This is a genomic window from Streptomyces sp. Y7 (assembly GCF_043195415.1).
Lineage (GTDB): Bacteria > Actinomycetota > Actinomycetes > Streptomycetales > Streptomycetaceae > Streptomyces.
The window spans coordinates 1-53,658 of the sequence record NZ_JBIDDQ010000028.1 but is presented as its reverse complement, the minus strand read 5'-3'; the positions used below and the strand labels follow the sequence as shown (position 1 = coordinate 53,658).

The following is a 53,658-nucleotide window of genomic DNA, read 5'->3' as shown; positions in this document are numbered from 1 at the left end:
TGACACACCACGCCCGCCCGAGCCCCCGTCACCGCGCGGACCGCCGCGCTCACACATCACCGCCCAGGCCAGCACCCACCGACGCCGCCGACAGCCCCGCGCTCACGCCGCGCCCGCACCCTCACCGATCTCCACCCACACCGGTCGGCAGATGGCACCGGCCCAAGCCCCCGCTCACCCACCCTCGGTCCGCTCCGCCCCGTCACCCCTTCGGCGCGCAGTTCACGCCTCCCGCCCGCACTCACCCCTCACGAACGCGCCCCCGCAACCCCACCCCTCACCCCACCCCACCCCTCAGTTCAGCAACGCCGCCAGATCTCGCTCCAGCCCCCGCCCCCGTCGGCTGACCACGCCCGCCGCCACGTCCGAGAGCTTGCGGTTGGTGCCCTGGGAGATGCGGCGCAGTACGCCGAAGGCGGTGTCGGCGTCGCAGCCGAGGACGTGCATGACGATGCCGCATGCCTGGTCGACGACGGGACGTGAACGCAGGGCGGCGCCGAGGTGGTCGAGTTCGGTGAGGGCGGCGCGGTAGGAACGGTCGCGGACGAGGCAGCTCGCGGCGAACTCGCCGAGCGCGTGCACGGGCCCGTGCCGGGCGTCCTCCAAGGCGCCCGGCCGGAAGCTGTAGAGGCTCAGCGTCACCGTCAGGCCGGACCGGCGGAACGGCAGCGTGACGCTGGAGCGCACGCCGGAGTCGAGGGCCAGGGCGCGGTACTCCGGCCAGCGCTCGTCGCGCAGCAGGTCGGCCGAGTCGACCGGCTCGCCGCGTTCCAGGGCGGCCGGGATGGGCCCGTCCCCGGAGCGCAGTTGCACGGAGACGAGTCCGGCCAGGTCGGGGTGGGTGACGGCGGCGGGCCGGTCCGCTCCCGCCTCGGCCACCGTGCTGCTGGCCCCGCAGCAGTCGGCGGCGCAGCGCGCGGCCTGTTCGGCCAGGGCCGACAAGCGGCGCCCGGGCAGGGCCGCTTCGGCGGACTCGTCTCCCCAGTGACCCACGTGGTCGCGTGCGGGCATCGTCAACTCCTCCCTCTATTCTGCGCGTTCCCGGCCCCGGCCGGGGAAAACGGCCGTAGAACAAGCAGGAACCGGTTTGGCCCCCCGCCGCCCCGGAACGCGTCACCGCGAGCTAGGTTCATGGCCATGGAGAAGACGGACGGATTCGGTGAAGAGCTCGCGGATTTCGTGCGCCGCGTCGCGGAGCTGAAGGCGGCGCGGTCCGTGACCGGAGAGGACCTGCCGACGGTCCTGGATGCCGCCATCTTCGAACTCGACCATGTGGCCGACCAGTTGTGGCCCTGGTACGAGCGCATGTCCTCGGCCGGGCTGCCCCGGACGACGTCCGCGGAACGTCAGGAGCAGCATCTGCTGCGGGCGGTGTTCCAGCGGTTCCCGCTCCCCGTCGTACTGGTGGACCGGGAGGCGGTGGTGCGCCGGCTGAACCTCGCGGCGACCGCCTTCACGGGTGCCCGGTCGGGCTATGCGACGGGCCGGCCGCTGTCGGGTCTCCTCGCCCACGCCGACCGTGCCGCGTTCCGTTCCCAGACCGCCGCCGTGGCCCGCGGCGACGGCGACCGCAGCCTCGCCGTACACCTCCAGCAGCACCCGTCGGACCCGGTCCACGCGACCCTGACCGCCGTACGCCCGAGCGGGGAGCCGCATCCCACGGTCCTGGTGGTGATGCAGCCCGGCCCGCTCGGGGCGCTTGAGCCACCGGCCCGGCCGGCCCCGGCCGCGACCCGGATCCCCGATCTGGCCGAGACGACCCGGCACGCGACCCTGATGGACCTGCTGGACGCGATGACCACGGCCCTGCTGGCGGCGCCGCGCGGCGACCTCGAGACGGTGCTGCGGCGGGCGGCCGAGGTGCTCCACGGCGGCTTCGCCGACTGGGTGATCGCCGACGCGACCGCCGCGCCGATGTCCCGTACGGCGGTGCTGGCGCCGTCGCCCGAGGAGGCGACGGCGCTGGCGGCGCAGGATCCGGCCACGTGCCCCCTCGTCGTCGAGACGGCACGCACCGGATCCCCCGCGCTCCGGGTGCGTCCCGAGGACCCGGACGCCTTCGGCCGGGACCCTCAGGGCGCCCCCGTCCTCGTCCAGGCGAACGTCACGTCACTCCTGTGCGCTCCCCTGACGGTCGACGGCACCGTGCGGGGCACGCTGACCCTCTTCCGGTGCGGTGCCCGCCCGCCGTTCTCCATGGCGGAGGCGAGGGCCCTGGACACGATGTCCCGCCACATGTCGCTGGCGGCGGGCGAAGTGCCCTAGGAGCGGCCCTCAGGCCACGTCGCTGAGCACCTGCTCCCGCACCCGGCTGCAGCACCGGCTGATCAGCCGGGACACGTGCATCTGCGAGATCCCCAGCTGCTCGGCGATCCGGCTCTGCGTCATGTCCCCGAAGAACCGCATGTAGAGGATCGCGCGCTCCCGCTCGGGCAGCGCGGCGAGCCGCGGCTTGACGGCCTCGCGGTCGACGACGGTGTCCAGCGCGGGATCCGCCGAACCGAGCGCGTCGCTGAGCGAGTAGCCGTCGCCGCTGCCGGGCAGTTCCGCGTCCAGCGACAGGGCGGTGAAGCTCTCCAGCGCCTCGAGGCCGACGCGGACGTCGGCCTCGCTCATGTCCGCGTGCTCGGCGATCTCGGCGTTGGTCGGCATGCGGCCGGAGACGGTCTGGAGGTCGTGGACGGCGAACCGTACGCGGTTGCGCAGGTCCTGGACCCGGCGAGGCACGTGCAGCGTCCACATGTGGTCGCGGAAGTGCCGTTTGATCTCGCCGGTGATGGTGGGCACGGCGTAGCTCTCGAAGGCGTTGCCGCGCTCGGGGTCGTATCGGTCGACGGCCTTGACCAGCCCGAGGGCGGCGACCTGCCGCAGATCCTCGTAGCTCTCGCCGCGGCTGCGGAAGCGTCCCGCGAGGCGGTCGGCCATGGGCAGCCAGGCCTCGACGATGCGGCCGCGGAGGGCGTCGCGCTGCTGCCCTTCCGGCAGCGAGGCGAGCCTGCGGAAGTCTTCGGCGGTGTCGGGGGCGTCGTCGTGCGGGTGGTGCTTCGCGCTCACTGGTGTGGGCATGTGCGCCGCAACTCCCTAGGTCGTGCTCTGACTTGCACGGTCACCGTGGGAATGCGGGCGCGCACCGGAACCGGACACACCCGTGGCGGGAATCGCCCATCCCACGGACGTGCCTCCTGTCCGAAGCACTGTTGGTCCGCCTGCCCTCACTCAGCGTCTCCAAACGCCCGCGCGGGTTTTCCGCCTGCGCCCGGGGTCACTCGTAGCGGAACCGCACACTCCCGCACGGATGCCCAGCCCTCGATCGGACCGGGAGGTCCCGCATGAGCACGAAAGTCGCCGACCACGTCCTTCAACGCCTGCGCGAATGGGGTGTGGAGCATGTCTTCGGCTACCCCGGCGACGGCATCAACGGCCTTCTCGCCGCCTGGGGGCGGGCCGAGAACCAGCCCCGTTTCATCCAGTCGCGGCACGAGGAGATGTCCGCGTTCCAGGCGGTCGGCTACGCCAAGTTCAGCGGGCGTCTCGGTGTGTGCGCGGCCACCTCGGGTCCGGGTGCGATCCACCTCCTGAACGGCCTGTACGACGCCAAGCTCGACCATGTGCCCGTCCTGGCCGTCGTCGGCCAGACGCACCGCACGGCGATGGGCGGCTCGTACCAGCAGGAGGTCGACCTGCACACGTTGTTCAAGGATGTCGCCTCGGACTTCGTGGAGACGGTGACGGTTCCCGAGCAGCTGCCGAACGTCCTGGACCGGGCGATCCGCACGGCGTACGCGCGCCGCGCCCCCACGGCGGTCATCATCCCCGGCGACGTCCAGGAGCTCGACTACGCGCCGCCCACGCACGAGTTCAAGATGGTGCCCTCCAGCCTGGACCGCGGTTCCTGGACGGCGGTTCCCTCGGACGACTCGGTGCAGCGGGCGGCGGAGATCCTCAACGCCGGGGACAAGGTGGCGATCCTGGTCGGCCAGGGCGCGGCCGGCGCGCGGGCCGAGGTGGAGCGGATCGCCGAACTGCTCGGCGCCGGCGTGGCGAAGGCCCTGCTCGGCAAGGACGTCCTCAGCGACGAACTGCCCTATGTCACCGGCGCGATCGGGCTGCTGGGCACCCGGCCGTCGTACGAGCTCATGCGCGACTGCGACACCCTGCTGACCATCGGGTCCTCCTTCCCGTACACGCAGTTCCTGCCGGACTTCGGCAAGGCGCGCGGGGTGCAGATCGACATCGATCCGCACATGGTCGGGATGCGGTATCCGTACGAGGTGAATCTCGTCGGCGACGCGAAGGTGACGCTGGAGCGGCTGATCCCGCTGATCGCCGCCGAGGAGCGGGGCCGCGAGTGGTACGACACGGTGTGCGACAACGTGGTGCACTGGCGGGAGATCATGGACCGGCGCGCCGGTCTGGCGGCGGACCCGATCAACCCGGAGCACGTCACGCGCGCCCTGGACCCGCTGCTGCCGGACAACGCCATCATCTCCTCCGACTCGGGCTCGGCGGCCAACTGGTACGCCCGCCACCTGACCATGCGGCCCGGTATGCGCGCGTCGCTGTCCGGGACGCTCGCGACGATGGGCTGCGGGGTGCCGTACGCGATCGGCGCCAAGTTCGCCCACCCGGACCGTCCGGCGATCGCGCTGGTCGGGGACGGGGCGATGCAGATGAACGGCATGGCGGAGCTGATCACGGCCGCGAAGTACCAGGACCTGTGGGAGGACCCGCGGCTGGTCGTGGCGGTCTTCAACAACCACGACCTCAACCAGGTGACCTGGGAGATGCGCGCCATGGGGGGCGCTCCGTCCTTCCTCCCCTCGCAGGAACTCCCCGATGTCCCGTACGCCGCCTTCGCCCGCTCCCTCGGCCTGACCGGCATCCGCGTGGAGAAGCCCGAGGACGTCGAGTCGGCCTGGCGCGCGGGCCTGGAGGCGGACGGTCCGGCCGTCCTCGAGTTCGTCACCGACCCGGCCGTACCCCCGATCCCGCCGCACGCGACCTGGGAACAGATGGAGGCGACGGCCTCCTCGATCCTCAAGGGCGACGCGGACCGCGGCTCGATGATCCGCCAGGGCTTCAAGGCGAAGGTGCAGGAGTTCCTGCCGGGGCGGGAGAAGAAGCGCGGCTGACGACCCCGCCGCGCTTCACGTACCAGCCGGAAGGCGCGGTGCCCGGCCTCTCAGTGCCTGAGCATCGCGCCTTCCGGCTGGTCCTCGTCCTGGATCTTGGGAAACACGAGCTCCTCGTACCGCCCCAACGCCAGCACCACGGCGAGCATCAGAAGCGGGAGGAGCACGGCGAGCAGTGCCATGGCCTGGTCCTTCCCCGGAAAATGTTCGTGGGGGGTGGTGCCAGTGCGGGTCTCCCTTCTTCGGGGGTGCAAACCCTGTGTCGGCACCCGGTCATCGGGTACGCGGACCGCAGCCCCGAAGATCTGGAGAAAGTCATGCAGCGAGGCAGTGACCGGCTGAGCGTTCACCGCGACGAGGAGATGAAGCACGAACTCCAAGGGCTGCTGCGGTCCGGGCATCCGACCAGGACCGAGGAGTGGCACGATCCGGAGCCGTCCGCCGAGGACGATCCGCAGGTCGCGGGTGGTCCGGTGGCTCCGGGGACGTCAGCGGCGTCGCTGGCGACGGTCCGGCTGGAGCTGGCGCGGTTCCTCGGCCGCAGCGCCTTCCCGGCCACTCCGAGGGAGCTGATCCGTGAGCTGCGCCGCGGGTACGCGCCCGACGCCCTGGTCGAGTCGTTGGAGCGGCTGTCGCGGACGTCGCACTATGCAAACGTCCAGGAGCTGGCCGAGGCCGTGACCGGGAGTGAGCGGCGGACCGCCGCCGGCCGGAGGAACCCGTAGTCGGCGAGGACACGTACGAGGCCCGTCACGGGGCCACGGAAGGACGTCGAGATATGCGTATCGCTTTCCTGAGCGCCCCCGAGGGCGTCGAACAGATCGAACTCACCGATCCGTGGCAGGCGGCGGTCGACGCCGGGCACGAGCCGGTGCTCGTGTCGACGAAACCGGGCACGATCCAGGCCTTCCACCATCTCGACAAGGCGGAGAAGTTCCCCGTGCAGGAGGTCGTGGGCGAGACGTCGGCCGGCTCCTTCGGCGCGCTGGTGCTGCCGGGCGGGGTCGCCAACCCGGACTATCTGCGGACGAACAGCAAGGCCGTCGCCTTCGTACGGGACTTCTTCGACCGGGGTCTGCCGGTCGCGGCGATCTGCCACGCGGCCTGGACCCTGGTGGAGGCGGACGTCGTACGGGGGCGGGTGCTGACCTCGTGGCCGAGCCTGCAGACCGATATCCGCAACGCGGGCGGCTCCTGGGTCGACGAGCAGGTGCGGATCTGCGACCACGGCCCGAACCTGCTGGTCACCAGCCGTAAGCCGGACGACCTGAAGGCGTTCTGCGAGACGTTCCTCGAGGTGTTCGCCCGGGAGTCGGGCAGGTCGAAGGAGGCCGTCTGAGGCCACGCGCCGGGCGGACGGGCGGGGAGCCCGTCCGCCCGGCGTCGGCGTGATCCGCCGGCCGGGCCCTAGGGCTCGGCCGGTGTCGGGCTTCCGGCTGTCCGGTCGCGGGCGCCCTCGCGGGTCCGGCCCGAGGCCACCGTGCGGCGTGGGTTGCGGCGCAGATACTCGCCCTCCAGCTGCGCCATCCGTTCGTTGTGGGCCCGAAGCGCGTCGTTCGAGCCGTACAGCAGCGTGTCGTGGCGCGTCCGGTGGATGTTCTCCAGCTCCTTCATGAGCTGTTGGTCGTCCAGCCGGCTGGGGTCGACTCCGGTCATGGTGGTGCCCCGCTCGTCGTGTTCAACCATGCGGTCCGGGTACCCGCCCGTGGAGCACAGAGCACCCGAGCGGTATACGGGAGACAGCGATGGATCTCGCCTTTCTGCATCCACTGTACGAAGACCCGGGCCCCTGGGCCTCCGTGTACGTCGACACGTCCCGGCACACGGAGGACACGCCGCATGAGCGGCACCTGACGGCCCAGGCCCTTTCCGGGGAGCTGGCCCGCCAGGGGTGCGACGACGCGACCTGCGAGGCCGTACGGGACGCGCTGGAGGCACTGGAGCACTCCCCCGAACCGCACGGCCGCGCGATCTTCGCCCGTGCGGGTGAGGTCGTGCTGGATCCGCGGCTGGCCCGCGCCCCGCTGAGCGACAGCGCCCACTGGGCACCACTGCCGCACACCGCGCCGCTGCTGGAGCTGGCGGGCGAGGACCCGGCCTGCCTGGTCGCCTACGTGGACCGCAAGGGCGCCGACTTCGAGCTGCGCACGGCGCTGGGCCGGCACGACGCCGGTTCGGTGTCGGGGCGCCGGCACCCGGTGCACCGGACGACCACGTCCGACTGGTCCGAGCGGCACTTCCAGCTGAAGGTGGAGAACACCTGGGAGCACAACGCCGCCGAGATCGCGGACGCGCTCACCGTCTGCCAGGACGAGACCCGTGCCGACCTGCTGATCCTCGTCGGTGACGACCGGGAGCGGCGGAGCGTGCACGAACGGCTGCCGCGGCGGTTGCACGGCATGGTGGTCGAGGCCCCGCACGGCACCGGCAGCAGGCTGCTGGACGAGGACGTCGAACAGGCCCGCGAAGATCATGTACGGCGGCGGGCGGCGCACGAGCTGGACCGGTTCCTGGCGGCCCGCGCACCGGACGACGACGGACGCGCCGGGGCGGTGGAGGGCGTGCCCGCGCTGGTCGAGGCGGCCCGCGAGCACCGGATCGACGAGCTCCTGATCCGCCCGGACGCCCCGGACGCGCACCGCGAGGTGTGGGTCGGCGAGGACGCGGACCAGCTGGCGGTGCGCCGGACGGAGCTGAAGATCCTCGGCGAGCAGCACTCCTGGTCGGCCCGCGCCGACGACGCGCTGATCCGCTGCGCTGTGGCGACGGGCGCGGAGGCGGTCTCGGTCGCCCCGGCGGCCCCGGACAAGGACCCGGCGGGCGGCCTGGGAGCGCTGCTGCGCTGGACGTGAGCGGTCGTGCGGCGTCCGCGGGCGCCGGCCGGCCCTCGGACCGGCCGGCGCCCGGGCGTCAGCGCGCCCGTTCCACTCGCCGCTCGTCCCACACGGGCTCGGCGGTCTCCCGTACTCGTCCGTCGCTGCCGAAGACCAGGTAACGGTCGAAGGAGCGGGCGAACCAGCGGTCGTGGGTGACGGCGAGCACCGTGCCCTCGAACGCCTCCAGGCCCTCCTGGAGGGCCTCGGCGGACTCCAGGTCGAGGTTGTCGGTGGGCTCGTCGAGGAGCAGGGCCGTGACGCCCTGCAGCTCCAGCAGGAGGATCTGGAAGCGGGCCTGCTGGCCGCCGGAGAGCCGGTCGAACGTCTGCTCGGCCTGCTGGGTCAGCTCGTAGCGGCGCAGCCGGGACATCGCGGCGCCCCGGTCCTGGGCGTGCTCCTTCCACAGGATGTCCAGGAGGGTCCGGCCCAGCAGCTCGGGGTGCGCGTGGGTCTGGGCGAAGTGTCCGGGCACGACGCGCGCGCCGAGCTTCCACTGCCCGGTGTGCGCCACGTCCTCGCCGGCCAGCAGACGCAGGAAGTGCGACTTGCCGGAGCCGTTGGAGCCGAGGACGGCGACACGCTCGCCGTAGAAGACCTCCAGCGAGAACGGCTTCATCAGCCCGGTGAGTTCGAGGTTCTCGCAGGTGACGGCCCGTACTCCGGTGCGGCCGCCCTTGAGCCGCATCCGGATGTCCTGCTCGCGCGGCGGCTCCGGCGGCGGACCCGCCTCCTCGAACTTGCGCAGCCGGGTCTGGGCCGCCCGGTAGCGGGAGGCCATGTCGGGGCTGTTCTCGGCTGCCTGACGGAGCGTCAGCACGAGCTTCTTGAGCTGCGCGTGCTTCTCGTCCCAGCGCTTGCGCAGCTCCTCGAAGCGGGCGAACCGGGCGCGGCGGGCCTCGTGATAGGTGCCGAAGCCGCCGCCGTGCACCCAGGCGTCCGCTCCGGCCGGCGAGGGTTCCACCGACACGATCTTCTCGGCCGCACGGGACAGGAGCTCACGGTCGTGGGAGACGAAGAGGACCGTCTTGCGGGTCTCCTTCAGGCGCTCCTCCAGCCACCGCTTGCCGGGCACGTCGAGGTAGTTGTCGGGCTCGTCGAGGAGCAGCACCTCGTCGGTGCCGCGCAGCAGCGCCTCCAGCACCAGCCGCTTCTGCTCGCCGCCGGACAGTGTGCGCACCTGCCGCCACTGCGCCTTGTCGTAGGGCACGCCGAGCGCGGCCGTGGTGCACATGTCCCACAGCGTCTCGGCCTCGTACCCGCGCACCTCGGCCCAGTCGGCGAGGGCCTGCGCGTACTTCAGCTGGGCGGCCTCGTCGTCGACGGTCATGATCGCGTGCTCGGCGGTGTCGACGGCCTGCGCGGCGGCACGGATCCGGGGCGGCGCGACCGACACCAGCAGGTCGCGTACGGTCGTCTCGTCCCGTACGGATCCCACGAACTGGCGCATCACGCCGAGGCCGCCGCTGACGGTGACGGTGCCGCCGTGCGGTTTCAGCTCCCCGGAGATCAGCCGCAGCAGGGTCGTCTTGCCCGCGCCGTTGGGTCCGACCAGCGCCACCGCGGCGCCTTCGCCCACCCGGAAGGACACGTCGCCGAGCAACGCCCTCCCGTCGGGGAGGTAGTACTCGAGGTGCGCGGCTTCCAGATGTCCCATGGAGCGGATTGTGCGGGCCGCACGGGAGGCCGGGCAAGCGCTTATTCCGTCGGGTGCGGGCTCGTCGTGGCTGGTCGGGCGCCTTCTCCGCGCCCCCGAGGTGTCCCGCGCGCCCGACGCCCGGACCGGCGCCCTACGGCGCGTCCTCGTCGACGACCTGCCCGGCCGGGCCGCTCTCACCGGCGGGAGCCACCACGGCCCCCGCCCACGACAGCGCCTTCCACCCGTCCTGCGGCGACCCCTCCAGAACCACCACGCCGGTGTTGTCCAGCGGGTGCGCGGCCGCGAAGGGGACGTCGACGTTGACCGCCCGTGCCGCCGTCCACATGCGGATCGCGGCGCCGTGACTGACCAGGGCCACCGTCCGGGCCCCGCTGTCCGCCGCCTCCGCGACCACGGTGTCGTAGCGCGCCAGCGCCTCGGCGCCGCTCTCGCCGCCCGGCATGCGCAGCTCCGTGTCGCCCGCCGCCCAGGCGAACACCGTCCGCATGTAGGCGTGCCCGGCCTCCGTGTCGCCCGGCAGCATCTCCAGGTCGCCCGCGAACACCTCGCGGATGCCGGCGCGGACGATCACGTCCAGTCCGCGGGCGGCGGCCAGCGGGGCGGCGGTGAGCTGGGTACGGACCAGGGTGGAGGCGTAGATCGCCTCGATGTCCTCGCCGGCCAGCGCGGCGGGCAGCGCGGCCGCCTGCCGTTCGCCGAGTTCGGTCAGGCCCGGACCGGGGACGGCCGTGTCGAGGAGGTAGTCCACATTGGTCGGGGTCTGGCCGTGACGGACGAGGAGCAGGCGCATCTACGGGTTCCTCCGTGTGTCGGTCACCACCGGCCGGACAGCAACCGGCCACTTCAGGGTACCCACCCCTGTATGAGCCCAGACGTCGACCTCACCGTCCTCAAGCCCGGCCGGCACGCCCTGCGCGACCGGTTCCTCTCCCTCGACTCGCGGCTGTTCGAGTTCGCCGCCGAGCAGCACTGGCCGTACGCCGAGCGGATCCTTCCGCGGCTGAGCAGGAGCGCCAACCACGGTCTGCTGTGGTTCGCGACGGGTGCCGTCATCGCCGCCAGCCGCACACCGCGGGCCCGCCGGGCCGCGGTCCGGGGCCTCGCCTCGCTGAGTCTGGCCTCGCTGACCATCAACACGGTCGGCAAGCGGTCGGTGCGCCGGTCGCGGCCCACGCTGGACCCCGTGCCGCTGGTCCGTCAGCTGAAGCGGCAGCCGATCACCACCTCGTTCCCGTCGGGGCACGCCGCCTCGGCGGCCGCGTTCGCCACCGGCGTCGCTCTGGAGTCCCCCGGCTGGGGTCTGGTGGTGGCCCCGATCGCCTGGTCGGTCGCGCTGTCGCGGGTGTACACCGGCGTGCACTTCCCGAGCGACGTCCTGGCGGGCGCCGCGCTCGGCGCGGGCGCCGCGTTCGCCGTCCGGGCCATGGTGCCCACGCGGGCCCGGCAGGTCCCGCCGGCCCGGCCCCGGACGGACGTCCCGGCGCTGACGGAGGGGGACGGTCTGATCGTCGTGGCCAACAAGGCGGCGGGCACCTCCGAACGGGTGCACGCCCTGCTGGACCTGCTGCCGCGCGCCGAGCTCGTCGAGTGCGAACCGGCGGACATCGGAGCCGAGTTGCGCAAGGCGGCGGCCCGCGCCCGGGTGCTCGGGGTGTGCGGCGGCGACGGCACGGTGAACGCGGCGGCCGAGGTCGCGCTGCAGCACGGTCTGCCGCTGGCCGTGCTGCCCGGCGGCACGCTGAACCACTTCGCCCTCGACCTGGGTGTGGAGGGCGAACGCGATCTCGGCCGGGCCATTCAGCGCGGCGAGGCCGTCCGCGTGGACGTGGGCCGTTTCAGGTCCGGGGCCCAGCAGGGTCTGTTCCTCAACACGTGCAGTCTCGGCGTGTATCCGGAGCTGGTGCGCGAGCGTGACCGCTTCTCGCCCCGGATCGGGTCCTGGCCGGCCGGGGTGGTGGCGGCGCTGCGCGTACTGCGTCGCGACCGTCATCCGCTCCAGGCCGAAGTGGCGGGCCGCTCGCACCCGTTGTGGCTGCTGTTCGCCGGGAACGGCACCTATCACCGGTTGGGTCTGGCGCCCGCGCGCCGGCTGAACCTCGCCGACGGCGTGCTCGACGTACGGGTGGTGCACGGCGGCCGGCGGCCCGCGCTGCGTCTGCTCGCCGCGGCCGTGGCGGGCCCCCTGACCCGCTCCCCCGCCCACGCGGCGGTCCAGGTCGGCAGGCTGCGGCTGACGGGTGTCACCCCCGGAGCGCTGCTCGCCTACGACGGTGAAGTCACCGAGGTGGGGGGCGAGGTGACGCTGGAGAAGCTGCCGGAGGCGCTGACGGTCTACCGTCCGCTGGCCGGCTCCTGATCCGCTCCCGGCAGCCGCGGTCCCACCGTCCTGACGCCCTGTCAGTCCGCATGGCAATACGCAGGTCTCAGCATTCGACATGCGGGCGTACGGTGTCGAGTACCGCACGGCGAGGCCGTGTGTCCTGCGAGGGCGAGGGGATCAGGCATGTCGAAGGCACGGCCGGACGCACACTCCGACGGGCGGGAGACCGCCGTCTACACGCACGGGCACCACGAGTCCGTGCTGCGTTCGCACACCTGGCGCACGGCGGCCAACTCGGCCGCCTACCTGCTCGACTCGCTGAAGCCGCACATGCGGATCCTGGACGTCGGCTGCGGTCCGGGCACGATCACCGCGGACCTGGCGGCCCGGGTCCCGCACGGGCGGGTCACGGGCGTCGACCGGGCCCCCGGGATCCTGGAGCAGGCCCGGGCCACGGCCGCCGGGCGCGGTCTGACGAACGTCGACTTCGCGGTGGCGGACGTGCACGCCCTGGACTTCCCGGACGGGACGTTCTGCGTGGTCCACGCCCACCAGGTGCTGCAGCACGTCGGGGATCCGGTGGGCGCGCTGCGCGAGATGGCGCGGGTCACCAGGCCGGGCGGCCTCATCGCGGTCCGCGACTCGGACTACGCGGCCATGGCCTGGTACCCGCCGTCCCGGGGCATGGACGACTGGCTGGACCTGTACCGCCGGGTCGCCCGCGCCAACGGCGGCGAGCCGGACGCCGGACGGCGGCTGAAGTCCTGGGCGCTGCGGGCGGGGCTCACCGGCATCACGGCGACATCGAGCACCTGGACCTTCTCGACCGACGAGGAACGGGCCTGGTGGAGCGGGCTGTGGGCGGATCGCACCCTGGCCTCGGCGTATGCCGAGCGGGCCACGGAGGGCGGACACGCGACCGCCGAGGAGTTGCGCGCGGTGTCGGAGTCCTGGCGGGAGTGGGGGCGGCGCGACGACGGCTGGTTCAGTGTCCCGCACGGGGAGATTCTGTGCCGTAAAGGAGCCTGAGTCGCGCATTTCTGGAAACCCGACGAGCAGGAGGTTGGACTATGATTCCTATTCTGCTCGTGCTGCTGCTGGCGCTGATTCTCTTCGGCGCCGGATTCGCACTGAAGGCCCTGTGGTGGATCGCGGTCGTGGTGCTCGTCGTATGGCTTCTGGGATTCGTGATGCGTGGCACGACCACAGCAGGCGGCAGGGGCCGTTGGTATCGGTGGTGAGTTGATTTCGCTCCCCGGTCATGTCGTGGGAGTGCATTCCCCGTTCATTCCCCGCGGTTTCATTCCCTGGGGAGCAGCGGTCCGAGCGGCCCGAGGTCCAGATTCAGGTCCTCGGGCCGCAGCCCGTAGCGCTCGCGCAGTTCGGTCATCCGGTCGTCGAGCAACATGAGCGTGAGCCCGATCCGTTCCTCCTGCTCCTCGCTCAGATCGCCCTCGTCGAAGCGGCGCAGCGCTTGGCGCTCCATGAGCTGGCGGAGCAACTCCACGACCGTCAGGACGAGTTTGACGAGGTCGCGTTCCACAGTGTCGGGGTCGAGATCCATCCGGTTGCGATGTGAAGTCACGTCAACTCCTCCCAGGGGGACGGGACCTTCTCGTTGACGGAGCTGATCAACGCGTTCAGGTCGATGCGGACCAGGTCGACGTCGGCGATGCGCAGGGTGATGTCCCCCGTGACCACGACGCCGCCGGCGAGCAGCCGGTCGAGCAGGTCCACGAGGGCGATCTCACGGCGTTCGACGACGGTCACCGCTCCACCCCCGTCTCCTCGGCGAACTCCGCGGTGAAGGAATAGGCCGCCCAGGGCCCGGTGAGTTCCACCCGGATTCCGGGGACGTCGTCTTTTTCCCGGTCCACCAGTTCCACGAATTCCTCGGAATCCGCGCGCGGCACCAGATAGGCGGCGTTCAGCACGTTCTGGCCGGACGCGGTGGAGAGCGCGGCACTCTGCGGGGCATGCAGCCGGGAATCCTCGGCGAAGGCGGAAAGCGTTTCGTGGAGTCGGCCGGAGAATTCCGTGGCCCGCTGCCACACGTCCTCGTGAGCGCGGGTCTGCATCCGGCGCCGGCGCAGATAGTCACGGCCCGACCCCGCCCCGTGCTCGGGCGGGCCGGGCTCGGCGGGCTCGGCGGCTTCCGCGGGCTCTCTGTCGACGTACACCTTGACGCCCCACTCCACCCGCCCCTCCAGCCGGTCCAGGACGCGCCGGAAGTCCTCCTCGCGGGCCTCCATCATGGTCCGTACGCCGCTGTCGTCCCGGAAGACGGTGGCGAGCCGCAGCGGCAGCGGGGTGGTGACGGCGGTGAGCGCGTCGATGACCTGCTGATGTGCGCGTGCGGTGACCGTGAGCCAGTCGAGGTCCTCCAGATGGGCCCGCAGCGGTCCCTCGGCGAAGTCCGCCTCGGGCACCGAACTGACGACGGCGACCAGGCCGTGGTGCGTCAGCTGTTTCGGCGGCGCGCCGGCGACGCCCGTGAGCTGGGCCTGGAGGGCGGAGCGAAAGGGGCGGCACACGGCGTACACATAGCGCAGCGCGGTCACGAGGTCTCCTCCTGCTGCTGTTCGCGGGCGGGCTCCAGCTGGGCCAGGCGCTCACGCAACTCGGCGTTCTCCCGTGCGAGTTCGTTGCGACGGGCGCGGGAGGACAACGCGGGGTCGTCCTCCCACCAGTCGATGCCCATCTCCTTCGCCTTGTCGACGGAGGCGACGATGAGGCGGAGCTTGATGGTCAGGAGCTCGATGTCGAGCAGGTTGATCCGGATGTCGCCCGCGATGACGATGCCCTTGTCGAGCACCCGCTCCAGGATGTCCGCGAGGTTCGCGCTGCTGCCCTGGCTGTAGGGCTCGGGCAGCCTGCTGGACATCGTCATCGTCGGCTCCCACCGCCCGCGTACTCGGCTTCGTCCTCGTCCTCGTACTCGGGCTCCTCGTCGTAGGCGTCCTCAGGCTCTTCCTCGCCCTCGGCGGCCTCCTCCTCGTCCTCGTACTCGCCCTCCGGTTCCTCGTCCTCGGGCTGCTCCTCGTCCTCGTACTCGCCCTCGGGCTCCTCGTCCTCGGCGTACTCGTCGGTCTCGCCGGTCTCGTCGCCCTCGCCCTCGTCCTCCTCGTTCCCTTCGTACTCCTCCTCGTCCTCCTCCGCGACCGCGTCCTCATGGCTGCGGACGACCTCGCCGTCGCGGATCTCCCCGCGCCAGCCGTCCTCGGCCTCTCCCTTGAGGGTGATGAAGCGGACGAAGTTCTTGAGGTCGAGCCGGGCCCGGCGGCCCTGGGCGCGCCAGATGTTGCCGGTCTTCTCGAACAGGCCCTTGGGGTAGTACTCGATCACCAGCAGGACCCGGGTGAGGCCCTCGGTGATCTGGTGGAAGGACACGACACCCTTCGTGGTGCCCTTGCCACCCTCCGAAGTCCAGGCGATCTTCTGGTCCGGCACCTGCTCGGTGGTGTGCGCCTTCCAGCTGCGGTTGGACCAGAACACCTTCATCTGCCAGTCGGAGGTCGTGTCGTCGGCGCGGTTCGCGCTCTTCACGCCCTTGGCGAAGGTGCTGAAGTCCTGGTACTGCGTCCACTGGTCGTAGGCGGTGCGCAGCGGCACACCGACGTCGATGTACTCGATGATGACCGTGGGCTTCTTGCCCGCCCCGCCCTTGTTCTTGCCCTTGCCGCCCCCTCCGAGGTTCTTGAAGGCGTTCACGACGTTGTCCTTTGCACGGGTGGCGCCCAGTTCCAGTGCGCTGCGCAGCGGTCCCTTGCCCTCGGCGAGCTTGCGACCGCCGTCGAGGGCGAGCTGGGCGAAGCCGGGGCTGCGGCCCTCGGCGATGTCGTTCAGCTTGACCGTGGTCTCGCCGAGTTTGCGGCCGGCCCCGGTCAGCAGCCGCGTGGCCTGTGCCGCGAGGTACTCCTGGAGCTCGGCCTTCAACCGGTCGGCCGCTTCGCTGTTGGCCAGGCCGGACAGGGGTTGCTTCGCCGTGTCGCGGGCCGCGGAGCCCGCGGATCCGAGTGTTTCGGTCATGACCCGTCACCGCCCTTCGACCGACGTGCCGCGGCCGTCTTCCTGGCCGCCGACCTGGGAGCGCCGGTGCGCTTGGCGGCCGCCTTCTTCGCGGGTGTCGTCTTCTTCGCGGGGGCCTTCTTGGCCGCCTTCTTCGCTGTCTTCTTCGGCGTGGCCTTCTTCGCCGTCGGCTTGCGGGACGGCTCCTGACGGTCGTCGTCCTCCTCGGACTCCTCCCGCGCCGCCTCCGGCTCGGCACGGTCCTCGTCCGCTTCCTCGTCCGCTTCCTCGTCCGAGCCGAGATCCGGCGTCGGCACCGCGCCCGTCAGCTGCTCGCGCACCTCGGCGGTACGGCCGTGCAGCCGGTCGGCGAACGCGTCGAGCTGACGCTCGACCATCGCGCCCGAGGCCGCCTTGCCCACGCCCCGCAGGTCCTCACGCAGCTGGTCGCCGATCTCCTTGAACTGCGGGTTGTTCTGCAGTTGCTGCGACACCAGGTCCGCGACGGCCCGCGGGCTCAGATTCATTCGCTTGCCCGCCACCAACGTGCCCAGGGCGAACGCCAGTTTCATCTTCTTCGTACGTCCGAGGACGTATCCGGCCCCTACGGCGAGGCCCAGTCCCACTCGGTTCATCATGCCGTCCCGTCACTGTTCCCGTACCCTGCGCGCAGGCCTGTCTCGAGGCGCTCCAGGAGTTCGTCCTCCTGGCGGTCGAACTCCTCCTCGTCGATCTCGCCCGCGTTCAACCGCTCCTCGAGCCGTGCCAGTTCGGCGCGCACGGCGTTCGGGTCGTAGTAGATGCGTTCCGCTTCCTGCAGCACCTGTCTGACCACCCATCCGCTGCCGCGCACCGGGGCGAACGGCAGCAGCAGCACTTCTCCGATCAGTCCCACGGAACTCACTCCTCCGCGCTCTCCGGGCCGACCGTGGTGCCGGCGGGCTCGGCGGGGCCGGGCTCGACGAAGCTGTACGGCGGCAGCGGGCCGTTGACGCGCAGTTCGAGATGCGGGTGGCCCTTGCGCAGCTGTTCCACAGCGGTGAGGAAGGTCTCGGCCTCGTCGCGGGCCACCAGGAAGGACACGTTGGCGAGCCAGCCGCTGGACTCGGGGCCGACGCTGACGGCGTCCGCGGCCGGTTCCAGGGTGTGCTGCACATCGGTCGCGTCCTCGACCTCCTGGGCCCTGACGGCGGCCACCACCATCTCGCCGAGCTGCAGCCGCTGCTCGTAGGTGCCACCGCCCGCCTGCCGGTTGGCCTCCGTCAAGGCCCGGATCTCGGGGCTCGACGACATGACGCGGTGCAGCACGGCCTCCTCGGCGTGCGACGCCTTGACGTTGTACTCGACCCGGCCGTCCAGGGCCGTCAGCCGCTCCTTGTAGTGCTCGGCGCGTTCGGCGAGCACGGAGGCGACGGTGTCCTCGTCGGGGGCGACGCTGCCGAACCGCATGGGCAGCACGCAGCCGGCCGCCCCCACCTCGGCGAGCACGTTGGAATGGGCGAGCAGTTCCCTGCGCTTGGGACGCAGTCCCTCGGGCGCCTCGCTGACCAGGGCGGCCAGCTCTCCCTGCTTCAGTACGCGCACCGGGCGCGCCGGGTCACCGACGCCGCCCATGTCCTCGGGAAGCGCGGGGTGGGAGCTCGCGGTGATGCCGTACACGTACGTACTCACTCCTGCTCCTCCTTCCTGCGCGACGTCGTGGACTTGCGGGTGCGCTGCCTGGGTCGCTCCTCGCCTTCGTCACGTGCCTGCTTGAAGGCGTCCGAGATGGTCTCGGCGGCACCGGACAGCGCCCCCTTGGACTTGCCGCGCGCGCCGGACTCGGTGATCTCGCCGACCAGGTCGGGGAGCCCCGGGTCCTTGCGCGGGCCCGCCTCGAGGTCGAGCCGGTTGCACGCCTCGGCGAAGCGGAGATACGTGTCGACGCTGGCCACGACGACGCGGACGTCGATCTTGAGGATCTCGATGCCGACCAGGGAGACCCGCACGAACGCATCGATGACGAGTCCCCTGTCGAGTACGAGCTCGAGGACGTCGTAGAGGCCGCTGCTGCCGCCTCCGCCGCCGCTCTGCTGTGCCGGGACAACGGTCATACCAGCCGTTCCTCCTTGTTTTACGACGGTGTTCCTGGCGTGGGCGGACGACCTAGCGGCCGCCCTGCCTGTGTGCGTCGGAACGCCCACGCTCGTAGCGGCGTACGCGCCGGTAACCGGTGAGCTGTCCCTGCGGGTCGAGTTCGACCTGGTAGCTCGCCATCAGGCTCATGGTGTCGGGGACGCGGGACAGTTCCAGGACCTCGATCTCGAGGGCCCAGCCGTCCTCCGTCTGTTCGAAGGACGTCACCTTCTCCGCGTCCGCACCGGTGAGCTCGGCGAGCTGGGTCCGTGCCTGACGCAGGACCTCCATGGGGGCCGGCTTTCCGTCCGCCCCGCCCGTCTGCCGTCTGGATGACTTCTGTGTGTTCTGTGAATCATTCATGGGCGCCTCCTACGCCGAGTGGCCACAGTGGCGCCGGCCAAACCCGCGGCACGGATTCTTCGGGCCGCGGTGTCGTCACCTCAGCCCCGCAGGGCGTCGAGCCGGCGCCGGGCCGGTCCGAGCGCCCGGCCCCGGCGCAGCAGACCGGCCCACGGATCGGTGCGCGCCTGGTCCACGGCGTCGGCGATGGTCCAGCGGCGGGCGTCGAGGTCGGGCGCGTCCAGGTCGTCCCAGGTCAGGGGCGTGGCCACGGGGGCGCCGGGACGGGCGCGCACGGTGTAGGGCACCACCGCGGTCTGGGCGTAGGCGTTGCGCTGCACGTCGAGGTAGAGCCGGTCGCCGCGTTCCTTCTTGCGGGCGGCGGTGGTGAGCCGGTCCGGGTGGGCGTCGGCGAGCGCCTCGGCGACGGCCCGCGCGAACGCGCGCACCTCGTCGTAGTCCTCCTGACCCTTGAGCGGCACGACCACGTGCAGCCCGCGCGAGCCGGTGGTCATCAGCGCCGACGGCAGCTTCAGCGAGTCGAGCAGCTCGCCGAGCAGCCCCGCCGCCTCACGGACGTGCTCGAAGTCGTCGTCGGACGGGTCCAGGTCGAAGACCATCCGGTCGGGCCGGTCGATGCTGCCGGTGCGGGAGAGCCAGCGGTGGAGGGTGAGGCTGGCCTGGTCGGTGAGGTAGACGAGGGTCGCTGTGTCGTCGCAGACCGTGTGGCAGACGGTGCCGCCCTCCTTGGGCAGCTCGACGCGGGTGATCCAGTCCGGGTAGTGCTCGGGGGTGTTCTTCTGCATGAACCGGGGCCCGTCGAGCCCGTCGGGGTGCCGCTCCAGCATCAGCGGGCGGCCCCGCAGGTGCGGCAGCATGAACGGGGCGACGGACCGGTAGTAGTCGACGAGGTCGCCCTTGGTGTACTCCTTCGCGCCCTCGCCCCCGGGGAAGAGCACTTTGTCGGCCCGCTTGACCTCGACGGTACGACGGCCGGCCCGCACGCTCCTCGTGCCGCCCTCCGTCACCGGACGACCGCCTCCTCCACCAGCAGCTTGCCGGCGGCCGCGATGGACGCGGCGTCGATGCCGGCGGCGTGCAACTGCTCGTCCGGGGACGCCGAGCCCGGCATCGTGCGCACGGCGAGCCGGGCCAGGCGGGGAACCGGACGCCCGTCGACGAAGGCGTCCAGGACGGCGTCGCCGAGGCCGCCCTCCTCGTGATGGTCCTCCACCGTGAGCAGCAGGCCCGTCTCCTCGGCGGCCTGACGCAGTGTGAGCCGGTCGACCGGCTTGACCGAATACAGGTCGATGACCCGGACGAAGATGCCCTCGCGGGCCAGGACGTCGGCGGCGGCGAGCGCCTCGTGCACGGTGACGCCTGCCGCGACGACGGTCAGCCGGTCCTGGTCCCCGGCGCGCAGCACCTTGCTGCCGCCGACCGGGAACTCCTCGTCGGGGCCGTAGATCACCGGGGCGGCGCCGCGCGAGGTGCGCAGGTAGCGGATGCCGTCCAGCCCGGCCATGGCGGCCACGAGCTTCGCGGTCTGGTTGGCGTCGCACGGGTACAGCACGGTCGAGTCGTGCACGGCCCGCATCATCGCCAGGTCCTCCAGGCCCATCTGGCTGGGCCCGTCCTGCCCGATGGCGACGCCGGCGTGCGAGCCGACGAGGTTGACGCCGACGCCGCTGACCGAGGCCATCCGCACGAAGTCGTAGGCGCGGGTCAGGAAGGCGGCGAAGGTGGAGGCGTACGGCACCCGGCCGCGCGTGGCGAGCCCCACCGCGGCGGCGACCATCTGCTGCTCGGCGATGTAGCACTCGAAGAACCGCTCGGGGTGCGCCTTGGCGAAGAACTCGGCGCGGGTGGAGTCGCTGACCTCGCCGTCGAGCGCGACGACGTCGGAACGGGCGGAGCCGAGGGCGGCGAGCGCCTCGCCGTAGGCGTTGCGGGTGGCGACCTCCTCCCCCTTCTCCCAGCGGGGCAGTTCGAGGTGTCCGGCGGGCACGGCGTGCAGGGCGCGGGTCGCGGGCGGCTCGTGGACGCGGACCCGCAGATCGCGTGGTCCGCCGAGTTCGGCGATGGCCGCGTCGGCGTCGGGCAGCGGTTTGCCGTGCAGTCCCTCGTGGTCCTGGACGTCGCGGACGCCCTTGCCCTTGAGGGTGCGGGCGAGGATGACGGTGGGCTGGCCGGTGGTGGAGCGCGCCTCTGCGTAGGCGCGGTCGACGGCGTCGATGTCGTGCCCGTCGACCTCGACGGTGTGCCAGCCGAACGCCTGGAACCGGCGGGCGTAGGCGTCGAGGTCGTGGCCGTGCCGGGTCGGGCCGCGCTGGCCGAGCCGGTTCACGTCGACGATGGCGGTGAGGTTGTCCAGATCCTCGTACGCCGCGTGCTCGGCGGCCTCCCACACGGAGCCCTCGGCGAGTTCGGAGTCCCCGCACAGCACCCAGACCCGGTAGCCGGCGCGGTCCAGCCGCTTCCCGGCCAGCGCGATGCCGACGCCGATCGGCAGCCCCTGCCCCAGCGAGCCGCTCGCGGTCTCCACCCAGGGCACCCGGCGTGGGGTGGGGTGGCCTTCGAGGCGGCTGCCGATCCTGCGGAAGGTGAGCAGTTCGCCGTCCTCGATGGCGCCGACGGCCTTGTAGGCGGAGTACAGCAGCGGCGTGGCATGCCCCTTGGACAGGACGAACCGGTCGTTGCCCGGGTGTGCCGGCCGCTCGAAGTCGTACCGCAGATGCCGGGCGAGGAGAACGGCCATCAGGTCGGCGGCGGACATCGACGACGTCGGATGCCCGGACCCCGCGGCGGCGGAGGCCCGCACGCTGTCCACCCGCAACTGCTGGGCGAGCTCGGTGAGTTCGGCGGTGTTCATGTGTCTCCTTCCGAGGAGGCGGGCTTCGGCGGGGCGGGGGCCATGGGCTCGTCGGGACGCCGCTTGTGGACGGCCGGGGCGTCGGAGGAGGCGAGGCCGCCACCCGCCCCGGTGTCGGACCGGGCATCGTGATCCGCCGGGCCGCCGGTGGGCGGAGCGGGGTCCGCCGGGCCGCCGGCCGGTATCGGCTGGTGGCCTTCCGGGAGGTCCGGCTGCCGGACGGGACCCGGGGGTTCGGAGTGCTCGGCGGCGTGCGGGTCCTGGATACGGTCCGCCGCTTCGGTTCCTTCACCGGCGTGCGGCCCGCTCCCCTCGCGCGGCGCGCCGGCCTTCTCGCGGCTCCCCGGCACCCGGGCCAGTTCGGGCGAGGCCGTGTCCAGCGGCACCGACCACGACCGTACGAGTCCCAACTGGACCGCCTGCCGCGGCAGTACGGCGTCCAAGAGCCAGTCGGCGGCCACGCGCACACGGTTGCCGGGCATCGCGGCGAGGTGGTAGCCGCGGGTGACCGCGCCCGCGGCCACTCCGGACAGGGGGATGCCGAGCGGGTTGGCGGCCGCCTTGACGCCGCCGAGGTCGACGACGAAGCCCAGGTCGCGGTGGCGGTAGGCGCGCCGCTCCCCCAGACCGAGCGACGCGGCGACGTTGTGCGCGACGGCCTTGCCCTGCCGCCAGGCGTGCTGGGCGGTCATCGGCGTGTACGCGCCGGGCTTCTCCAGGTCGGGCACGGCGGCGGCGTCCCCGGCGGCGAACAGCCCGGGCCGGCCCGGCACCTGGAGGTGCGGGTCGACGAGCAGCCGGCCCTTCTCCAGGGGCAGTCCGAGCGACTCGGCGAGCGGATCGGGCCGTACGCCGACGCACCACACCAGGGTGCGGGTGTCGACGAACTCGCCGTCGGTCAGCAGCACCCCGCGATGCGTGGCCTCCTTGACGGAGGTGCCCATGCGCACCTCGACGCCGCGCTGACGCAGCACCCGGTCGGCGGTGCGCGACAGGTTCTCGTCCAGTTCGGGCAGGACGCGCTCGGCGATGTCGAGCAGCAGCCAGCGCGGCCGCACGCCGGCCCGCAGGGGGCGCCTGCGGACCTGGGAGTCGGTGAAGAGCTTGCCCTGCGCGGCGACCTCGGTCCCGGTGTATCCGGCGCCGACCACGACGAACGTGCAGCGGGCCGAGCAGCTCGCGGGGTCGTCGGCGGCGGCCGCCAGCTCCATCTGGCGGGTCACGTGGTCCCGCAGGTACAGGGCCTCGGGCAGGCCACGGAAGCCGTGCGCGTGCTCGGCGACGCCGGGGATGGGCAGCAGCTTGTTGACGCTGCCCGCGGCCAGGATCAGCCGGTCGTAGGGCAGGGTGCCGCCCTCGCCCTCGGGGCCGGTGTACCGCACGGTCTGCCCGTCGAGATCGATCGCGTCGGCCTCGCCCAGCACGAGCCGGACGTCCGGCAGGGTGCCGGTCAGCGAGACGGTCACCCTGCGTGGTTCCAGGATGCCCGCGGCGACCTGGGGCAGCAGGGGCAGATACAGGAAGTAGTCGGTCGGGTTCAGCAGGGTGATGTCGGCTTTGTGCCGGGTGAGCCGGGACAGGACGCGGGCCGCCCGGTACCCGGCGAATCCGGCGCCGACGATCACGATGCGGGGTCGACTCACGGTGCGCCTCCGACGCTGTCGCGTACCTCGGGAGACTTCCGCGTCCCCCGGGCCGGGGCCGCCAAACGTCCGCCCGGACAGCCTCGGACCTCGGCGCCGCCGCCCTGGCCGGCGCGGTTTCCGGCGGGGCCTGCGGGTACCCGGACGGCGATCCGTCCGCGCCGCCTGGGCGGCAGTCCCGGCAGATGTCCCGGAGGTGTCCCGCATGCCCGCGTACGGCCAGGTCACGGCGAGCCCGCGGTGCCGTACCACCCGCCCCCGGCGCCCCTGCGCCGCGGTGGTGACGGCGGACGGGCCGGCGCGATGAAACTCCGTCTCCCCGTCATCTCCGTCTATACGGTCCCCACCGACGCCCCGGAGGCGGACGGCACCCTCAGCTGGAACGCCACGACCGTCGTGATCGCCGAGGTGAGCTCGGGCGACGAGACCGGCACCGGCTGGACGTACGGTCCGGCGGCGGTCGGCGACTTCCTGCGCGACCATCTCGCTCCGCTGATCGAGGGCCGTGGCGCCCTGGACATCCCGGCGGCGCACGACGCGATGTGCCGCGCGATCCGCGACGCGGGCCGGCCGGGCGTCGCCGCGTGCGCGATCTCGGCCCTGGACATCGCCCTGTGGGACCTCAAGGCCCGCCTCCTGGAGCTGCCGCTGGCGCGGCTGCTGGGGGTCTGCCGGGAGCGTGTCCCGGTCTACGGCAGCGGCGGCTTCACGACGTACCACGACAAGCATCTGGCCGCGCAGCTGAACGGCTGGGTGCACGGCCAGCACATTCCACGCGTGAAGATCAAGATCGGCGAGGACCGGGGCGCTGCGGCCCCGCGCGACCTGGACCGCGTCCGCACGGCACGCCAAGTGATCGGTCCCGAGGCGGAGTTGTACGTGGACGCCAACGGCGCCTACACCCGCAAGCAGGCGGTCCGCGTCGGCCACCGCCTCGCCGAGCACGACGTCGGCTGGTTCGAGGAGCCGGTGTCCTCGGACGACCTGACGGGGCTGCGGCTCGTCCGTGACAGCCTGCCGTGCGACGTCACAGCCGGTGAGTACGGCTATGACCTGCCGTACTTCGCCCGCATGATCTCGGCCGGCGCGGTCGACTGCCTCCAGATCGACGCCACCCGCTGCGGCGGTCTCACGGAGTTCCTGCGCGCCGCGGCCCTCGCCCAGGCCCACGGCCTGGAGGTCTCGGCCCACTGTGCCCCGCACGCCCACGCCGCCGCGGCCGCCGCGATCCCCAATCTGCGGCACATCGAGTGGTTCCACGACCACGTGCGCCTGGAGGACATGTTCTTCACCGGTGCCCTGGACCCGACGGGCGGCACGGTCGCCCCGGTCCGGGGCCTCGGGCACGGGCTGACACTGCGGACGGAGGAGATGGAGCAGTACCGGGTCGCGTGACGGACCGGCCGGGCAAGCGCTCGCCGGTCACGACGACGGCCCTGCCGTGCTTCGGCAGGGCCTAGGGCCGCGGTCGCAGCCCGGTCACGCCCGGTGGTGCGGCTGCTCGGGGTCGATGTCGCCGGCGGGCGGCGTCCGCGTCCCGGTCGTGCCCGGCACCCCCACCTCCGGGGGCCCCGGCGGCATCGGCGGTGCCGGCACGCCGGGCCCGCTCGGCGGGGTGCCGCCGAGGGTGTCGCCGTGCGCGGCCCGCGCCGCCGTGTCCGACGACGGCCCGGACGCGGACGGCCGTGCCGCACCGCGCAGCAGGTACGCCAGCACACCGAGGATCACCGCGGTGATCAGCGCCGCGGCCCAGTCGGGCAGCGCGGCGGCGAGACCGAGTCCCAGCGCGAGCGCGAGGGCCGCGCCCGCGTACAGGGCGACGGCTCCGGACCCGGCGTACAGCATGGCCCGGCGGCGCTGCCGGCGCGTCTGCTCGCGCAGCTCGTCGCGCACGGTCTCCCGCGCCACCTGCGCCAGCTCGTCGACCAGTTGCTTGTCCAGATGCTCAAGATGATCCAGGCGATCCATGGGCACCGGGTACCCCTGCCCGCATGGGCATAACGGGGAGTGAGGGGATCACGTGAAACGATCTCCGTGTCCGGCCGCTCCCAACTAGGCTTCCCGCATGGACATTCTGGGAGCCACGCTGCGCGTATGCGTCGACGACCTGGAGACCGCGGTCCCCTTCTACGAACGCCTCGCCGGCGGCCGAGCGCTCCGCTTCGAACGCGGCGGTGTCCAGGTGGCGGCGATCGGCTGCTTCCTGCTGATGAGCGGCCCCGCCGCCGAGCTTGAGGTGCTGCGCAAGGTCGCCGCGACGATCGCCGTCAAGGACGTAGAGGAGACCCGCCAGGTGCTCAGCGAGCTGGGCGCCCACATCGTCGCCGGGCCGGTGGCGACTCCGGCGGGGCGCACTCTGATCGCGATGCACCCGGACGGCGCGATCTACGAGTACGCGGACCGTCAGGCGTAGCCCAGGGCCGCCACGACCACGTCGGTGAGCAGCGCCCCGGCCGTGCCCTCCGGGTCCAGATCGGGGTCGTAGATCGTGACGTTGAGACCGACGCAGTGCGCGGAGGCCAGCAACGGCCGCAGCAGCGCGACCAGTTCGTCGGGTGTGAGGCCGTCCGGGTCGGGGCTGTCCACGGCCGGCATGACGGACGGGTCGAGGACGTCGGCGTCCAGATGCACCCAGAAGCCGTCCAGTTGCGGGATCTCCAAGGTCTGCCGGGTGGCGGTGGCCAGCGCTTCCGCGCCCCATGTGCGCAGGTCCCCGACGGTCACCGTGGGAATCTTCAGGTCGGCGAGTTCGGCGCGCTCCTCCTCGAAGCAGTCGCGGATGCCGAAGTACCGGACGTCCTCGTCCCGCAGATAGGGCCGCAGCCCCTCCAGGTCCGTCAGGTCCTCCTGGCCGCGCCCGGTGGCCAGGGCGACCTCCTCGCCGCCCGCCGCACCGACCCGCTCGGAGTTGCCGGGGTGCCGGAAGTCGGGTGAGGCGTCCACGACGGCCAGCCCGTAGCGGCCTACACGCCGCAGCGCGAGGGCGGCGCCCAGGTTGATCGAGCAGTCGCCGCCCAGCACGAGCGGGAAGTCCCCGGCGCGCACATGCTGCTCGATGCGGTCGGCGAGCTTGCGCGTGTATCCGGCGAGGGCGGCCGCGTTGAAGACGCCGTCGCCCTCCCGCCAGTCCCCGCGGTCGTAGCGCGGCGCCACCACGACCCCACCCTCCAGCGCACGCAGCCGCTGTAGGATCCGCTGCTCCCGCAGGGCGCCCGCGAGCTTGTGGCAGCCGGGCACGGTACCGGGGGCGGGCGGGCGCAGGCCCAGGTTGGAGGGGGCGTCGAGCACCACGATATTCCGCATGCGCGCCATCCTCGCCGACGTACAGTCGAGCCTCAATGCCGAGGCACGGGAGCGGGAACATGAGCGAGCAGCACACCTACCGGGTGATCGTCCGGGGCACCTGGGACGGGCTCACCGACGAGGCCCGGGCTCGGCTGCTCGCCGAGGCGGGCGAGCACGGGATGACCAGCATGCGGTTCACCGAGGAGGGATCGCTCTCCTACGAGCCGTCCCCGCTCAAGCACTTCTCGATGCGCTACGTGGTGGTGTCCGACGCGGCCGACGGCGAGGAGATGGCGGGCGCGATCGCCGAGGACCGGGCCGAGCACGCGCTGCGGGAGCTGGGCTACGGCTTCGGCGGGCTGAAGTCGACGGTCACGGACCTGGACACGATGAAGATCAACTTCAAGTCTGCATCTCGGCGGTGATCGCCCACCGTTCGTGATCGCGCCAGGCCCCGTCGACGAAGAGCATCTTCGGCGAGAAGCCCTCCAGCCGGAAACCGCAGGCACGGGCGAGGGCGATGGAGGCGGCGTTGGCGGGCTGGACGTTGATCTCCAGCCGGTGCAGCCGCATCGGGCCGAAGGCGTGTCCCACGACCAGGTCCAGGCCCTGCCGCATCAGGCCGCGGCCGGCCGCGTGGGCGAAGGCGCCGTAGCCGAGGGCGCCGCTCTGGAAGGCGCCCTCGACGATGTTGTTGATGTTGACGAACCCGGCGATCATCCCGCCGTCGTCCTTCGCGCAGACCAGGAAGCCCGCCTTGGCGGGATCCTCGATCAGCCGCCCGGCATAGGCGGCGTAGGCGGCGTCGCTGTCCGGCGGGAAGAGCCAGGGGTGGTGCAGTTCCTTGCTCTCCCGGGCACGCGCGGTGAACTCGGATGCGTCCTCGTGGGTGAAGTGACGTATGCCCACGCGGGGGCCTTCGGCGAGATAGCGGGACGGGGGCTGCGGCATTGCGCCAGCCTACGACCCGCTACCGGCGCCGTCGCATGAAGTAGCCCCCGAACAGTGCGCCGATGATGCCCACGGCCAGCAGCGCCGCCCACAGCGGCATCGTCACCAGGGGGATCAGCAGCCGGATCTCGGTACTGCGGGTGTTCTCGAAGATGAAGACCAGGGCGAGGGCGGCGAGCACGAGCACGGTGATCCGGCCGGGAGTCATCGCCCCGGCCAGGCCACCCCTCTTCCCGCCGGCCTTCGTGCCGCTCTCCGACGTCTTCGCGGTCATACCACCAAGGATGCTCCCGAAGCGGCGATCACGCACGGTGAGCGGCACGCCGGGGCGCTACCCGGTGACCGGCAGCTGGAGCACCCCGGTGTCCTGGGGTGCGCTGACCACGGTGACCGGCTTGATCCCGCGGTTGCCGAAGTACGCGTCGTCACTCGCCGCGATCACGAACCGCAGCCGGTGCCCCTTCTCGTAGCGGTGCACGATCCCCGGCAGTGTCACGGTGAAGCTCCTGGTCACGTCGGGCACCCGCACGGGTGCGACGAGCCGGTGCACCAGTGTCCGGGTGCCGTCGGGGGCGATGTCGTACAGCTTGGCGAAGAGCACGAGCCTGTCGGCGGCGTCCCCGGAGTGCTGGGTCCGTTCCGCCTTCGGGGAGACGACCCGCAGCGTGGCCCGGGGCGCGCCGACGATGTCGGTGGTGCGCGTGAGGGGCTCGCTGGTCCAGGCGAGGTGGGTGCCCGGGGTGTCGTAGGGTGCCGGGTCCGGGAGGCCGAGGAGTCCGGCCAGCGAGCTCTCCGAGTGGCTGGTGGGGACGAGCCAGTTGGTGTACGTGCGGCTGCCGCGCGTCACCTTGCGGCGGTCGTCGACGAGCTTGCCGTCGCCGGAGAGGTAGAGGGTCCGGCTGAGCGCGGGGACCCGGTCGGCGGTGGCGTAGGTGTGGTCCGGGTCGGTGATCCAGTCGCGGTAGTAGGCGAAGGCCGGTCCGGTGTCGACGGCCTGCCCGCGCAGGTGGCGGTCGAACCAGGCGAGGACGCGGCGGCCGACATAGCTGGTCTCCAGGTTGCCCTGGCCGAGGTTGAGTTCGCCGGAGGCGGGGTCGCTCATGCCGCCGCTGTGGCCCCAGGACTGCCAGATCATCTTGGTCGGGGTGCCCTGGTCCTTGAGCGTCCGGTACGTCGCCGTCGCCTCGTTGAGATTGAACAGGCTGTCGGCCTGGCCCTGGACCAGGAGGGTGGGCGCCTTGACGCGGCTCAGGTACGACACCGGCGAGACGCTGCGGGCGTAGGCGAGCAGGTCGGCGGTCTGCTCGGCGGGGTAGCGGCCGGAGTTGAGGGTGCGGATGGTCTCGCAGGCCCGGGTGACGAAGTGCAGGCAGGCCATGGAGTTGATGCGGGAGGGGTCGAGGTTGGGCTCCAGCAGGGGCTGGCCCTCACCGATCAGGTAGAAGCCGTTGGCCCACTGCCATTTGAAGGAGCCCGGGACGCTGCCGCTGCCGACGGCGTTGTTCGGGTCGAGGGAGTACGCCAGGTTGTTCCAGGTGATCATCGGCACCAGTGCGTCCAGGCGCCGGTCGACGGCGGCCGTGGCGAGCTGGACGGCCCCGCCGTAGGAACCGCCGATCATGCCGACGCGCGGGTCGCCGGGGGCGTCGAGGGTGACGTAGTCGGCCCTCGTGCCGTCGTCGGCGGCACGCCGGCCGCCCAGGAAGTCGACCAGCCCGGAGGCGGCGACCCCGTCGATGGCGGGGTCGTCGAGCGAGATCAGACAGCCGGACCTGCCGAAGCCGAGCCCGGAGTAGACGAGGGAGACGTATCCGCGCTCGGCGAAGGACTTGCCGATGACGTCGGTCGAGCCGTCGGACTTGCTGCCGCCGAAGCCGTTGGTGGCGAGGACGGCGGGTGCGGGGTGGGTCCGGTCCACGCCGGCGGGCCGGTAGAGATCGGCGTCGACCGTGCAGGTGCGGCCGCCCGCCCGCACGGTGAACTTCAGGGCGGTGACGGTGTACTGGCCGGTCGCCGCGGCGGCCGGTGCGGTGAGCGCGAGGGGTGCGGTGAGCGTGGCGCCGAGGACGAGAGCAAGAGCGGCTCGGAATCTGGGCACACGACGGGACACGGAGACCTCCACACTGAGGCACATCGGGACAGCCCTGCATACCGACCAGTAAGTACTGGCCGGTTGACATGGTGTGACACGTGTCAGGCGAGGTCAATCGCCGTGACGGAGGTTTCTTGACGGAGATTCAGTGAATCGTGTTCAGCGCAGAGCGGGCTCGTCGAGGGTCAACGTCCCCGCGTCGGCGTCGAGTTCGGCGCTCACCCCGAACGGAATGGTCAACGCCCCCTCACAGTGCCCGAACCCGAACTCCTCCACAACCGGCACACCGAGGCCACCCAGTCGGTCCAGAAGCAGCGCACGCACCCGCTCGTACGGCTCGCACTCCTGCCACGACCCCAGCAGCACGCCGCGCACGCCCTCGAACAGACCGGCGCGCAGCAGCTGGGTGAGATAGCGGTCGAGGCGGTACGTCTCCTCGCCCACGTCCTCCAGGCACAGCAGCCCGCCGCGGGCGGAGGCGCGGGCGTGCGGGGTGCCCGCCTCGGCGGCGAGCAGACAGAGGCAGCCGCCGAGCGTGACACCGCGCGCCCGGCCCGGGACGAGCGCGGAGCCGGTGGAGGCGATCGTGCGCACCGACTCCGGATCGAAGAGCGTGGCCCTCAGATGCTCCTGGGCCCGCACGTTCTTGATGAAGTCGACGCCGGCCGCCATCGGCCCGTGGAGCGTCGCCAGGCCCAGCCGCACGGCGAAGGCCTCGTGCAGCACGGTGATGTCGCTGAAGCCGACGAACACCTTCGGTCCGGCCGCGGCCATCGCGTCCCAGTCGAGCAGGTCGACGATCCGCTGCACGCCGTAGCCGCCCCGGGCGCACAGCACGGCGTCCACGGACGGATCGCACCAGGCGCCCTGGAGGTCGGCGGCCCGGTCGGCGTCGGTGCCCGCGAGGTAGCCGAACCGGCCGTGCCGGTCGAGCACATGGGGTGCCACGACCGGGTCGAGGTCCCATCCGCGCAGCACGTCGAGCCCGGCCTGCAGCCGTTCCTCGGGCACCGGTCCGCTGGGGGCGACGACGGCCACCCGGGCGCCGGGCGCGAGCCGGAGGGGTCGGTGCAGTGGCCGGACGGGCTGTGTCACTTGGCGAGCTCCAGCTTCGGGATCCCGGGCGGGTTCAGCCCGAAGACCTGGGCGTACAGGGAGAGTTCGGACTCCAGGACGCGGACCATCGTCTCCGCCCGGCGGAACCCGTGCCCCTCTCCCTCGAAGGCGATGTAGGCGTGCGGCACCCGCCGCCCCTCCATCCGGGCCAGGAACCGCTCGCACTGGGCGGGCGGACAGATCACGTCGTCCAGGCCCTGGAGCAGCAGGAACGGCACCGTCAGGTGCTCGGCGTGCTCCGCGGGCGAGCGCTCCAGGTACCGTGCCGGCACGTCGGCGAGCGGTCCGACGAGGGACTCCAGGTACTGGGACTCAAAGTCGTGGGTCTCGCCCGTGCCCCAGCCGGCCAGGTCGAGGATCGGGTAGAGGATCGTGCCGCAGGCGAAGACGTCGGTCGTGGTGAGCGAGGCGGCCGTGGTCCAGCCGCCCGCGCTGCCGCCCCGGACGGCCAGCCGCCGCCGGTCGGCGGTGCCCTCGTCGGCGAGGGCGAGCGCGACGGCCGCGCAGTCCTCGACGTCGACGACGCCCCACTGCTCGCGCAGCCGGTTGCGGTACTCCCTGCCGTAGCCGCTGGAGCCGCCGTAGTCGACCTCCGCGACGCCGATGCCGCGGGAGGTGAAGTAGGCGATGGCCAGGTCGAGGACGAGGGGCGCCCGGGAGGTGGGGCCGCCGTGCGCCCAGACGACGTAGGGCGGCGGGGTGTCGCCGGGGGCCACGCAGGCGGGGTTGTGGGGCGGGTAGATGTGCGCGTGGATGTCCTGTCCGCCCGGTCCGGTGAAGGTGCGGATCTGCGGCTCGGGGTAGTACGCGGGGTCCACGGCGTCGTCGTGCTCCGCCCCGATCACCCGGGTGCGGCCGGTGGCGGCGTCCAGCTCGACGACCTCGTAGGCGCTGCGCGGGCTGGCCCCGACGGCGACGACGCGATCGCCGTGCGCCGCGAGCGTGGGCGCGAACTCGGTCCAGGGGCCGGCCGCGTCGACGACCTCACCGGTCTCCGGGTCGAGCACCCCGAGCGCCGTGGCCCCACGGCCGTGCACGACCGCCACGAGCCCGCTCGCCAGCGGCGCGAACCAGCGCAGGCCGAGCTGCCACAGCGGCCCGCCGAACTCCTCCTCGCGCGGACACAGCGGTACGCCGTCGCGGTAGAGGTTCCACCAGCCGCTGCGGTCGCTCGTGTACAGCAGCCGCCCGTCCCCGGACCAGTCGACCTGGGCGATCGACTCCTGCGGGCCGCCGGCGACGGTCCGCGGGCTGCCGAGGGTGCCGTCCGCCGCGACCTCGGCGACCAGCAGTTCCGTGCCGTCCCACGGCATGCGCGGATGGTCCCAGGTGAGCCACGCCGCCCGCCGGCCGTCGGGCGAGAGCCGCGCGCCGGTGACGAACCGCCGTCCGTCGTCGGTCAGTTCGCGTACGGCGCCGCGGTCCTCGGCCGCCGAGCCGTCCAGCGGGACGGCGGCCAGCACGCGCCGTACATCGGTGGGTTCCGGTCCGGTGAACTCCTCCAGCACGCACCACACCTCGCCGAGGTCGAGGCGCAGTTGCGGCTCCACCCAGCGCAGTCCACCGCCGACCGCGGACACGGGGGTGAGCGGACGCGGCTGGCCGCCCTCCTCGAAGAGGTGGAGCCGCTGGTCGGCGAAGTCGACGAAGACGACGAGCGGCCGGCCGTCCGCGACCGCGCCGGCCCACGGCTGCCCGCCGTACTCGATGACCCGGCTGCGCACGTTCCAGGGGGCGGGCAGCACCGGCTCCTCGCCGCCGTCGGCGCGGCGCCGCACCAGCGTGTACCGGCCGCCCTCGGTGGGCCGGGCCTCGGTCCACCACGCCTCCGCCCCCACGAACCCCACGAAGTCGGGCCGCCCCTCGTGCGCCGCGGCGACGGCCGCGTCGATGGGCGAGGGCCAGGAACCGTACGCCAGCGTCCGCACTGTCTCCCCCAACTCCCCTAGGCCGTACGCAGAAAACGGTCGAGCACGCGGACGCCGAAATGCAGTGCCTCGATGGGCACCCGCTCGTCGACGCCGTGGAACATGGCCCCGTAGTCGTAGCCCTCCGGCAGCTTCAGCGGTGAGAAGCCGTAGCCGGTGATGCCGAGCCGTGAGAACTGCTTGGCGTCGGTACCGCCGGGCATGCAGTACGGCACGACGTGCCCCTCGGGTGCGAACTCCTCGACGGCCGCGCGCATCCGGGCGTACGTCGGCGAGTCCACGGGCGACTGGAGGGCCACCTCGTGATGGTGGAACTCCCAGTTCACGTCAGGTCCGGTGAGCTGGTCAAGGGTGGCGCGGAACTCGTCCTCGTGGCCCGGCAGATAACGGCCGTCGACATAGGCCACGGCCTCCCCGGGGATGACGTTGACCTTGTAACCGGCCTCCAGCATCGTCGGGTTGGCGCTGTTGCGGACGGTCGCCTCGACCAGCCGGGCGGCAGGGCCGAGCTTCTGCATCAGGCCGTCCACGTCGTCCAGGTCGGCGTCGAGGCCGTACAGCGCGGCGAGTTCGGTGAGGGCGGCGCGCACCGTCGGGGTGAGCCGGAGCGGCCACTCGTGGGCGCCGATACGGGTGACGGCCGCGGCGAGGCGGGTGACGGCGTTCTCCCGGTTGGGCCGCGAGCCGTGCGCGGCGCGCCCGCGGGCGGTGAGCCTGACCCAGCCGGTGCCGCGCTCGCCGGCGGCGAGGGGGTAGAGCTGCCGGCCGTTGCCGTCGTGGACGGTGAACGCCCCGGACTCGCCGATGCCCTCGGTGCAGCCCTCGAACAGCCCGGCGTGGCGGTCGGCGAGAAACCCGGAGCCGTCCTCGGCGCTGGCCTCCTCGTCGGCGGTGAAGGCGATCACGACGTCCCGGCGGGGCCGTACGCCCTCGCGGGCCCAGGACCGCACGACGGCGAGGATCATCGCGTCCATGTTCTTCATGTCGACCGCGCCCCGGCCCCACACGACGCCGTCGCGGATCTCCCCGGAGAAGGGGTGCACACTCCACTCGTCGGCCTGCGCGGGCACCACGTCCAGGTGACCGTGCACGAGGAGCGCGTCCGCCGCCGGGTCGGTGCCCTCGATGCGGGCGACGACGTTCGTACGGCCTTCGGTGCGCTCCAGCAGGACGGGGTCCAGACCCGCCTCGGAGAGCCGCGCGGCGGCGTACTCGGCGGCCGGTCGCTCCCGGCAGTCGCCGCCGCCGCGGTTGGTCGTGTCGATGCGGATGAGGTCGGAGGTGAACGTGACGACTTCGTCCCGTGCCTGCCCGTCAGCCATACTGCTCCTCCACCGAGGCCGAGGCGATCGTGGTGACCGCCTTGAAGGTACGGATTCCCTCGTACATCCGCTCGCTGGTGTACGCCACCTTGCGCTCGCCGATACGTTCGACGCCGGGAACGACGGTGACCGCCATCGCGAGGTGCTCGGCGTCGAACTCGACCGCGATGGTGAACGGCCCCCCGCGCACCGGCTCGTGACGGACCGCCAGCCCGGCCGCCCGGGTGGCCGCGGCACGGATCTCGGCGGCGGTGGCGGCCGGCGTACGGCACACGGCGGCGTACCGCGAGACATGGTCCTTGACGGCGACCTTCAGCGCCTCGGGCGCGTAGCCGAGCGCGTCCTCGCAGGCCAGGTCGTCCCCGGTGACGAGCACCACCGGTACACCGTACTCGGCGGCGACGTGCGCGTTCAGCAGACCCTCGCTGGCCCGTACGTCGTTCAGCCACACCCCGGTGATGGAGTTGGGGAGGTAGGTGTGCGCGAAGACCCCCTCCATGCCGGCGCCCGTGTGGTAGCCGACGAAGGCGAGGCCGTCGATGTCGCCGTGCTGCACGCCCTCGACCATGGAGAGCGCCTTGTGTCGGCCGGTGAGCATCTGTGCGCGCTCGTCGAGCTGTTCGAGCAGCACATTGCGCATGGACCAGTGCGCCTCATTGATGACGACGGCGTCGGCTCCGCCGTCGAAGAATCCCAGCACGGCGGCGTCGACGTCCGAGGTGAACATCTTCCGGCACCGCTCCCACTGCGGAGTGCCGGGAAGCACGTCTCCGGGCCAGGTGACGCCGGTGGCGCCCTCCATGTCGGCGCTGATGAGGATCTTCATGCCCGATCACGTTACGCGCCCGGGAGGGAACCCGCCACGAAGCGGACGAACGCCACTTTCACACCTTTGGGGTGTACTTGTCAGCCACCCGCCGCGGGCACTACTGTCACCACGCCTTGGTGAACGGGAAATCCGGTGTGATGCCGGTGCGGCCCTCGCCACTGTGAATCGGGAAGTCCGGCTCCGGCCCTCACGGGCGGCCACTGGGTCCTTCGGGACCCGGGAAGGCGGAGCACGGGCGGTGTCACCCGTCAGCCAGGAGACCGGCCAAGGCACGTCAACCATCCACGAGGTGCTGGAGAGGGTCTGCTGAGCCATGCACATAGCCGAGGGTTTTCTGCCCCCGGCGCACGCGGTCGCCTGGGGCGTCGCGTCCGCGCCGTTCGTCGTACACGGAGTACGGTCACTCACCCGTGAGGTCAGGGAGCATCCCGAGAGCACACTGCTGCTCGGCGCCTCCGGAGCCTTCACCTTCGTCCTGTCCGCGCTGAAGCTGCCGTCGGTGACCGGCAGCTGTTCGCATCCCACCGGCACGGGCCTGGGCGCCATCCTGTTCCGGCCACCGATCATGGCGGTCCTGGGCACCATCACCCTGCTGTTCCAGGCGCTGCTGCTCGCGCACGGCGGTCTGACCACGCTCGGCGCGAACGTGTTCTCGATGGCGATCGTCGGGCCCTGGGCCGGCTACGCGATCTACCGGCTGCTGCGGCGCTACGACGTGCCGCTGATGGTCGCCGTCTTCTTCGGCGCGTTCGTCGCGGACCTGTCCACCTACTGCGTGACGAGTGTCCAGCTGGCGCTGGCGTTCCCCGACCCGGGCAGTGGATTCGTGGGCGCGCTCGGCAAGTTCGGCTCCATCTTCGCCATCACGCAGATCCCGCTGGCGGTGAGCGAGGGCCTGCTGACCGTGCTCGTGATGCGGCTGCTGGTGCAGTCCAGCAAGGGAGAACTGACCCGGCTGGGTGTGCTCCTCGCCAAGAAGCAGTCCCAGAGCGAGACGGAGGCGGTGGCCCGGTGAGCAGGAACACGAAGATCAACGTCCTGCTGCTGCTCGTGGTGGCCGCGCTCGCCGTGCTGCCGCTGGCGCTCGGCCTGGGCGACCACAAGGAGGAGCCGTTCACCGGCGCCGACGGCGAGGCGGAGTCGGCGATCACCGAGATCGAGCCGGACTACGAGCCGTGGTTCTCGCCGCTGTACGAGCCGCCCTCGGGTGAGATCGAGTCGGCCCTGTTCTCCCTCCAAGCGGCGCTCGGCGCGGGTGTCCTCGCGTACTACTTCGGGCTGCACCGCGGGCGGAGGCAGGGCGAGCAGCGGGCACTGGAGCGGGTCGGCGAGGAGGCGGCGGCCGGTGCCGCCGAGGAGTCGAAGGCCGACAGGGTCTGACACGTGCTGCCGATCGACGCGGCGGCGCACAGCAGTCGCTGGCGCCGCCGTCATCCCGTGGACAAGGCCGTGCTCGGGCTCGGTCTCACCGTGCTCGCGATCTCCCTGCCGCCCTGGCCGGGTGCCGCGCTGGTCCTTCTCACCGCGCTGACCGTGCTGCTGGGTCCGGCAGGTGTGCCCGGGCGGCGGCTGTGGCGGGCGTATCGCGTGCCGCTCGGCTTCTGTGTGACCGGCGCGGCCACGCTGCTGGTCCAGGTCGGCGGCGGGCAGGGCTTGGTGTCCCTCGCCGCCGACGGGCCGCTGCGCGCCGGTGAATTGCTGCTGCGCACCTCGGCGGCCTCGCTCGGGGTGCTGCTGTTCGCGTTCACCACACCGATGTCGGACCTGCTGCCGCGGCTGGTGAAGGCCGGGGTGCCCGCGCCCGTCGTGGACGTCGCGCTGGTGACGTACCGCATGAGCTTCCTGCTGCTGGACTCGATGCGCCGGGTGCGGGACGCGCAGGCCGCGCGGCTCGGGCACACCACCCGGGCCGCGACCTGGCGTTCGCTGGCCGGGCTCGGCGCGACCGCGTTCGTGCGGTCCTTCGACCGCGCCACGCGGCTCCAGGCCGGGCTCGCCGGGCGCGGCTACGACGGAACCCTGCGCGTCCTGGTACCCGAGGCGAAGGTCTCCGTCCGTTTCACGGCCGCGAGTTGCGCTCTGCTCGCAGCGCTGGCCGCCCTCACCCTCGTACTGGAAAGGGCCCTGCCATGAGCGAGCCCACCGCGCCGGTCGCCCTGCGGGGCGCCGCCGACACCTGCCGGGCCGGCGCCGGCGCGCTCATGGCCGGGGGCCACTCCCCACTCACGACGCAGGCCACCCCCACCCCCGCACCGGAAAGGGCCCTGCCATGAGCGAGCCCACCGCGCTGGTCGCCCTGCGGGGCGCCGCCTACGCCTACGAGGACGGCCCCGTCGTGCTCAGCGGCCTCGACTTCGACGTCCGCGAAGGGCGGGCGCTGGCACTGCTGGGCCGTAACGGCAGCGGCAAGACCACGCTGATGCGGCTGCTCAGCGGCGGACTCAGGCCGCACGAGGGCCGGTTGTCGGTCGAGGGGACGCCGGTCTCCTACGACCGCAAGGGGCTGACCCGGCTGCGGACGACCGTGCAACTGGTGGTGCAGGACCCCGACGACCAGCTGTTCGCCGCGTCCGTCGCGCAGGACGTGTCCTTCGGCCCGCTCAACCTCGGTCTGCCGGACGTCGAGGTGCGGGCGCGGGTCGACGAGGCGCTGGCCGCGCTGGACATCGCCCGGCTGGCGGACCGGCCCACGCATCTGCTGTCGTACGGGCAGCGCAAGCGCACGGCCATTGCCGGGGCCGTCGCGATGCGGCCCCGCGTGCTGATCCTCGACGAGCCCACCGCCGGGCTCGACCCCGACGGCCAGGAGCGCCTGCTCACCACCCTCGGCGGGCTGCGGGCGAACGGCACCACGGTCGTCATGGCCACGCACGACGTCGATCTCGCACTGCGCTGGGCCGACGACGCGGCGCTGCTCACCCCGTCCGGTGTCCGCACCGGACCCGCGGCCACCATGCTGGCCCGCACCGAACTCCTGCGGGAGGCCGGGCTGCGGCTGCCGTGGGGCGTCGCGGCGGCCCGACTGCTGCGCGCGCACGGCCTGCTGGACGACTCGGCGCCGGGTCCGCGCGACGCGGACGAGCTGGCCGCCCTGGCGGCGGCACCCACCACCCCGACGATTCCGGCCGACGGCTGAGACACCCGTGCGTTGGGCACACGGGTGATACATCCCGCCGGCGGACACCAAAGGCCCGGGGGACCGCGCGGTTGCCTGTTTCATGAGGTCACGCACGACCGAAGTGAGGCAGCATGGCCGAGGCCACCGAGGACACCCGCCCGCCCGAAGGGCTGAAGGCCAACGCGATCGGGTTCGTCGACGCCCTCGTCATCGGGCTCAACGCCACCTCGCCCGCGTACTCGCTGGCCGCGGCCATCGGACCGGTCGTGGCCCTCGTGGGTGTCTACGCCCCCGGCGTCATGCTCGCGTCGTTCGTGCCGATGCTGCTGATCGCGTCGGCGTTCTACTACCTCAACCGGGTGGACCAGGACTGCGGGACGACCTTCTCCTGGGTCACCCGGGCGATGGGTCCGTGGGCGGGCTGGCTCGGCGGCTGGGCCATCACGATGACCGGCGTCCTGGTGGTCGGCTCGCTGGCGGACGTCGCGGTGACGTTCGCACTCATGGCCTTCGGCCTCGACAGCTGGGTCGAGAACGAGTTCGTGCGCCAGACGCTGACGGTGCTGGTCATCCTGGTCATGACGGCCCTGTGCGTGATCGGCACGGAGGTGTCGGCCAGGGTGCAGAACGCCCTCATCCTGGCGCAGGTCGCCTGTCTGCTCGCGTTCGCGGTGGTGGCGATCTACCGGGTCTACGCCGACACCGGTTCGCTCGACTCCGTCGATCCGGCGTTCAGTTGGCTCAATCCCTTCGGGGCCGGCGGCGCCGAGCTGACGGCGGGTCTGCTGCTGGGCGTGTTCATCTACTGGGGCTGGGAGTCGGCGGTCAACCTCACCGAGGAGGTCGAGAACTCCGCCACCGCCCCCGGCAGGGCGGGTGTCTGGTCGACGGTCATCCTGCTGGTGACGTACGTGTCGGTCGCCTACGCGGTGGTGGCCTACGCCGGACCGGCGTACCTGGCCGAGAACGCCTCGGAGGAGGAGTTCATCTTCGCCCTGCTCGCGGACGAGGCGATGGGGACCTGGGACTGGGTCGTGCTGCTGGCGGTGTCGACGTCCGGCCTCGCGTCGACGCAGACGACGATCATCCCGGCCTCGCGCACCGCGCTGTCCATGGCACGCCGGCATGCGCTGCCCGCGCACTTCGGGCACATCCACAGACGGTTCCGCACCCCCGACGTGAGCACCTGGTGGGTGGCCGCCATCGCCATCGCCTGGTACCTCGTCGTGCGCCAGATCAGCGAGAACGCCCTGTTCGACTCGCTCACCGCGCTGTCGCTGCTGATCGCGTTCTACTACGCGCTCACCGGCCTCGCCTGCGCGGTCTACTACCGCCGCCATCTCACCGAGAGCGTCCACAACTTCCTGCTCATCGGGCTCGGCCCGCTGGTCGGCGCCGGACTGCTGGCATGGCTGCTGGTCGAGTCGGTCGGTGACATGTCCGACCCCGCCAACTCCTACAGCGGCGTCTCGTGGTTCGGCGTCGGCCCGCCCCTGGTCATCGGCATCGGGATCGCCCTCGCCGGGGTGATCCTCATGGTGGTGTGGCGGTTCGTGTCCCCCGTCTTCTGGTCGGAGCGCCCGGAGGTGGCCGACCCCGCACTCGTGCCCGGCCACAAGGAGCCCTGAGATGACGGTCGTTCTCGGATACGACGAGTCCCCCGGCGCGGTGCGCGCGCTGCACGTCGCCGTGGAGGTGTCGGCCGCGTTCGACGAACCGCTCGTGCTGGTCTACGGCGCGGCGGCGCCCGGCGCGCTCGGCGAGGAGTACGCGGCCCACCGCGACGCCGTCCGGGAGGCCGGGCGCACCGCGCTCTCGCACGCCGTCCAGGTCGCCGACGAGGCCGGAGTGCGCACCACCGTCGAGGTCATCGACCAGAAGCCGGCGGAGGCCCTGATCGACGCCGCGACGCGCCATGCGGCGCGGGTCATCGTGGTCGGCAGCTGGGGCGAGAGCCCGCTGCGCGGGGCCCTGCTGGGCGCCACACCCCACAAGCTGCTGCATCTGGCGCGCACTCCGGTGCTGTGCGTGCCGACCGAACCGTGAGCCCTCGCCGTACCGCTCAGCTCGCGGTGGCCGCTGCCGCCGCCCGCCCCGCGGCGCGGCCCGAGAAGAGGCAGCCGCCGAGGAAGGTTCCCTCCAGCGAGCGGTAGCCGTGGACGCCGCCTCCGCCGAACCCGGCGACCTCACCGGCGGCGTACAGCCCGGCGATCGGGGTGCCGGCGGCGTTCAGGACCCGGCCGGAGAGGTCGGTCTGGAGGCCGCCGAGGGTCTTGCGGGTGAGGATGTTGAGACGTACGGCGATGAGGGGGCCGGCGCCCGGGTCCAGGATCCGGTGCACGGAGGCGGTGCGGCTGAGGCGGCTCCGGCGGCACGGGCACGGGCACCGGCGGCGGTGACGGCGCGGGCACGACGGGCGGGGCCTCCGGCGGCGGCGGTACGGCCTCCTCGACCGGGGGTTTTGGCACCTCCACCGCGGGCGGCAGCCTCGCCTCGACCGGGGTGACCGTGCTCTCCGTCGCCGCGCTCGCGGCCGCCCTGCTCGCCGCCGCCTGGGTGGCGTACCGCAAGGGCCGAAACGCCAACTGATCCCCCGGGCCCGTGAGTTCGCCCTCCGGTTCGCGCCGGAGGGCGTTCGCCGTTCGACGGGTCCGTCAGACGGTGCGGCCCGCCACCACCCACTTCGACGGGAGCTCGATGCGTGTGCCGTCGGGCCCGTACTCCGCGGTGATCAGGGGCAGTTCGCCGCTCGCGAGGATGCCGAGGCCCGCCGCGCGCAGAAACTCGGGCACCGCGTCGTCGGACACCTCGCCCGGGGCGATGCCGTGCCGGAAGATCGGGGCGAGTTTCGGCGGCGGCCCCGACGGGCTCTGCGCCAGGCCCATGAGGACGGGCTTGGCGTCCTGGGAGAGCTCGACCAGGAACGCCCGGCCGCGCTCGCCGACCAGCGTGGCGATGCCGTTCACCATCTGCTGCCGGTCGTCGGGTTCGGCCTGGTGCAGCACGCCCCGCATATAGACGTTGACGTCCCCGAGCTCGGCGTGGAGCGTCTCCGCCTCGGTCTTCTCCACGGCGTCGAAGAGCCGGTACGCGGCCTGCCCGGCGGGGTCGGCGTGGCGGGCGTGCTCCACGGCCGCGGCGGACAGGTCGACGCCGACGACACGCGGGAAGCGGTCGGCGAGGAACCGGGTCTGGGTGCCGTTGCCGCAGCCCAGGTCCACCATCGCCAGCCCTGGATCGGACAGATGGGCCTCGAACAGGGCCAGATGACGTCCGGCGGTCAGGGCCGGCTCGGAGTCCCAGAACACCGACCCCTGTTCCTCGGGCGCTTCACGCCAGAAGCCCTCCCAGGCCTCCCGGTACCGACTCGTCACGCTCATGACCGACTCCCCAGGTAGCGCTGCCGACCCGCCGTCAGGTGACGGGCGAGTACGGTCTATCGCGGCCGCGTCGCGGCTTCAAGCGCATGGCGCATTCCTTCACTCCGCATTCGACACTCGTGCGCCGTTGTACGCCCCTCGGGGCACAGGTCGTACGTCCTTCGGGTCGTCGGACCCCGGTGTCAGCGTCGCGGGAGCGTGAGTTCGAACCAGACGGTCTTGCCGGCACTCGTACGGCTCGTGCCCCACTCGCGCGCGAGCATGCTCACCACACGCAGCCCGCGCCCGGTGTCGTCGGAGGGACCGGCGCTGAGCAGGGTCGGCAGATCATGATCGTCGTCGTCCACCTCGCACAGCAGCGTGTCACCGCGGACGAGGCGCAGTTCGAGCGGGCGGCCGTGGGAGTGCCGTACGGCATTGGTGACGAGCTCGCTGACCAGCAGCTCGGCGGTGTACGTGAGCCCGCTGAGACCCCAGTCGTGCAGCTGCTCGCGGACGACGGCGCGGGCCCGGCCGACCTCCTCGGGGTCGAGGCCGACACGCCAGGAGGCGACGTCGCCGGGTTCGATGCCGTTGAGGCGGGCCATCAGCAGGGCCACGTCGTCCTTGCGGCCACCGCGGGTGTTGAGGGCGCGGATGATGGTGTCGCAGGCGTCGTCCATCGAGGCGGCCGGGTGGGCGGCGGACTCGCAGAGGGTCGCGAGCCCGACACCGATGTCTTCGCCGCGCATCTCGACCAGGCCGTCGGTGCACATCACCAGCCGGTCGCCGGGCTCCACACGCACACGGACCGCCTCGAAGGGCACCCCGCCGACACCGATAGGCGCTCCCGTCGGCAGGTCGAGCAGTTCGCTGCGTCCGTCGCCGGCGCGGACCAGGACGGGCGGTATGTGACCGGCGTTGGCGATGTGCAGTTCGCTCGCGATCGGGTCGTAGACGGCGTACAGGCAGGTCGCGAGGTAGCTGTCGCCGAGGCGCTGGGCGAGGTCGTCGAGGTTGCGCAGAAGCTGGGCGGGCGGCAGGTCGAGGGCCGCCATGGTCTGCACGGCCGTGCGCAACTGGCCCATCATCGCGGCGGAGTTGAGGCCGTGGCCCATCACGTCGCCGACGACGAGGGCGGTGCGGGCGCCGGGCAGTTTGACGGAGTCGAACCAGTCACCGCCGACCCGGCCGAGCAGGGTGCCCGGCAGATAGCGGGTGGCGATGTCGCAGCCCGCCATGCGCGGCGGGATGTGCGGCAGCATGCTGTCCTGGAGGGTCTCGGCGACGCTCTCCTGGTAGGTGTACATGCGCGCGTTGTCGAGCACGAGGCCCGCGCGAGCGGCGAGTTCGGCGCCGGTGACCCGGTCCATGTCGTTGAACTCGACGCGCTCGGGGTGGCGCAGCAGGATCATGAAGCCCAGCACCACGTTGCGGGCCTTCAGCGGCACGACCAGCATGGAACGGCCGGTGATGAGCGGCCGGATGTCCCGCTTCTCGAACTGCGAGGCGATGGCGTGGCCCATCTGCTCGCTGATCCGCGGCACGAGGACGGGCTCGCCGCTGGTCATGCACTGGAAGAACGGGGTGTGGGCCGGAAAGGGCATGGCCTCGCCGACCGGCACGACGTCGTCCCAGCGGCCGGGTTCGTCGGTGTGCTCGATGGCGACCCGGTGCCACAGGGTGGTGGTGTCGGGCGCGCCGTCGGGGAATCCCTCGCCGGCGACGACCTGTTCGCGCAGATACGTGCCGGCGACGTCGGTGAAGCGGGGCACGACCGCTCTGCTGACCTCGACGATGGTCCGCGACAGGTCGAGGGAGGTCCCGATGCGGCCGCTGACCTCGTTGAGGAACTCCAGGCGTTCACGGACGGCGACGTATTCGAGGTCCTCGGCCTCGTCGGAGTACTCCGGCGGGAGAGGTAAGCCGTGCGCCGCCGCCCGGGCGGCACGCTCGCGGCGGGCCCTGCGCTCCACGCGCCGGGGCACGCCCCAGTCGGGGGTGACGGGCACCCGGTCGTTCTGGCTGAACTCCAGGACGGGATAGCCCAGTTCGAGGATCTGCCCGGCGATGCGGGCGCTCTCCTCGACACTCATGCTGGGCAGGATCTCGGGGAGCTTGTTCGCGAGTTCCTCGGCGCCGGGGAAGTCGGTGTGCAGGGCGAAGGCGGGCGCCACGCGCTCGTAGCCGGGGTCGTCGTCCTGCGCCTCCTGCTGGAGGCGGCCCACGTCGGCGCCGAGCACGAGCAGCCGCTCCGGTCCGGGACCGATCAGCGGGTAGGCCCACCACAGCACGTCGACGCGGTCACTCCCCTGCCCCTCGGGCGCGGGTGCCCCCGTCTCGCCTCGCTCGGGCACGGTGAGGCGGGCGCGGCCGGCGGCGGGGTAGTACAGCCGTCCGTCGAGGGACGTCTCCAGGTCGTGCCCGAGTCCGTCGTACGCCCCGTAGGCGCCGTACGGCGAGGGGTCGTCGTCCTCGGGCAGCGCGCCGGAGACGGGCAGCAGATCGACGGCCGGGCGGCCGAGTGCCTCTTCCTTGGCGGCGCCGAACAGACGGCGTGCGCCGGAGCTCCAGTGGGAGACCAGGCCGTCGCGGTCCACCACGACCACGGCCAGCGGGATGCGTCCGGACGCGGCGTGTTCCGTCACCGCGCCGTCCCTCTCGGTGCCACGGTCCATGGCCCAGGCCCTCTCTCCCCAAGGCTCCGCAAGATCTGCGCGCCCTCACCACCGTACGGCTCCGGGCCTCGATGATGTGCCGCAATAAGGGAATTGATGTATCGGGAGCATCGCCGGCCGACGGGCCGGCCCGGTGCCCGGCCGTGCCGCGTCCCCGCAGGACAGCCCAGGTGCGGTGCTTCCGGTTCAGTCCTCGTGTCCGAGCTGAAGATCGCGTTCCGTTCGGCCTCCGCCGGCGACCTGGAGCACGGTGGCGACCGGCGGGTAACCGGCGGCGATGACGGTGTACTCGCCGCAGGAGAGATCGACGAAGCGGAAGGTGCCGTCCGGTCCCGTGGTGAGCGTGTCCATGACGTTGCCGGCCGCGTCCAGCAGCGTCACGCGCGCGTCCTCGACGGGCCGTCCGCCCCCCGCCCGAACGGTGCCGCGCAGCAGGGCGCCGCCGGCGAGTTCGATGTCCTGGCGGGTCTCGCGGGCCGCCTTCACGGTGGCGGGGACGGCGGCCGGCCGGAAGGCGGGCGCGCTCGCGGCGAGGGTGTACTCACCGGCGACGAGTTCGGTGATGACGTAGCCGCCCTCGCGCCCGCTGCGGGTGGTGGCGACCACCTCGCCCTGGACGTTGGTGAGCGTGACGGTGGCGTCCACGGGCGTGCCGTCCGGGGTGAGCACGGTCCCGGCGAGGCGCCCGGCGCCGCCGAGGACGATGTCCAGTTCGACGGGTCGCTCGCCGACGGTCACGGTGACGGCCTGCGGCTGGTGTCCGCCCGCCGCGGCGATCATGACGTAGGCGCCCGCGCCCGGCGCCGCCAGCGCGTACCGCCCGTCCTGGCCGCTCGCGCCGCGGCCGACCTGCTGCCCGGCGACGTCGATGAGGGTGAGCGCCGCGTGCGGCACGAAGGTCCCGTCGGGGTGCTGCACGGTGCCGTGGACGGGAAGCGAGGGGGCGTGCGCGGAACGGGCCTGCGGGATCGCGGAGTGCGCCGTGTGCGCCGTCTCGGGGGCGGGTGCGTCGTGGGACGCGGCGCTGTTCACGAGGGGGATCTCCTTGAGGAAGCAGGCGATGAGCAGACCGAGTACGAGCACCGGCACGAGGTAGAGGAAGATCCTCGGCATGGCGTCGGCGTAGGCCTGGATGTAGGCGTCGCGCAGCGCCGGGGGCAGCGAGTGGACGAGCTGCGGGGTGATGGACTCGGGCTCGGGCAGGCGCGCGCCCGCGTGCGCGGGGAGCCGTTCGGCCAGGGCGTCGGTGAGCCGGGCCGCGAACAGGGTGCCGAAGATCGCCGCGCCGACGCTGCCGCCGATCTGCCGGAAGTAGTTGTTGGCGCTGGTGGCGGTGCCGAGGTCGGTGGGGCGCACGGAGTTCTGCACGGCGAGGATCAGGACGGGCATCACCATGCCGATGCCGGCGCCGAGCACGGCCATCCAGATGCTGTAGTGCAGCCGGGGTGTGTCGATCTCCAGGCGGGACAGCAGCCACATCCCGAGGACCGACAGGGCGCTGCCGAGCACGGGGTAGATCCGGTACCGGCCGGTGTGGCTGATGAGCTGGCCGCAGACGATCGACGCGCCCACGATGCCGCCCATCATCGGCAGCATCAGCAGGCCCGACTCGGTGGCGGAGGCGCCGTCGACCATCTGGAGGAAGGTCGGCAGATAGCTGGCGGCGCCGAACAGGGCGACGCCGATCACGAGGCCGACCAGGCCGGTGACGTTGAAGACGGAGTCCCGGAACAGCCGCAGCGGGATGAGGGGTTCGGCGGCGAAGTGCTCGGCGACGAGGAAGAGGACGGTGGCGACGACGGCGCCCGCGCCGAGGCCGAGGATGACGCGGGAGTCCCAGGCGTGCTCGGTGCCGCCCCAGCTGGTCAGCAGGACCAGGCAGGTCGAGGCGGCGGCCAGCAGCAGCGAGCCGAGGATGTCGAGGCGGGCCCGGACGGCGGGCTTGGGCAGCTTCAGCACCACGGCGACCACGACGAGGGTGACCAGGCCGAAGGGGACGTTGATGTAGAAGCACCAGCGCCACGAGAGGTGGTCGGTGAAGTACCCGCCCAGCAGGGGTCCGGCGACCGAGGCGAGGCCGAACGCGGCGCCGATCAGGCCCATGTAGCGGCCGCGCTCGCGGGGCGGCACGATGTCCGCGATGATCGCCTGGACGCCGATCATCAGCCCGCCCGCGCCGACGCCCTGGACCGCGCGACAGGCGATCAGTTCGTCCATGGTCTCGGCCCGGCCGGCGAGCGCGGAGCCGATGACGAAGACGACGATGGCGAACTGGAAGACGCCCTTGCGGCCGAGGAGGTCGCCGAGCTTGCCGTAGACCGGCAGGCCGACGGTGGCGGTGAGCAGGTAGGCGGTGATCGCCCAGGACATCTTGTCCAGGCCGTGCAGCTCGCCGACGATCTTCGGCAGCGCGGTGGCGACGATCATCTGCTCCAGCGCGGCCAGCAGCAGCGCGAGCATCAGCCCGAAGAAGACCAACCGCACGCGGCGCGGGCCGAGTTCGCCCGCCCGGGCCGGTGCGGGAGGGAGGACGTCCGGCGCTGCCGCGGCCGGTTCGTCCTGTACCAGAGTGCTCCCGCCCACGTACCGCTCCCCTCGTCGCGCTGCTGCACAATTCCCGCGTAAGCGAACAACTACGAGCAAGCGCGACGAGTTACGGAACCGGGTCGGTCGGCGATGAGATCCACTCGATCCGGTGAGGGGTCCAACGACCGCCGGGGACCGACGGGTTGAAGTGCCTCCGGGAGGTGGCCGCCCGGGCTACTTCTCGACCTCGGTGGCGAGCTTGACGAGCAGCGCGTCGTAGATCCGGCCCAGGCCCTTGGGCGCGAAGGTCTTCTCGAAGAAGCCGCCGATGCCGCCGGCACCCTGCCAGGTGGTGGTCACGACGACCCGGGACCTGCCCTCGCCGGCCGGGGTGACCCGCCAGGTGGTGACCATGGAGGAGTTGCGGTCCTTCTCGACGAGCTCGCCGTCGGTGGGCTCGCTGACCTCCAGGAGGCAGTCACGCACCCGCTTGCTGGTGGCCTGGAGCTTCCAGTGGACGAGGGTGCCCTCGCCGTCGCCGCCCTCGCGCACCTCGTACTCGCTGAAGTGCTCGGGCAGCAGCTTCTGCCGGGTGCCGCTGTAGTCGGCGAGGGCGTCGAACACCTTCTCCGCGTCCGCCGCGACGACCCGCTCCGTAGTGGCCTCGACCTGCGCCATTGACTTCCTCCAGGACCAGAATTCTCGGGGGTTGGAGCAAGCCAACCACCCCGCTCCCGGACCGCCCAAATCGGGGTCCCGAACTCTTCCCCGAACCGGTCGCACAGTGATCGAAAACGAAGCACGGCAAGAGGTCGCACGATCAAGGGAACATGTGTTCTATTCTGGGGGCAGTGCTACCGAGGAGGCCTCATGCGCTGGGAGAACCTCACCCTGGAGTCCGACCACAGCCGTGCCGACTCCGCGCTGTTCGGCGCGGACGCCGTGGTCACCCGTACCTTCGACACGCCCGAGTTCGCCGGGATCACGTTCCACGAGATCCGGGCCCGCTCGATCCTCAACCGGGTGCCGGGGGCCTCGCGCATGCCCTTCGAGTGGACGGTCAACCCGTATCGCGGTTGCTCGCACGCCTGCGTGTACTGCTTCGCGCGCAAGACGCACAGCTATCTGGACCTCGACACGGGCCTCGGCTTCGACTCCCAGATCGTGGTCAAGGTGAACGCGCCGGAGGTGCTGCGCCGCCAGTTGTCCTCGCGGCGCTGGCAGGGCGACCACATAGCGATGGGCACGAACGTCGACTGCTATCAGCGCGCGGAGGGGCGCTACCGCCTGATGCCGGGGATCCTCGCCGCCCTGCGCGACCACGCCAACCCCTACTCGATCCTCACCAAGGGCACGCTGATCCTGCGCGACCTCGATCTGCTGAAGCAGTCGAGCGAGGTGACGGACGTCGGCGTCTCCGTCTCGGTCGGCTTCATGGACCCCGAGCTGTGGCGCACCGTGGAGCCGGGCACGCCCGCCCCGGAGCGGCGCCTGGACGTCGTACGGACCCTGACCGAGCACGGGCTCGGGTGCGGGGTGCTGATGGCGCCGGTGATCCCGTTCCTGAGCGACAGCCCGGCCCAACTGAGGGCCACCGTGCGGGCGATCGCCGCGTCCGGGGCCACTTCGGTCACCCCGCTGGTGCTGCATCTGCGGCCCGGCGCCCGCGAGTGGTTCATGGCGTGGCTGGGCCGCGAGCACCCGCATCTGGTGCGCCGCTACGAGCGGCTGTACGCGGACGGCGCCTACGCCCCGAAGTGGTACCAGCGCCGGATCACCCGTCAGGTCCACGACCTGGCGCAGGAGTACGGCATCGGGCCCTCGCGGGCCGGGATGCCCCGGCGTATCAGCGAGCCCGGGCCGGCCGGTCCCGCGACGAACGAACCGACCCAACTCTCCCTGATCTGAGAGCACGGAGGGCATTGGGAGGCATCCCTCGACCCAATCGGGTCAAGTATGATCATAAGGAGTTCTTCCGGGCGCCCATGCCGGGACGATGCGGCCAGGACCGTGGCACGCGCGGTCCGCGACCCTCCGTCCTCGGGAGGACCCCTTGGGAAAACGCGCAGTCCTGCTGTGCGGCGCCGCCGTCCTCGTGGCCGGGACCGTGACGGCCGTCCCCGCCCAGGCCCACGCCGCGCCCCTGACCTGGAAGAAGTGCGGCACCGAGAAGTATCCGACGCTCCAGTGCGCGTCCCTCGGTGTCCCCCTGGACCACGCGCGACCGCACGGCCGCCGGATCACTCTCGCGCTGTCCCGCGTCCCGCACACCGCGAAGAAGTACCAGGGCCCGCTGCTGGTCAACCCCGGCGGTCCCGGAGGGAGCGGGCTGACGCTCGCCGGATTCGTGGCCTCCGCACTGCCCAGGGCCGTGGCCGCCCAGTACGACGTCATCGGCTTCGACCCGCGCGGGGTGGGCAGGAGCAGGCCGGCGCTCGACTGCAAGCCGCGCCACTTCGCCCCGGTGCGCCCCGCCTCCGTGCCGAGCACCTCGCGCCTGGAGCAGACCAACCTGTCGCGCGCCCGGTCCTTCGCGCGGGCCTGCGCCGAGAAGTACGCGGACGTGCTGCCGCACATCGACACCGTCAGCGCCGCACGCGACATGGACCGGATCCGCGCGGCACTGGGCGCGGAGCGGATCAACTACTTCGGCTACTCCTACGGCACCTACCTCGGCGCCGTGTACGCCAAGCTGTACCCCCAGCGGGTGCGCCGGGCAGCCCTGGACTCCGTCGTCGACCCGACCGGTGTCTGGTACGGCGACAACCTGGCACAGGACATCGCCTTCGGCGACCGGCACCGCGCCTTCATGGCCTGGGTCGCCAGATACGACGCGAGGTACCGGCTCGGCACCGACCCGGCGCGGATCGAGGCCAAGTGGTACGCGATGCGGACGGCCCTGGCGAAGAAGCCGGCCGGCGGCAGGGTGGGCGCCTCGGAGCTGGAGGACACCTTCCTGCGCGGCGGCTACTACAACGGCTACTGGCCCTACCTCGCCGAGGCGTTCGCGGCCTACGCGAACAAGAGGAACAGCGCGCCGCTGACCGAGGTGTACAAGAGCCTCGGCGCGTCCGACGCCTCCGACGACAACAGCTACAGCGTCTATACGGCGGTGCAGTGCCGGGACGCCTCCTGGCCGCGCGACTGGCGGCGGTGGCGGACGGACAACCGGGCCGTGCACGCCAAGGCGCCGTTCATGACCTGGAACAACGCCTGGTACAATGCGCCGTGCGCGTTCTGGCCGACGAACCCGCTGCGCTCGGTGGACATCGACAACGCGAAACTGCCGCCGGTGCTGCTGTTCCAGGCGACGGACGACGCCGCCACGCCGTACCACGGGGCTGTCACCGTCCACCGGAGACTGGCCCGCTCCCGCCTGGTCGTCGAGCGGGGCGGCGGCAACCACGCCGTCACGCTGGGCGGGAACACCTGCCTGGACAAGCACCTCGCGGCCTACCTGGCCGACGGCACGGTGCCGCGCGGCACGGGTTCGGTCGACGCCGTGTGCGACGCGCGGCCCGACCCGAAGCCGCTGAGCGCCAAGGCCAAGGCGACCGCGTCGCGCGGCGCCGAACTGCACCGGCTGCTCGACTTCCGGCACTGAGCGGCCCACGACCCGTCGGGGGCGTTGTCAGTGCCGTGGTCCACGATGGACCCATGAGCGAGCTGACCAGGATCACCGCCCCCGACGGAGTCTCCCCCGCCGCCCAGTACGCGCATGTCGTGCTGGGCACGGGCCGTTTCGTCGCCGTCTCCGGCCAGCTCGCCCTGGACGAGCACGGCGCACTCGTCGGCGAGGGCGACCCGGCGGCGCAGGCCCGGCAGGTCTTCGAGAACCTGCGGCGCTGCCTGGCCGCGGCCGGCGCGACCTTCGACGACGTCGTCAAACTCACCTACTTCGTCACGGACATGGCCCATATGCCCGCCGTCCGCGCGGCGCGTGCCGCGCACATACCCGACGACCGGCTGCCCGCCGCGTCGGCGGTCCAGGTCGCCGCTCTGGTGCGTCCGGAGTTCCTCATGGAGGTGGAGGCGTTCGCGGTGCTGCCCGGCTAGGCGTGCCGCCCGTGGCCGGGCCCCGGTAAAAAGGGGCGCCGGCTCGGGGCCGTCACACCTAGGGTCCCTTCATGGACGACGACGGCATACGGATCCGCCCCATGGCCCCGGCCGACTGCGACCGGGTCGCCGAGATCCGCGTCGGCGGCTGGCGCAGCGCCTACCGGGGCCTGATGACGCAGTCCCGCCTGGACGCCCTGGACGTGGCCGCGGACGCCGCGCGCCGGCGCGAGTACTTCTCGCAGGGCGACGGGAGCGTGGTCGACCTGGTCGCCGAGCAGGGCGGCGAGATCGTCGGCTGGGCCTGCCACGGGCCCTACCGCGACGGTGAAGGCCGCACCCGGGACGCCGAGTTGTACGCCATCTACGTCGACCCCGGGCGGTACGGCGCGGGCATCGGCCGCGCCCTGCTCCAGGAGTCGGTGCGTCGGTGCACGGCCGCCGGACACACCCGGATGCTGCTGTGGGTCCTCAAGGGCAACGCCCGGGCCCGCCGCTTCTACGAGCGGGCGGGCTTCGGGGCGGACGGCGCCGAGGAGCCCTTCGAGGTGGAGGGGGTCGAGGTGCCGGAGGTGCGGTACGCGCGGGAGCTGCCGCCTCAGCGCTGATGGGGGATCAGCGCCAGCGCCCGTACCGCGGCCTCCGCGAGGGAGGGATGGGCCAGGGCCTCGTTCAGGACCTGTCTGGCCCGCGCGTCGCCCAGCGCGCCGAGCCCGTCCACACAGGCGAGGGCGACGCGACGGTAGGGGTCGTGGGGGCGCAGACGTCGCTCCAGCGTGGTGATCAGGGCGGGGACGGCCTCGGGAGCACGGAGTTCGACCAGGAGCCGGACGGGGTGCAGGGCGTAGGCGACGCGGAGTTCGTTGGTGGCGAGGGCGGCGGCGGCACGGGCCGTGCGCGGGTCGCCGAGCCGGGCGAGGGCGTGGGCGGCGGAGACGCAGCGCTCCGGATCACGGTGGTTGAGCAGCAGGACGAGCGACTCGAAGGCCCGCCGGTCCCGGGCGAGGCCCAGCCGGAACGCGGCCAACTCCCTGGCCCACAACGGCTGCCCGGGCGCGGTGAGCACGTCCGCCAGTTCGTCCAGGTCCTCGGTCGCCTCCAGGCGGTCGTACGCGGCCGACGCTCCCGACTCCTGCCGTAAGCGCTCCGTGAGTGATCGCAACTCTTCGTCCATGACGCCGAGCGTATGCAAGCGGCCCGCCGTGCGGGACCTACATCACAAAGACGAGGGCTGGCGCGCTCGTTACCCACCGGTTAAGCTCATACGAGCGAGTTACCCACTCGCACATCTGCTTGCGGCGGCCTGGTGACGCAGCCGCCGCGAGTGCTGGTCGGTTCGGTACTTCATGTACCTCAGTACGACTCGGCTCCGGGACAGGGCCGGTCGGATCCACCGTTCCCCGAAGCGTGTGCACGCTGAGGGCGACGGCACCGGGCGTGTGCGCCAGTAGCCCGGCAGACACCCGCACTCATTTCTCCCCGCACCCGGTGCGCCTCCCGGCGCATCCGGGCGCGCTCCCAGTCGTCACCCTCATTCCTGGAGTCCCGCGATGGCCACTCCCCTGTCCGACACCCCTCTGTCCCCGCTGAAGACCGTCGCCGTCGTCGGCCTCGGCACCATGGGCACCGGCATCGCCGAGGTCCTCGCCAAGGCCGGTCGCGATGTCGTCGGCATCGACATCAGCGAGGCCGCGACCGCCAAGGCCGTCGCCGCGCTGGAGTCCTCGACCGCCCGCGCCGTGGAGCGCGGCAAGCTCACCGAGGACCAGCGCACGGACGCCCTCGCCCGCGTCCGCACCTCCACCGACCTGCGCGCCGCGGCCGACGCGGACCTGGTCATCGAGGTGGCTCCGGAGTCGTACGAGATCAAGCAGCAGATCTTCCGTGAGCTGGACGGGATCGTGCGCCCGGAGACGATCCTGGCGACCGGCACCAACGCCCTGTCGGTCACCCGGCTCGCCGCCGACTCCACCCGTCCCGAGCGGGTGCTCGGACTGCACTTCTTCAACCCCGCGCCGGCGATGCGGCTGGTCGAGGTCGTCTCCTCGGTGCTGACCTCGCCGACGGCCGTCTCCGCGGTCACCAACCTCGCCCTGGACCTCGGCAAGGAACCCGTCGCGGTCGGCGACCGGCCCGGCTTCGTCGCCGACGGCCTGCTGTTCGGCTACCTCAACCAGGCCGCCGCGATGTACGAGGCGAAGTACGCCTCCCGCGAGGACATCGACGCCGCGATGCGGCTGGGCTGCGGCCTGCCGATGGGCCCGCTGGCACTGCTCGACCTGATCGGCGTGGACACGGCCCGTACGGTCCTGGACGCCATGTACGCCGAGTCCCGGGACCGGCTGCACGCCCCCGCGCCGATCCTCAAGCAGCTCAGCGAGGCGGGTCTGACGGGCCGTAAGTCGGGCCGCGGCTTCTACACCTACGAGGCCCCCGGCAGCGCCACCGTCGTGCGGGACGCGCTCACGCCGCTGGAGGGCGCCGCCCTCACGCCGGGCCGCGAGGTCCGCTCCGTCGGTGTCGCGGGCTCCGGCACCATGGCGTCCGGCATCGCGGAGGTCTTCGCCAAGGCCGGGTACGAGGTCGTGCTCGCCGCCCGCAGCGAGGAGAAGGCGCAGACCGCGAAGGCCCGGATCGGCAAGTCCCTCGCCCGTTCCGTGGACAAGGGGCGGATGACCGCCGAGGCCGCCGCGCAGACCCTGGACCGGATCACCGCGGCGGGCAGCTACGACGCGTTCGCCGACGTCGATCTGGCCGTCGAGGCCGTCGCCGAGGACCTGGAGATCAAGCGTCAGCTGTTCGCGACGCTGGACAAGGTCTGCAAGCCGGGCGCGGTGCTGGCCACCACCACCTCCTCGCTGCCCGTCGTCGCCTGCGCCCGTGCCACCTCGCGTCCGCAGGACGTGATCGGCATGCACTTCTTCAACCCGGCGCCGGCGATGAAGCTGGTCGAGGTCGTCCGCACGGTCCTGACGGCCGACGACGTCCACGCGACGGTCCGTGAGGTCTGCGGCCGGATCAAGAAGCACGCCGTGGACTGCGGCGACCGCGCCGGATTCATCGTGAACGCCCTGCTGTTCCCGTACCTGAACAACGCGATCAAGATGGTGCAGGAGCACTACGCCACGCTCGACGACATCGACGCGGCGATGAAGCTGGGCGGCGGCTACCCGATGGGCCCGTTCGAGCTGCTGGACGTCGTCGGCCTCGATGTCTCCCTCGCGATCGAGAAGGTCCTGCACCGCGAGTTCCGCGACCCGGGCCTGGCTCCGGCGCCGCTCCTGGAGCACCTGGTGGCCGCGGGCTGCCTCGGCCGCAAGACGGGCCGCGGCTTCCGCGAATATGCCCGCCGCTAAGGGACGCCCCGGCGACTGGTTCACGGACGGTCAGGAGTGGGGGGGGGGGGGGGGGCCCCCCCCCCCCCCCCCCCCCC

56 protein-coding genes, 1 pseudogene and 1 riboswitch are annotated in these 53,658 nt (G+C 72.3%); of the genes and pseudogenes, 23 read left to right on the top strand and 34 right to left on the bottom strand.

All coding sequences use genetic code 11. The annotated features are described in order from the left end of the window. Positions 1 to 294: 294 nt before the first annotated feature. On the bottom strand, positions 295 to 1,011 hold the full coding sequence (locus ACGFW6_RS38330; protein ID WP_393520765.1) for an ANTAR domain-containing response regulator: 717 nt from the start codon (positions 1,009 to 1,011) through the stop codon (positions 295 to 297). A gap of 126 nt (positions 1,012 to 1,137) precedes the next feature. On the opposite strand from ACGFW6_RS38330, the gene ACGFW6_RS38325 reads away from it, so the two are divergent. Continuing rightward, entirely contained in the window at positions 1,138 to 2,265 is a 1,128-nt protein-coding gene (locus ACGFW6_RS38325; protein WP_393520763.1) for a GAF domain-containing protein, read from the top strand. 9 nt (positions 2,266 to 2,274) lie between these two features. Here the strand turns inward: ACGFW6_RS38325 and ACGFW6_RS38320 are convergent, their stop codons facing one another. Further along, positions 2,275 to 3,066, bottom strand: a complete 792-nt coding sequence (locus ACGFW6_RS38320; protein WP_393520761.1) for an RNA polymerase sigma factor SigF — start codon at positions 3,064 to 3,066, stop codon at positions 2,275 to 2,277. A gap of 263 nt (positions 3,067 to 3,329) precedes the next feature. Between ACGFW6_RS38320 and ACGFW6_RS38315 the strand changes: the two genes are divergently transcribed. Then, on the top strand, positions 3,330 to 5,132 hold the full coding sequence (locus tag ACGFW6_RS38315) for a thiamine pyrophosphate-requiring protein (protein WP_393520759.1): 1,803 nt from the start codon (positions 3,330 to 3,332) through the stop codon (positions 5,130 to 5,132). Between the two features lie 50 nt (positions 5,133 to 5,182). Here the strand turns inward: ACGFW6_RS38315 and ACGFW6_RS38310 are convergent, their stop codons facing one another. After that, complete coding sequence (locus ACGFW6_RS38310) at positions 5,183 to 5,314, bottom strand: hypothetical protein (RefSeq protein WP_393520757.1); 132 nt, start codon at positions 5,312 to 5,314, stop codon at positions 5,183 to 5,185. Between the two features lie 135 nt (positions 5,315 to 5,449). On the opposite strand from ACGFW6_RS38310, the gene ACGFW6_RS38305 reads away from it, so the two are divergent. After that, positions 5,450 to 5,857, top strand: a complete 408-nt coding sequence (locus ACGFW6_RS38305) for a DUF2795 domain-containing protein (RefSeq protein ID WP_393520755.1) — start codon at positions 5,450 to 5,452, stop codon at positions 5,855 to 5,857. Positions 5,858 to 5,910: 53 nt separating this feature from the next. Then, positions 5,911 to 6,471, top strand: coding sequence for a type 1 glutamine amidotransferase domain-containing protein (locus ACGFW6_RS38300; protein WP_393520753.1), 561 nt, complete (start codon positions 5,911 to 5,913; stop codon positions 6,469 to 6,471). Between the two features lie 68 nt (positions 6,472 to 6,539). Here the strand turns inward: ACGFW6_RS38300 and ACGFW6_RS38295 are convergent, their stop codons facing one another. Then, entirely contained in the window at positions 6,540 to 6,818 is a 279-nt protein-coding gene (locus ACGFW6_RS38295) for a DUF6158 family protein (protein ID WP_393520751.1), read from the bottom strand. Positions 6,819 to 6,877: 59 nt separating this feature from the next. Between ACGFW6_RS38295 and ACGFW6_RS38290 the strand changes: the two genes are divergently transcribed. Then, a complete protein-coding gene (locus tag ACGFW6_RS38290; protein WP_393520749.1) occupies positions 6,878 to 7,984 on the top strand; it encodes a Vms1/Ankzf1 family peptidyl-tRNA hydrolase in 1,107 nt (368 codons plus the stop codon). 58 nt (positions 7,985 to 8,042) lie between these two features. On the opposite strand, the gene ACGFW6_RS38285 is transcribed toward ACGFW6_RS38290, so the two are convergent. Continuing rightward, a complete protein-coding gene (locus ACGFW6_RS38285; protein WP_393520747.1) occupies positions 8,043 to 9,662 on the bottom strand; it encodes an ABC-F family ATP-binding cassette domain-containing protein in 1,620 nt (539 codons plus the stop codon). Between the two features lie 133 nt (positions 9,663 to 9,795). Continuing rightward, positions 9,796 to 10,455, bottom strand: coding sequence for a histidine phosphatase family protein (locus ACGFW6_RS38280; RefSeq protein ID WP_393520745.1), 660 nt, complete (start codon positions 10,453 to 10,455; stop codon positions 9,796 to 9,798). A gap of 72 nt (positions 10,456 to 10,527) precedes the next feature. On the opposite strand from ACGFW6_RS38280, the gene ACGFW6_RS38275 reads away from it, so the two are divergent. The 3 genes from ACGFW6_RS38275 to ACGFW6_RS38265 all read left to right on the top strand — a co-directional run bounded on the left by ACGFW6_RS38275 (position 10,528) and on the right by ACGFW6_RS38265 (position 13,226). Beyond that, on the top strand, positions 10,528 to 12,021 hold the full coding sequence (locus ACGFW6_RS38275) for a bifunctional phosphatase PAP2/diacylglycerol kinase family protein (RefSeq protein ID WP_393520743.1): 1,494 nt from the start codon (positions 10,528 to 10,530) through the stop codon (positions 12,019 to 12,021). A 147-nt stretch (positions 12,022 to 12,168) separates the two neighbouring features. Then, positions 12,169 to 13,014 (top strand): class I SAM-dependent methyltransferase, encoded by an 846-nt coding sequence (locus ACGFW6_RS38270; RefSeq protein ID WP_393520741.1) that lies wholly within the window; start codon positions 12,169 to 12,171, stop codon positions 13,012 to 13,014. A 41-nt stretch (positions 13,015 to 13,055) separates the two neighbouring features. Then, a complete protein-coding gene (locus ACGFW6_RS38265) occupies positions 13,056 to 13,226 on the top strand; it encodes a hypothetical protein (protein WP_030953082.1) in 171 nt (56 codons plus the stop codon). A gap of 59 nt (positions 13,227 to 13,285) precedes the next feature. On the opposite strand, the gene ACGFW6_RS38260 is transcribed toward ACGFW6_RS38265, so the two are convergent. The 13 genes from ACGFW6_RS38260 to ACGFW6_RS38200 all read right to left on the bottom strand — a co-directional run bounded on the left by ACGFW6_RS38260 (position 13,286) and on the right by ACGFW6_RS38200 (position 22,965). Continuing rightward, positions 13,286 to 13,570, bottom strand: coding sequence for a gas vesicle protein K (locus ACGFW6_RS38260; RefSeq protein ID WP_147995902.1), 285 nt, complete (start codon positions 13,568 to 13,570; stop codon positions 13,286 to 13,288). Further along, positions 13,567 to 13,755: a gas vesicle protein gene (locus ACGFW6_RS38255; RefSeq protein ID WP_393520738.1), complete on the bottom strand. Its 189-nt coding sequence runs from the start codon at positions 13,753 to 13,755 to the stop codon at positions 13,567 to 13,569. Before ACGFW6_RS38255 ends, ACGFW6_RS38260 begins: the two co-directional genes overlap by 4 nt. Continuing rightward, positions 13,752 to 14,546, bottom strand: a complete 795-nt coding sequence (locus ACGFW6_RS38250) for a GvpL/GvpF family gas vesicle protein (RefSeq protein ID WP_393520736.1) — start codon at positions 14,544 to 14,546, stop codon at positions 13,752 to 13,754. The genes ACGFW6_RS38255 and ACGFW6_RS38250 overlap by 4 nt, the downstream gene beginning before the upstream one ends. Further along, positions 14,543 to 14,875, bottom strand: coding sequence for a gas vesicle protein (locus ACGFW6_RS38245; RefSeq protein WP_393520734.1), 333 nt, complete (start codon positions 14,873 to 14,875; stop codon positions 14,543 to 14,545). Before ACGFW6_RS38245 ends, ACGFW6_RS38250 begins: the two co-directional genes overlap by 4 nt. Continuing rightward, positions 14,872 to 16,014, bottom strand: coding sequence for an SRPBCC family protein (locus tag ACGFW6_RS38240; RefSeq protein ID WP_393520732.1), 1,143 nt, complete (start codon positions 16,012 to 16,014; stop codon positions 14,872 to 14,874). Before ACGFW6_RS38240 ends, ACGFW6_RS38245 begins: the two co-directional genes overlap by 4 nt. Then, positions 16,011 to 16,628 (bottom strand): DNA primase, encoded by a 618-nt coding sequence (locus ACGFW6_RS38235; protein WP_393520846.1) that lies wholly within the window; start codon positions 16,626 to 16,628, stop codon positions 16,011 to 16,013. The genes ACGFW6_RS38240 and ACGFW6_RS38235 overlap by 4 nt, the downstream gene beginning before the upstream one ends. Then, complete coding sequence (locus tag ACGFW6_RS38230; RefSeq protein WP_393520730.1) at positions 16,628 to 16,888, bottom strand: gas vesicle protein GvpG; 261 nt, start codon at positions 16,886 to 16,888, stop codon at positions 16,628 to 16,630. Before ACGFW6_RS38230 ends, ACGFW6_RS38235 begins: the two co-directional genes overlap by 1 nt. 5 nt (positions 16,889 to 16,893) lie before the next feature. After that, complete coding sequence (locus ACGFW6_RS38225; RefSeq protein WP_393520728.1) at positions 16,894 to 17,664, bottom strand: GvpL/GvpF family gas vesicle protein; 771 nt, start codon at positions 17,662 to 17,664, stop codon at positions 16,894 to 16,896. After that, a complete protein-coding gene (locus tag ACGFW6_RS38220; RefSeq protein WP_393520726.1) occupies positions 17,661 to 18,086 on the bottom strand; it encodes a gas vesicle structural protein GvpA in 426 nt (141 codons plus the stop codon). Before ACGFW6_RS38220 ends, ACGFW6_RS38225 begins: the two co-directional genes overlap by 4 nt. A gap of 52 nt (positions 18,087 to 18,138) precedes the next feature. Then, positions 18,139 to 18,471, bottom strand: coding sequence for a gas vesicle protein (locus ACGFW6_RS38215; RefSeq protein ID WP_393520724.1), 333 nt, complete (start codon positions 18,469 to 18,471; stop codon positions 18,139 to 18,141). Between the two features lie 80 nt (positions 18,472 to 18,551). Then, positions 18,552 to 19,478: a non-homologous end-joining DNA ligase gene (gene ligD / locus ACGFW6_RS38210; RefSeq protein WP_393520722.1), complete on the bottom strand. Its 927-nt coding sequence runs from the start codon at positions 19,476 to 19,478 to the stop codon at positions 18,552 to 18,554. After that, positions 19,475 to 21,322: a transketolase gene (locus ACGFW6_RS38205; protein WP_393520720.1), complete on the bottom strand. Its 1,848-nt coding sequence runs from the start codon at positions 21,320 to 21,322 to the stop codon at positions 19,475 to 19,477. Before ACGFW6_RS38205 ends, ligD begins: the two co-directional genes overlap by 4 nt. After that, complete coding sequence (locus ACGFW6_RS38200) at positions 21,319 to 22,965, bottom strand: FAD-dependent oxidoreductase (RefSeq protein WP_393520719.1); 1,647 nt, start codon at positions 22,963 to 22,965, stop codon at positions 21,319 to 21,321. The genes ACGFW6_RS38205 and ACGFW6_RS38200 overlap by 4 nt, the downstream gene beginning before the upstream one ends. 303 nt (positions 22,966 to 23,268) lie before the next feature. On the opposite strand from ACGFW6_RS38200, the gene ACGFW6_RS38195 reads away from it, so the two are divergent. Beyond that, a complete protein-coding gene (locus ACGFW6_RS38195) occupies positions 23,269 to 24,360 on the top strand; it encodes an enolase C-terminal domain-like protein (protein ID WP_393520717.1) in 1,092 nt (363 codons plus the stop codon). A gap of 84 nt (positions 24,361 to 24,444) precedes the next feature. Here ACGFW6_RS38195 and ACGFW6_RS38190 read toward each other — a convergent pair whose 3' ends face one another. Beyond that, a complete protein-coding gene (locus tag ACGFW6_RS38190; protein WP_393520715.1) occupies positions 24,445 to 24,933 on the bottom strand; it encodes a phage holin family protein in 489 nt (162 codons plus the stop codon). A gap of 97 nt (positions 24,934 to 25,030) precedes the next feature. Here ACGFW6_RS38190 and ACGFW6_RS38185 point away from each other — a divergent pair, with 97 nt between their 5' ends. Next, the gene (locus tag ACGFW6_RS38185; RefSeq protein WP_393520713.1) at positions 25,031 to 25,378 is read left to right on the top strand and encodes a VOC family protein; all 348 of its coding nucleotides are present in this window, start codon (positions 25,031 to 25,033) and stop codon (positions 25,376 to 25,378) included. On the opposite strand, the gene ACGFW6_RS38180 is transcribed toward ACGFW6_RS38185, so the two are convergent. Further along, the gene (locus tag ACGFW6_RS38180; RefSeq protein WP_393520711.1) at positions 25,369 to 26,268 is read right to left on the bottom strand and encodes an arginase family protein; all 900 of its coding nucleotides are present in this window, start codon (positions 26,266 to 26,268) and stop codon (positions 25,369 to 25,371) included. The two genes, ACGFW6_RS38185 and ACGFW6_RS38180, sit on opposite strands and share 10 nt — an antisense overlap. Positions 26,269 to 26,327: 59 nt before the next feature. Here ACGFW6_RS38180 and ACGFW6_RS38175 point away from each other — a divergent pair, with 59 nt between their 5' ends. Continuing rightward, on the top strand, positions 26,328 to 26,675 hold the full coding sequence (locus ACGFW6_RS38175; protein ID WP_393520709.1) for a DUF6204 family protein: 348 nt from the start codon (positions 26,328 to 26,330) through the stop codon (positions 26,673 to 26,675). On the opposite strand, the gene ACGFW6_RS38170 is transcribed toward ACGFW6_RS38175, so the two are convergent. From ACGFW6_RS38170 to ACGFW6_RS38140, 7 genes are all read right to left on the bottom strand, one after another. Further along, complete coding sequence (locus ACGFW6_RS38170; protein WP_393520707.1) at positions 26,653 to 27,201, bottom strand: GNAT family N-acetyltransferase; 549 nt, start codon at positions 27,199 to 27,201, stop codon at positions 26,653 to 26,655. The two genes, ACGFW6_RS38175 and ACGFW6_RS38170, sit on opposite strands and share 23 nt — an antisense overlap. Positions 27,202 to 27,220: 19 nt before the next feature. Continuing rightward, positions 27,221 to 27,475: a DUF1049 domain-containing protein gene (locus ACGFW6_RS38165; RefSeq protein ID WP_393520705.1), complete on the bottom strand. Its 255-nt coding sequence runs from the start codon at positions 27,473 to 27,475 to the stop codon at positions 27,221 to 27,223. Between the two features lie 57 nt (positions 27,476 to 27,532). Then, on the bottom strand, positions 27,533 to 29,335 hold the full coding sequence (locus ACGFW6_RS38160) for a CocE/NonD family hydrolase (RefSeq protein ID WP_393520703.1): 1,803 nt from the start codon (positions 29,333 to 29,335) through the stop codon (positions 27,533 to 27,535). Between the two features lie 117 nt (positions 29,336 to 29,452). Further along, on the bottom strand, positions 29,453 to 30,388 hold the full coding sequence (locus ACGFW6_RS38155; protein ID WP_393520701.1) for an LD-carboxypeptidase: 936 nt from the start codon (positions 30,386 to 30,388) through the stop codon (positions 29,453 to 29,455). After that, positions 30,385 to 32,349: an LpqB family beta-propeller domain-containing protein gene (locus ACGFW6_RS38150; protein WP_393520699.1), complete on the bottom strand. Its 1,965-nt coding sequence runs from the start codon at positions 32,347 to 32,349 to the stop codon at positions 30,385 to 30,387. Before ACGFW6_RS38150 ends, ACGFW6_RS38155 begins: the two co-directional genes overlap by 4 nt. A gap of 5 nt (positions 32,350 to 32,354) precedes the next feature. Further along, positions 32,355 to 33,659, bottom strand: a complete 1,305-nt coding sequence (locus tag ACGFW6_RS38145) for a M20/M25/M40 family metallo-hydrolase (RefSeq protein ID WP_393520697.1) — start codon at positions 33,657 to 33,659, stop codon at positions 32,355 to 32,357. Continuing rightward, positions 33,652 to 34,485, bottom strand: coding sequence for a M55 family metallopeptidase (locus ACGFW6_RS38140; RefSeq protein WP_393520695.1), 834 nt, complete (start codon positions 34,483 to 34,485; stop codon positions 33,652 to 33,654). The genes ACGFW6_RS38145 and ACGFW6_RS38140 overlap by 8 nt, the downstream gene beginning before the upstream one ends. A gap of 100 nt (positions 34,486 to 34,585) precedes the next feature. Beyond that, a riboswitch (cobalamin riboswitch) is annotated at positions 34,586 to 34,772 on the top strand. A 29-nt stretch (positions 34,773 to 34,801) separates the two neighbouring features. On the opposite strand from ACGFW6_RS38140, the gene ACGFW6_RS38135 reads away from it, so the two are divergent. The 7 genes from ACGFW6_RS38135 to ACGFW6_RS38105 all read left to right on the top strand — a co-directional run bounded on the left by ACGFW6_RS38135 (position 34,802) and on the right by ACGFW6_RS38105 (position 39,652). Continuing rightward, positions 34,802 to 35,503 carry an energy-coupling factor ABC transporter permease gene (locus tag ACGFW6_RS38135; protein ID WP_393520693.1) on the top strand — a complete coding sequence of 234 codons (702 nt, stop codon included), beginning with the start codon at positions 34,802 to 34,804 and terminating at the stop codon, positions 35,501 to 35,503. Beyond that, positions 35,500 to 35,868: an energy-coupling factor ABC transporter substrate-binding protein gene (locus ACGFW6_RS38130; RefSeq protein WP_393520691.1), complete on the top strand. Its 369-nt coding sequence runs from the start codon at positions 35,500 to 35,502 to the stop codon at positions 35,866 to 35,868. The genes ACGFW6_RS38135 and ACGFW6_RS38130 overlap by 4 nt, the downstream gene beginning before the upstream one ends. A 3-nt stretch (positions 35,869 to 35,871) precedes the next feature. After that, positions 35,872 to 36,621 (top strand): cobalt ECF transporter T component CbiQ, encoded by a 750-nt coding sequence (cbiQ, locus tag ACGFW6_RS38125; RefSeq protein WP_393520689.1) that lies wholly within the window; start codon positions 35,872 to 35,874, stop codon positions 36,619 to 36,621. Then, complete coding sequence (locus ACGFW6_RS38120) at positions 36,618 to 36,761, top strand: hypothetical protein (protein WP_393520687.1); 144 nt, start codon at positions 36,618 to 36,620, stop codon at positions 36,759 to 36,761. The genes cbiQ and ACGFW6_RS38120 overlap by 4 nt, the downstream gene beginning before the upstream one ends. Next, on the top strand, positions 36,758 to 37,624 hold the full coding sequence (locus tag ACGFW6_RS38115; protein WP_393520685.1) for an energy-coupling factor ABC transporter ATP-binding protein: 867 nt from the start codon (positions 36,758 to 36,760) through the stop codon (positions 37,622 to 37,624). The genes ACGFW6_RS38120 and ACGFW6_RS38115 overlap by 4 nt, the downstream gene beginning before the upstream one ends. 113 nt (positions 37,625 to 37,737) lie before the next feature. Next, positions 37,738 to 39,234, top strand: a complete 1,497-nt coding sequence (locus ACGFW6_RS38110) for an APC family permease (protein ID WP_393520683.1) — start codon at positions 37,738 to 37,740, stop codon at positions 39,232 to 39,234. 1 nt (position 39,235) lies between these two features. Then, positions 39,236 to 39,652: a universal stress protein gene (locus ACGFW6_RS38105; protein WP_330357034.1), complete on the top strand. Its 417-nt coding sequence runs from the start codon at positions 39,236 to 39,238 to the stop codon at positions 39,650 to 39,652. Positions 39,653 to 39,668: 16 nt separating this feature from the next. On the opposite strand, the pseudogene ACGFW6_RS38100 reads toward ACGFW6_RS38105, so the two are convergent. From ACGFW6_RS38100 to ACGFW6_RS38080, 5 genes and pseudogenes are all read right to left on the bottom strand, one after another. Continuing rightward, a pseudogene (locus ACGFW6_RS38100) lies at positions 39,669 to 39,965 on the bottom strand (FAD-binding protein); the annotation flags it as partial. A gap of 295 nt (positions 39,966 to 40,260) precedes the next feature. Continuing rightward, positions 40,261 to 40,986 (bottom strand): class I SAM-dependent methyltransferase, encoded by a 726-nt coding sequence (locus ACGFW6_RS38095; protein ID WP_393520680.1) that lies wholly within the window; start codon positions 40,984 to 40,986, stop codon positions 40,261 to 40,263. 182 nt (positions 40,987 to 41,168) lie between these two features. Next, entirely contained in the window at positions 41,169 to 43,643 is a 2,475-nt protein-coding gene (locus ACGFW6_RS38090; protein ID WP_393520679.1) for a SpoIIE family protein phosphatase, read from the bottom strand. 186 nt (positions 43,644 to 43,829) lie between these two features. Then, positions 43,830 to 46,226: an MFS transporter gene (locus ACGFW6_RS38085; protein ID WP_393520677.1), complete on the bottom strand. Its 2,397-nt coding sequence runs from the start codon at positions 46,224 to 46,226 to the stop codon at positions 43,830 to 43,832. A 177-nt stretch (positions 46,227 to 46,403) separates the two neighbouring features. After that, positions 46,404 to 46,847 carry an SRPBCC family protein gene (locus ACGFW6_RS38080; RefSeq protein ID WP_393520675.1) on the bottom strand — a complete coding sequence of 148 codons (444 nt, stop codon included), beginning with the start codon at positions 46,845 to 46,847 and terminating at the stop codon, positions 46,404 to 46,406. 192 nt (positions 46,848 to 47,039) lie between these two features. On the opposite strand from ACGFW6_RS38080, the gene ACGFW6_RS38075 reads away from it, so the two are divergent. From ACGFW6_RS38075 to ACGFW6_RS38060, 4 genes are all read left to right on the top strand, one after another. After that, positions 47,040 to 48,077, top strand: coding sequence for an Rv2578c family radical SAM protein (locus tag ACGFW6_RS38075; RefSeq protein WP_393520673.1), 1,038 nt, complete (start codon positions 47,040 to 47,042; stop codon positions 48,075 to 48,077). A 145-nt stretch (positions 48,078 to 48,222) separates the two neighbouring features. Then, positions 48,223 to 49,773: an alpha/beta hydrolase gene (locus ACGFW6_RS38070; protein WP_393520671.1), complete on the top strand. Its 1,551-nt coding sequence runs from the start codon at positions 48,223 to 48,225 to the stop codon at positions 49,771 to 49,773. Positions 49,774 to 49,826: 53 nt separating this feature from the next. Next, the gene (locus ACGFW6_RS38065) at positions 49,827 to 50,225 is read left to right on the top strand and encodes a RidA family protein (protein WP_393520669.1); all 399 of its coding nucleotides are present in this window, start codon (positions 49,827 to 49,829) and stop codon (positions 50,223 to 50,225) included. 71 nt (positions 50,226 to 50,296) lie between these two features. Continuing rightward, positions 50,297 to 50,833 (top strand): GNAT family N-acetyltransferase, encoded by a 537-nt coding sequence (locus ACGFW6_RS38060; RefSeq protein ID WP_393520667.1) that lies wholly within the window; start codon positions 50,297 to 50,299, stop codon positions 50,831 to 50,833. Here ACGFW6_RS38060 and ACGFW6_RS38055 read toward each other — a convergent pair. After that, positions 50,824 to 51,399 carry an adenylosuccinate lyase gene (locus ACGFW6_RS38055; RefSeq protein ID WP_393520665.1) on the bottom strand — a complete coding sequence of 192 codons (576 nt, stop codon included), beginning with the start codon at positions 51,397 to 51,399 and terminating at the stop codon, positions 50,824 to 50,826. The genes ACGFW6_RS38060 and ACGFW6_RS38055 overlap by 10 nt on opposite strands. Positions 51,400 to 51,775: 376 nt before the next feature. Here ACGFW6_RS38055 and ACGFW6_RS38050 point away from each other — a divergent pair, with 376 nt between their 5' ends. Further along, a complete protein-coding gene (locus ACGFW6_RS38050) occupies positions 51,776 to 53,581 on the top strand; it encodes a 3-hydroxyacyl-CoA dehydrogenase family protein (protein ID WP_393520663.1) in 1,806 nt (601 codons plus the stop codon). Positions 53,582 to 53,658 lie beyond the last annotated feature (77 nt).

What these genes read in the sequence shown, in the direction of transcription:
- ACGFW6_RS38330 (WP_393520765.1), bottom strand. Translation starts at nt 1,011, where the DNA reads ATGCCCGCACGCGACCACGTGGGTCACTGGGGAGACGAGTCCGCCGAA.
- ACGFW6_RS38325 (WP_393520763.1), top strand. Translation starts at nt 1,138, where the DNA reads ATGGAGAAGACGGACGGATTCGGTGAAGAGCTCGCGGATTTCGTGCGC.
- ACGFW6_RS38320 (WP_393520761.1), bottom strand. Translation starts at nt 3,066, where the DNA reads ATGCCCACACCAGTGAGCGCGAAGCACCACCCGCACGACGACGCCCCC.
- ACGFW6_RS38315 (WP_393520759.1), top strand. Translation starts at nt 3,330, where the DNA reads ATGAGCACGAAAGTCGCCGACCACGTCCTTCAACGCCTGCGCGAATGG.
- ACGFW6_RS38310 (WP_393520757.1), bottom strand. Translation starts at nt 5,314, where the DNA reads ATGGCACTGCTCGCCGTGCTCCTCCCGCTTCTGATGCTCGCCGTGGTG.
- ACGFW6_RS38305 (WP_393520755.1), top strand. Translation starts at nt 5,450, where the DNA reads ATGCAGCGAGGCAGTGACCGGCTGAGCGTTCACCGCGACGAGGAGATG.
- ACGFW6_RS38300 (WP_393520753.1), top strand. Translation starts at nt 5,911, where the DNA reads ATGCGTATCGCTTTCCTGAGCGCCCCCGAGGGCGTCGAACAGATCGAA.
- ACGFW6_RS38295 (WP_393520751.1), bottom strand. Translation starts at nt 6,818, where the DNA reads ATGGTTGAACACGACGAGCGGGGCACCACCATGACCGGAGTCGACCCC.
- ACGFW6_RS38290 (WP_393520749.1), top strand. Translation starts at nt 6,878, where the DNA reads ATGGATCTCGCCTTTCTGCATCCACTGTACGAAGACCCGGGCCCCTGG.
- ACGFW6_RS38285 (WP_393520747.1), bottom strand. Translation starts at nt 9,662, where the DNA reads ATGGGACATCTGGAAGCCGCGCACCTCGAGTACTACCTCCCCGACGGG.
- ACGFW6_RS38280 (WP_393520745.1), bottom strand. Translation starts at nt 10,455, where the DNA reads ATGCGCCTGCTCCTCGTCCGTCACGGCCAGACCCCGACCAATGTGGAC.
- ACGFW6_RS38275 (WP_393520743.1), top strand. Translation starts at nt 10,528, where the DNA reads ATGAGCCCAGACGTCGACCTCACCGTCCTCAAGCCCGGCCGGCACGCC.
- ACGFW6_RS38270 (WP_393520741.1), top strand. Translation starts at nt 12,169, where the DNA reads ATGTCGAAGGCACGGCCGGACGCACACTCCGACGGGCGGGAGACCGCC.
- ACGFW6_RS38265 (WP_030953082.1), top strand. Translation starts at nt 13,056, where the DNA reads ATGATTCCTATTCTGCTCGTGCTGCTGCTGGCGCTGATTCTCTTCGGC.
- ACGFW6_RS38245 (WP_393520734.1), bottom strand. Translation starts at nt 14,875, where the DNA reads ATGACGATGTCCAGCAGGCTGCCCGAGCCCTACAGCCAGGGCAGCAGC.
- ACGFW6_RS38240 (WP_393520732.1), bottom strand. Translation starts at nt 16,014, where the DNA reads ATGACCGAAACACTCGGATCCGCGGGCTCCGCGGCCCGCGACACGGCG.
- ACGFW6_RS38235 (WP_393520846.1), bottom strand. Translation starts at nt 16,628, where the DNA reads ATGAACCGAGTGGGACTGGGCCTCGCCGTAGGGGCCGGATACGTCCTC.
- ACGFW6_RS38220 (WP_393520726.1), bottom strand. Translation starts at nt 18,086, where the DNA reads ATGACCGTTGTCCCGGCACAGCAGAGCGGCGGCGGAGGCGGCAGCAGC.
- ACGFW6_RS38215 (WP_393520724.1), bottom strand. Translation starts at nt 18,471, where the DNA reads ATGAATGATTCACAGAACACACAGAAGTCATCCAGACGGCAGACGGGC.
- ACGFW6_RS38205 (WP_393520720.1), bottom strand. Translation starts at nt 21,322, where the DNA reads ATGAACACCGCCGAACTCACCGAGCTCGCCCAGCAGTTGCGGGTGGAC.
- ACGFW6_RS38195 (WP_393520717.1), top strand. Translation starts at nt 23,269, where the DNA reads ATGAAACTCCGTCTCCCCGTCATCTCCGTCTATACGGTCCCCACCGAC.
- ACGFW6_RS38190 (WP_393520715.1), bottom strand. Translation starts at nt 24,933, where the DNA reads ATGGATCGCCTGGATCATCTTGAGCATCTGGACAAGCAACTGGTCGAC.
- ACGFW6_RS38185 (WP_393520713.1), top strand. Translation starts at nt 25,031, where the DNA reads ATGGACATTCTGGGAGCCACGCTGCGCGTATGCGTCGACGACCTGGAG.
- ACGFW6_RS38180 (WP_393520711.1), bottom strand. Translation starts at nt 26,268, where the DNA reads ATGCGGAATATCGTGGTGCTCGACGCCCCCTCCAACCTGGGCCTGCGC.
- ACGFW6_RS38175 (WP_393520709.1), top strand. Translation starts at nt 26,328, where the DNA reads ATGAGCGAGCAGCACACCTACCGGGTGATCGTCCGGGGCACCTGGGAC.
- ACGFW6_RS38170 (WP_393520707.1), bottom strand. Translation starts at nt 27,201, where the DNA reads ATGCCGCAGCCCCCGTCCCGCTATCTCGCCGAAGGCCCCCGCGTGGGC.
- ACGFW6_RS38165 (WP_393520705.1), bottom strand. Translation starts at nt 27,475, where the DNA reads ATGACCGCGAAGACGTCGGAGAGCGGCACGAAGGCCGGCGGGAAGAGG.
- ACGFW6_RS38160 (WP_393520703.1), bottom strand. Translation starts at nt 29,335, where the DNA reads ATGTGCCTCAGTGTGGAGGTCTCCGTGTCCCGTCGTGTGCCCAGATTC.
- ACGFW6_RS38145 (WP_393520697.1), bottom strand. Translation starts at nt 33,659, where the DNA reads ATGGCTGACGGGCAGGCACGGGACGAAGTCGTCACGTTCACCTCCGAC.
- ACGFW6_RS38140 (WP_393520695.1), bottom strand. Translation starts at nt 34,485, where the DNA reads ATGAAGATCCTCATCAGCGCCGACATGGAGGGCGCCACCGGCGTCACC.
- ACGFW6_RS38135 (WP_393520693.1), top strand. Translation starts at nt 34,802, where the DNA reads ATGCACATAGCCGAGGGTTTTCTGCCCCCGGCGCACGCGGTCGCCTGG.
- ACGFW6_RS38120 (WP_393520687.1), top strand. Translation starts at nt 36,618, where the DNA reads ATGAGCGAGCCCACCGCGCCGGTCGCCCTGCGGGGCGCCGCCGACACC.
- ACGFW6_RS38115 (WP_393520685.1), top strand. Translation starts at nt 36,758, where the DNA reads ATGAGCGAGCCCACCGCGCTGGTCGCCCTGCGGGGCGCCGCCTACGCC.
- ACGFW6_RS38110 (WP_393520683.1), top strand. Translation starts at nt 37,738, where the DNA reads ATGGCCGAGGCCACCGAGGACACCCGCCCGCCCGAAGGGCTGAAGGCC.
- ACGFW6_RS38105 (WP_330357034.1), top strand. Translation starts at nt 39,236, where the DNA reads ATGACGGTCGTTCTCGGATACGACGAGTCCCCCGGCGCGGTGCGCGCG.
- ACGFW6_RS38095 (WP_393520680.1), bottom strand. Translation starts at nt 40,986, where the DNA reads ATGAGCGTGACGAGTCGGTACCGGGAGGCCTGGGAGGGCTTCTGGCGT.
- ACGFW6_RS38090 (WP_393520679.1), bottom strand. Translation starts at nt 43,643, where the DNA reads ATGGACCGTGGCACCGAGAGGGACGGCGCGGTGACGGAACACGCCGCG.
- ACGFW6_RS38080 (WP_393520675.1), bottom strand. Translation starts at nt 46,847, where the DNA reads ATGGCGCAGGTCGAGGCCACTACGGAGCGGGTCGTCGCGGCGGACGCG.
- ACGFW6_RS38075 (WP_393520673.1), top strand. Translation starts at nt 47,040, where the DNA reads ATGCGCTGGGAGAACCTCACCCTGGAGTCCGACCACAGCCGTGCCGAC.
- ACGFW6_RS38065 (WP_393520669.1), top strand. Translation starts at nt 49,827, where the DNA reads ATGAGCGAGCTGACCAGGATCACCGCCCCCGACGGAGTCTCCCCCGCC.
- ACGFW6_RS38060 (WP_393520667.1), top strand. Translation starts at nt 50,297, where the DNA reads ATGGACGACGACGGCATACGGATCCGCCCCATGGCCCCGGCCGACTGC.
- ACGFW6_RS38055 (WP_393520665.1), bottom strand. Translation starts at nt 51,399, where the DNA reads ATGGACGAAGAGTTGCGATCACTCACGGAGCGCTTACGGCAGGAGTCG.
- ACGFW6_RS38050 (WP_393520663.1), top strand. Translation starts at nt 51,776, where the DNA reads ATGGCCACTCCCCTGTCCGACACCCCTCTGTCCCCGCTGAAGACCGTC.